Raw genomic sequence first — 56,329 nt, 5'->3', positions numbered from 1 at the left:
TGTCGACGCGCTCGTTCTGTAGCTCCGAGGAGACAGCCTGCACGCGGGAGCCGCGCATCCCCACACAGGCCCCCACCGGGTCGATACGCCGGTCATTGGTCTTAACCGCAATCTTGGCCCGCGAGCCGGGGTCGCGCGCCGCACCTTTGATCTCGATGAGCTGTTCGGCGATCTCCGGCACCTCGATGCTGAACAGCTCGATGATCAACTCCGGACAGGTGCGCGACAGGATCAGCTGGGCGCCACGCGCCTCGGGGTCGACCTTGACCAGCAGCGCGCGAACTCGCTCATTCATGCGGTAGCGCTCGCCGGGAATCATCTCGCTGCGCGGCAGGAAGGCCTCGGCATTGTCGCCCAGATCGATGATCAGGCCGTCGCGTGTCGTTTTCTTGACGATGCCGGCGACCAGCTCACCCTCGCGCTCGGCATACTGGCGGACCACCTCGGCCCGCTCCGCCTCGCGCACCTTCTGCACGATGACCTGCTTTGCCGTCTGGGCGGCGATCCGGCCGAAGGAGGCATTCTCGATGCGCTCCTCGACCACGTCACCCACTCCCAGGGGCGGATCACGACGCTGCGCATAGGAGAGCTTGATCTGGGCATCCGGCCCGTCGAAGTCATCATCATCGACCACTTCCCAGCGGCGGAATGTCTCGTAGTCACCGGTCTCGCGGTCGATATGCACGCGCACGCGGGCTTCCTCGTCCTCAAAGCGCTTGCGCGATGCACTGGCCAGGGCCGCCTCGACGGCCTCGAAGATCACCTCGCGGGGGACCCCCTTCTCGTTGGAGATCGCGTCGACGACCGCCAGAATTTCTTTACTCATGCCTTAGCCTCGCCAGTGAACCTGTCCTTATGCACCGAGCGCATCACGTAAACTGCGGGACGACCCGCGCCTGATCGATACCCTCGATGGGAAAGCAATACTCCTCGCCGCCGATCTGCAGCAGCACCTCATCGCTCTCGACCCCGGCCAGCAGCCCCTGGAACTTGCGCCGCCCGTCGAAGGGCAGGCGCAGCTTCATGGCCACCACATGGCCAGCGTAGCGTTCGAACTGCTCAAGGGTGAACAGCGGCCGGTCCATGCCTGGCGAGGAGACTTCCAGCCGATATTCGCCGGGTAGCGGATCCTCGACATCGAGTAACGCACTGACCTGACGGCTGACATCGGCGCAATCGTCAACGCTTACCCCCTCCTCGTGATCGATGTAGATCACCAGGCGGGAATGCTTACCCTGGGACAGATGGTCGATGCCCCATAGCTCGAACCCCATGGCGGAGACCACCGGTTCGATCAGCGCATGCAGCGCAGCATTGTTGATTGCCACGAGAGAAAGCTCCTACAGCCGTTGCGTCAGGCACCTGGCCGGGAGTGAAGAAGAAGAGTCAGGTGACTGATTGGTGTTACCCTGGGCAGCGCCGCCATCTCCGGCGGACAAGCTGCTAACAAAAAGCCCCTTCACAGGAAGGGGCTTTCACAAGAAACCTGTATACCACTTCGGCTCTCTGGCATGCCCCTCAAGCCTGCATGCCTGCCAGGAAGATGGTAGCGGGGACCGGATTTGAACCGATGACCTTCGGGTTATGAGCCCGACGAGCTACCAGACTGCTCCACCCCGCATCAATCTAGGCCGGTGATTCTAAGCCCGCTTGACGGCTTTGTCAAGCGGCAACACCGCATACTGCCAATTCTGCTTTGAAGTTCCGACGTTGATGTCGACTACCTCGCATATGGTGCCGAAGGCGGGACTTGAACCCGCACGGCCATAAGGCCACTACCCCCTCAAGATAGCGTGTCTACCAATTCCACCACTTCGGCATCGGGGAGACTGGATAACGGCATCAACCGCCGTTTTTCTCCAGCGTTGGCGCAGCATTATCCATATTGCCGCCAGTATCGTCAAGGGTCGGCACGGCATTCTGCTGATCGATCAGCTCGGCATCGGGAATGCCAGCCTCCGGTGACTGGCCGGCCTGGGAGGCGAAGTAAGCCAGCGTTAATGACGTGGCAAAGAAGGCCGCAGCCAGCAGTCCGGTAAACTTCGCCAGGAAGCTACCGCTGCCTCGCGAGCCGAATACAGTCTGAGACGCACCGCCCCCGAAGGCGGCACCAGCTTCAGCGCCCTTGCCCTGCTGCAGCAGGATCAGGACGACCAGGGCGATGGCGATCACCACATGGGTCATGAGAATGGCAACTTGCATGGATTCAACCTGCTGACTGACAAATGGCTAGGAAATCGTCGACCTTGAGCGAAGCACCGCCCACCAGGCCGCCATCAATATCGGGCTGGGCGAGCAGCTCGGCGGCATTATCCGCCTTCATGCTGCCGCCGTACAGCAGGCGCATGCCATCGGCGAGTGCCTGGTCATAGTGCGCCAGGCGTCTGCGGATAGCAGCATGCACCGACTGGGCCTGGTTGGGCGTGGCCGTGTGGCCGGTACCGATCGCCCAGACAGGCTCATAGGCGACCACCAGGCGGACGCGCTGGGCCTCGTCGAGATTGTCGAACACCGCCTCGAGCTGGCCCAGCACCACCGCTTCGGTCCGCTCGGCCTCACGCTCCTCGAGGGTCTCACCAACGCATAGCAACGGCGTGAGCCCCTCGGCTAGAGCCGCCTTGACGCGCGCTAGCACCGCAGCACCGTCTTCCCCGAACAGGGTACGTCGCTCCGAATGGCCGACCAACACTAGCCGAGTGTCGCACTCACGCAGCATCGCCGCGCTGACCTCACCGGTGAAGGCACCCGAGGGACGATCGCTGAGCGTCTGGGCGCCGACCGTCACCGAGTTCGCGGTGAAGGTCCGCCCCGCAGCCTCCAGAAAGGGAAAGGGCACCATCAGCGCCACCTCGACGTTGACGGGCAGGGAGACATCGGCGAAGGCCCGGCCGAATTCCTCGACCAGGGCCAGAGAGCCGTTCATCTTCCAGTTTCCGGCGATCAGCGCCATGCGCATGGGGGCTCCTCTTTCAAGGTGGTGCGAAATGGTATAGGAGGGTTCCCTTCAAGGCAACCGCGTCGAGGACGCGCCTTTCGGATCAGCCGAGCAATGCCTCGACATCTCCGGCCAAACGAGTCGCCAGGGCATCGACGTCCAGATGGGGACGTCCCTCGACCATCACGCGGATCAGCGGCTCGGTGCCCGAGGCCCGCAGCAGCACGCGCCCCTGGTCGCCGAGCTCTGCCTCCAGACGGCTCACCGCCTGCCTGAGGGAAGTCTTTTCCAGCAGCGCCTTGGCATCGCTGCCCGGGGTCAGACGCACGTTGACCAGCGCCTGGGGGGTTTTCTGCAGGCCGCTGAGCAGGCGACCCAGCGACTGCTGCTCGCGAACCATGATCGCCAGTACCTGCAGTGCCGAGACGATGCCGTCGCCGGTGGTCTGCACATGGCCGCAGACGATATGGCCCGAGGATTCGCCACCCAGTTGCCAGCCGTTGGCTCCCAGCCGCTCCATGACGTAGCGGTCACCGACCCGGGCGCGCTCAAAGGGGATATCGAGCTCCTCCATGGCAGCGGCCAGGCCAAAGTTGGACATCAGGGTCCCCACCACGCCGCCACCCAGCTCGCCCCGGGTATGGCGGTCCCGGGCGATCAAATAGAGGATGTCGTCGCCGTCGATCTCGCGACCGTCGGCATCCACCAGCAGTACCCGGTCGCCATCGCCGTCGAAGGCCACGCCCAGATCGGCCCCCTGCTGGATCACCGCCGCCCGCAGCGCGGCAGGATGAGTCGAGCCCACCTGCTGGTTGATGTTCAGGCCATCGGGAGAGGCGCCGATCAGGCTGACCTTGGCACCCAGCTCGCGGAACACGCTGGGGGCAATGTGGTAGGTCGCGCCATGGGCGCAGTCGATGACCATTTTCAGCCCATGCAGGCTGACCCGATTGGGGATGGTCGACTTGCAGAACTCGATGTAGCGGCCGGGGGCATCATCGACCCGCGTCGCCTTGCCCAGGCAATCCGGCGCCACGGTGGTCAGCGCCTCATCGAGGGCCGCCTCGATACGCGTCTCGACCGCATCTTCCAGCTTGGTGCCGGCAGCGGAAAAGAACTTGATGCCGTTGTCCTGAAAAGGATTGTGGGAGGCCGAGATGACGATGCCCACATCGGCACGGAAGGTACGTGTCAGGTAGGCGATCGCCGGGGTGGGCATGGGGCCGAGCAGCATGACGTCGACCCCAGCAGCGGAGAGACCCGCCTCCAGGGCCGACTCGAACATGTAACCTGATATCCGCGTGTCCTTGCCGATCATCACCCGGGCGCGCCCGGTATCGCGGGTCAGCACCCGGCCGGTGGCCCAGCCCAGCTTGAGCATGAAGTCGGCCGTGATGGGGGGCTCCCCCACGGTGCCGCGGATGCCATCGGTACCGAAATAGCGTCTAGTCATGCGGACTGTCTTCCTCGAGAACGGCCCAGGTCATGTTCACCGCGTCCACGTGGGGCCCCACGTCGTGGACGCGCAGGATACGGGCGCCGCGCTCCACCGCCAGGGCGGAGAGCGCCAGCCCACCGGGCAGGCGCTCCTCCACCGGGCGCCCCAGCACCTTGCCGATCATGCTCTTGCGCGACATGCCCACCAGCAGCGGCAGTCCGAGCACCGTCAGGCGGTCCAGTTGCTTGAGCAACCGCAGGTTATGCGCCACCGTCTTGGCGAAGCCGAAGCCCGGGTCGAGCAGCATGCGCTCGCGCCGCAACCCGGCCGCCTCGCAGGCCGTCACCCGCTGGGCCAGGAAGTCGGCCACCGCCTCCTCCACCGGCCGGTTATAGTGCGGGGCGTCCTGCATGTCGCCGGGCTCGCCGAGCATGTGCATCAGGCACACCGGCAGCCCACTGGCGACCGCCGCCGACAGCGCCCCCTCACGGCGCAGGTTGCGCACGTCGTTGATCATGCCGGCGCCGGCCAGGGCCGTCGCCTGTATCACCTCGGGCGTGCTGGTATCCACCGAGACCAGCGCATCGAACTCACGCACCAGGGCTTCCACCACCGGCACCACGCGGTCCAGCTCCTGCTGGACCGCGACCGGTTCGGCGCCGGGACGCGTGGACTCGCCGCCCACGTCGATGATCGCGGCCCCCTCGGCCAGCATCTGTTCGGCATGGCGCAGGGCGTCATCGGGCACCGCGTGGCGCCCGCCATCGGAGAAGGAATCGGGGGTGACATTGAGGATCCCCATGATGCGGGGAAAGGAGAGGTCGAGCCGGTGCCGGCCACATGGCAGGTGCCTCGATGCACGGATATCCATCATCTTACTGTCGGTCGAACTGCACAGGCGCCCCGCAGGGCGCCTGTGGTTGCTGGCGATCGGTCTCAGCTGCCGGCCGGACCACCCAGCGGGTCGGAAGGTCGACGCGAGGGTGTGTCGTCATCCTCGGTATCGCTGCTCGAGTCGGGGGCGGACTCGGCGTGCGGCTCGCCGCCCGAGGGCGCCCCGCTGCTCGGGTCGTCCCACCCCTCCGGGGGCCGCGGGTCGCGTCCCTCCATGATGTCATTGAGCTGTTGGGAGTCGATGGTCTCGTACTTCATCAGCGCCTCGGCCATGGCGTCGAGCTTGTCGCGGTTCTCCTCGAGGATCTTCTTGGCCTGCTCGTAGCAGCCATCGATGATCTTGCGCACCTCCTTGTCAAGCTTGGAAGTGGTCTCACCGGACTTGAGCTTGCCACCCTGCCCGGGGCCGCCGAGAAACTGGTGGGACTCGTCCTCGTCGTACATGATCGGCCCCATCTCCTCGGAGAGGCCCCACTTGGCGACCATATTGTGCGCCAGCTCGGTGGCCCGCTTGATGTCATTGGAGGCACCGGTGGTGACACCGTTCGGCCCCAGCGTCATCTCCTCGGCGATGCGGCCACCGAACAACGAACAGATCTGACTGATAATCTGCTGGCGGGAGAGGCTGTAGCGATCCTCTTCTGGCAGGAACATGGTCACGCCCAGCGCTCGACCGCGGGGGATGATGGTCACCTTGTAGACCGGGTCATGTTCCGGCATCACCAGGCCGATGATGGCGTGGCCCGACTCGTGGTAGGCGGTGTTGAGCTTCTCCTTGTCGGTCATGACCATGGACTTGCGCTCGGCGCCCATCATGATCTTGTCCTTGGCCATGTCGAGCTCTTCCATGCTCACCAGGCGCTTGTTGCGCCGCGCGGCGAACAGCGCGGCCTCGTTGACCAGGTTGGCCAGGTCAGCACCCGAGAAGCCAGGAGTTCCGCGGGCGATCAGCGACGGCTTGACGTCATCGGCCAGCGGCACCTTGCGCAGGTGTACATTGAGGATATGCTCGCGGCCACGGATATCCGGCAGCGGCACCACCACCTGGCGGTCGAAGCGGCCGGGGCGCAGCAGCGCCGGGTCGAGCACGTCGGGCCGGTTGGTGGCGGCGATCACGATGATGCCCTCGTTGGGCTCGAAGCCATCCATCTCGACCAGCAGCTGGTTGAGGGTCTGCTCGCGCTCGTCGTTACCGCCGCCCATGCCGGCGCCGCGCGAGCGGCCCACGGCATCGATCTCGTCGATGAAGATGATGCAGGGCGCCTGCTTCTTCGCCTGCTCGAACATGTCACGTACACGGGAGGCACCCACACCGACGAACATCTCGACGAAGTCGGAGCCGGAAATCGAGAAGAACGGCACCTTGGCCTCCCCGGCGATCGACTTGGCGAGCAGCGTCTTGCCGGTACCCGGCGGGCCGACCATCAGCACGCCGCGGGGAATGGTGCCGCCCAGTCGCTGGAACTTGGTAGGATCGCGCAGGAAGTCGACCAGCTCCTCAACCTCCTCCTTGGCCTCGTCGCAGCCGGCGACATCGGCGAAGGTGGTCTTGATCTGGTCCTGGGAGAGCAGCTTGGCCTTGGACTTGCCGAAGCTCATCGGGCCACCTTTACCGGCGCCGCCACCCTGCATCTGGCGCATGAAGAACATGAAGATGGCAAGGATCAGCAGGATCGGGAAGCTGGCGATTAACAGCCGCATCCACAGGCTCTGCTGCTCGGGCGCCTTGCCCACCACAGTGACGTTGTGAGACAGCAAGTCATCTATCAGCTTGGGATCCTCCGCTGCCGGACGGATGGTCCGGAACGCAGAGCCGTCGTTGCGCTCACCGGTGATGGTGTAGCCATCGATGGTCACGCTGCGGATTTGCTCGTTCTGAACCTGCTGGACAAACTGGGAATAGCTCATCGCCTGGGGTGAACTGTCGACGCTGAAATTGTTGAACACCGTCAGCAGCACTGCCGCGATGACCAACCACAGAATCAGGTTCTTCGCCATATCATTCAAGGGACTACCCTCATTGCAAGAATCTGTCGGCCGAAAATGCCTGGTTCTTCGACACTACATGAGTGGCACATGTTCAGCCAGCCTGCGACCAAAGCGGCAAGCAAGCGGCAGTAGTGTGACACGAGATACTGTGACACAGTCACCGCCTCCTGTCCGGCAATCAGCCTGTTAGGCGCGGCCTATCGCGACCGCCTTCCGTGTGCGGCCGAGGATGTGCCTCAGCCACGAAACCCTTCCGCCAGTAGGTAGACCTCGCGGGAGCGCGCTCGGGAAGCCTCCGGCTTGCGTGTCACCACACGAGTGAAACTGCCCCGCAACTCCGTAAGAAACGCATCGAACCCTTCGCCCTGGAACACCTTAGCCAGGAAGGTGCCCCCGGGGGTGAGCGTCCGGCGCGCCAGATCCAGCGCCAGCTCCACCAAATACATCGCCTGGGGTTGGTCGATGGCTGCCATCCCGCTCATGTTGGGGGCCATATCCGACATTACAAGATCCACCAGCCGTTCGCCGAGCGCGGCGAGGATTTCCTCAAGCACGCTCTCCTCGGTGAAGTCGCCTTGGATGAAGTCGACATCCGCCAGGGCATCCATCTCGAGGATGTCGGAGGCGATCACCAGTCCCTCGGCGCCGACCTTCTCAGCGGCCACCTGACTCCAGCCGCCGGGGGCGGCACCCAGGTCGATCACCGTCATCCCGCGCCGCAGCAAGCGGTCCTTATCATTTAGCGCCAGCAACTTGTAGCTGGCTCGGCTACGGTAGCCGTCCTGCCAGCGCTGCTGCACGAAGCGGTCGTCGAAGTGCTCCTTCAGCCAGCCCTTGCTGGTCTTGCTGGTCGGCGGCTTGCTGGTAGCGCCCTTGGAGCGGGAAGCGTTGGAACGTGCCACGGCATCACCTGTGAATAACCATGAATGACAGGCACTCGAGCGGATTCTGGGAAGACCTGACGGGGGTGCGACGAGATGCTGAGCTGCGAAAACGGTCGAAGGAAACAGGCATGGACACGGCAGCGAGCTTTCGCCACGTGGCGTTTCGCCGTACCATGTGCGCTGCGCGCTAACCGGGAAGAAACAAGATACCATGAGCTTGTCACAGGCACAAAAGAAAGCATTCCGCAGCATTGGTCACCACCTCGACCCCGTGGTCACCGTTTCCGAGAACGGGGCTTCCGAGGGTGTGCTGGCCGAGCTAGATCGCGCCCTAGGCGAACATGAGCTCATCAAGGTCAAGCTCGCCCTGCCCGACCGCGACGACCGCGCCGCCATGCTCGACGAGCTGCTCGCGGCCAGCCGTGCCGAGCTAGTCCAGAAGATCGGCAAGATGGCCCTGCTCTATCGGCACAACCCTCGGGCCAACCCCAAGCTCTCCAGCATCACGCGTTTCGAGAACCACCACGGGCGGCACTGAGCCACCGCGCTTCGCGCGAGCTGTAAGCCATAAGCGTTAAACTATAAGAAAACACCCCCAGGGCGCTACCTTGGGGGGGGTTTTTGGGTTCTGACTTACAGCTTACGGCTTCAAGCTTACCGCTGGGGTTACAGATGCTCCACGCTGGAGATCTCGTACTCGACCTCGCCGCCGGGGGTGCGCACCACCACCACGTCACCCTCCTCCTTGCCGATCAGGGCGCGGGCGATGGGCGAGGTCACCGAGATGCGACCAGCCTTGATGTCTGCCTCGTCTTCGCCAACGATGCGGTAGGTCACCTCCTCGTCGGTCTCCAGGTTGATCAGTCCCACGGTCACGCCGAAGATCACCTTGCCTGTCTGGGGCAGCTTCTTGACGTCGATCACCTGGGCATTGGAGAGCTTGCCCTCGATCTCCTGGATGCGCCCCTCAATGAAGCCCTGCTGCTCGCGGGCCGCATGGTACTCGGCGTTCTCCTTCAGGTCGCCGTGCTCGCGAGCCTCGGCAATGGCGGCAATCACCCTGGGCCGCGCCTCGCCCTTGAGCTCCTCGAGCTCCTTACGAAGTCGCTTCTCACCGGCGACGGTCATCGGGACCTTGTTCATTGTGTCGCTCCTGCATGCAGTTCCTGTAGCCGCCGCACGGTAATGGCATTGCCGTACTCAAGTGCCATGCAAACGGCACTGGCCCCTGCCAGGGTGGTGGCATAGGGTACCTTGTGGGCGAGGGCGGTGCGGCGGATCACCGAGGAGTCGTTGATGGCCTGGCGGCCCTCGGTGGTGTTGACGATATAGGCGACCTCGTCGTTCTTGAGCAGATCGACGATATGCGGACGGCCCTCATAGACCTTGTTGACGACCTCCACCGCCAGGTCGGCCGCCTCGAGGGCTACCGCCGTGCCGCGGGTCGCGCATAGAGTAAAGCCCAAGGTTAGCAGAGAACGCGCCACCTCGATAACTCCCGTCTTGTCCGGATCACGCACCGAGAGGAACGCCTTGCGCTCACCCTCGAGAGGCGGGATCGCCTCGCCGGCGCCGAGCTGGGCCTTGTAGAAGGCTTCGGCAAAGGTATCACCACTGCCCATCACCTCGCCGGTGGATTTCATCTCCGGCGAGAGGATCGGATCGACCCCCGGGAACTTGTTGAACGGGAAGACCGCCTCCTTGACGCTGAAGAAGTGTGGCACGATCTCGCGCTGGAAGCCCTGGTCGGCGAGGGTGGTGCCGGCCATGCAGCGCGCGGCGACCTGGGCCAGCGAGGTGCCGATGCACTTGGAAACGAAGGGCACGGTACGCGAGGCGCGCGGGTTGACCTCGATGACGTAGATCTCGCCGTCCTGCCAGGCCAGCTGCACGTTCATCAGGCCCTTGACGCCGAGCTCCACGGCCATCTGCCGGACCTGCTCGCGCATCGCGTCCTGCACCTCGGCGGGCAGCGAGTAGGGCGGCAATGCACAGGCGGAGTCGCCGGAGTGTACGCCGGCCTGCTCGATGTGCTGCATGATGCCGCCGATCACTACTTCACGGCCGTCGCTGACCGCATCGATGTCGATCTCGATCGCGGCGTTGAGGAAGTGGTCGAGCAGCACTGGCGAGTCGTTGGAGACCTTGACCGCGTGGGTCATGTAGTTCTCAAGCTCAGAGGCGTCGTAGACGATCTCCATGGCGCGCCCGCCCAGCACGTAGCTGGGGCGCACCACCAGCGGGTAGCCGATCGCCTCGGCTTTGGCGAAGGCCTCCTCGAAGCTGCGCGCGGTGGCGTTGGGCGGCTGCTTGAGGCCCAGCTTGTCGATCATCTGCTGGAAGCGCTCGCGGTCCTCGGCACGGTCGATGGCATCCGGGGTGGTGCCGATGATCGGCACGCCGGCGGCCTCGAGCTCGCGGGCCAGCTTGAGCGGGGTCTGGCCGCCGAACTGCACGATCACCCCGACCGGCTGCTCCTTGTCGGCGATCTCCAGTACGTCCTCCAGGGTCACCGGCTCGAAGTAGAGGCGGTCGCTGGTGTCGTAGTCGGTGGAGACGGTCTCCGGATTGCAGTTGACCATGATGGTCTCATAGCCATCGTCATGCATGGCGAAGGCGGCGTGGACGCAGCAGTAGTCGAACTCGATGCCCTGCCCGATGCGGTTGGGCCCACCGCCCAGCACCATGATCTTCTGACGGTCGGTAACCGCAGCTTCGCACTCCTGCTCGTAGGTGGAGTACAGGTAGGCGGTGTCGGAGGCGAACTCGGCGGCACAGGTGTCGACCCGCTTATAGACCGGGCGGATGCCTGCCTCGTGACGGGTATGGCGGAACTCATTTTCGGCGACCCCCAGCAGGCTCGCCAGGCGGGCATCGCTGAAGCCCTTGCGCTTGAGGGCGAACAGGTCGCGGGGGGCGAGTTCGGAGAGCGAGCGCGTCATCAGGGCCTGCTCGGCAATCACCAGATCCTCGATCTGTACCAGGAACCAGCGGTCGATGTGGGTCAGCGCGAAGATCTCATCGACGCTCATTCCGGCGCGCATGGCGTCGGCCACGAAGAAGATGCGCTCGGCGCCGGCGGCCTGCAGTTCGCCCTTGATGTGCGCCATGGCCTCGTCGGGGAACTCCCCGGGCTTGAACTCGGAAAACTTGGAGTCGAGTCCGTCATTGCCGGTCTCCAGGCCGCGCAACGCCTTGTGCAGCGACTCCTGGAAGGTACGCCCGATAGCCATCACCTCACCCACCGATTTCATCTGGGTGGTCAGGCGGTCATTGGCCTGGGGGAACTTCTCGAAGGTAAAGCGCGGGATCTTAGTGACGACATAATCGATGGCGGGCTCGAAGGAGGCCGGGGTGCGCCCGCCGGTGATATCGTTGGAGAGCTCATCCAGGGTATAGCCCACCGCCAGCTTGGCGGCGATCTTGGCGATCGGGAAGCCAGTGGCCTTGGAGGCCAGCGCCGAGGAGCGCGACACCCGTGGGTTCATCTCGATGACCACCATGCGCCCGGTGTCGGGGTCGACGCCGAACTGCACGTTGGAGCCACCGGTCTCGACGCCGATCTCGCGCAGCACCGCCAGCGAGGCGTCGCGCATGATCTGGTATTCCTTGTCGGTCAGCGTCTGAGCCGGGGCCACGGTGATGGAATCGCCGGTGTGTATGCCCATGGGGTCGACGTTCTCGATCGCACAGACGATGATGCAGTTGTCGTGCTTGTCACGCACGACCTCCATCTCGTACTCCTTCCAGCCCAGCAGCGACTCGTCGATCAGCAGCTCGTGGTTGCTGGAGAGCTCGAAGCCGCGAGTGCATATCTCCTCGAACTCCTCTTTGTTGTAGGCCACGCCGCCACCGGAGCCGCCCATGGTGTAGGAGGGACGGATGATCACCGGGAAGCCCAGCGAGCCCTGGATACGCCACGCCTCCTCCATACTGTGCGCCACCTCGGCCTTGGGGCACTCCAGGCCGATGCGCTTCATGGCCTGGTCGAAGAGGTCGCGATCCTCGGCCTTGTTGATGGCATCGGCGTTGGCGCCGATCATCTCCACGCCGTACTTCGCAAGCACACCGTGCTTGTCCAGGTCCAGGGCGCAGTTGAGCGCGGTCTGGCCGCCCATGGTGGGCAGCACGGCATCCGGGCGCTCGGCCTCGATGATCTTCTCCACCGCCTGCCAGGTGATCGGCTCGATGTAGGTAGCGTCGGCCATCACCGGGTCGGTCATGATGGTCGCCGGGTTGGAGTTGACCAGGATGACCCGGTAGCCCTCCTCGCGCAGTGCCTTGCAGGCTTGGGCGCCGGAGTAGTCGAATTCGCAGGCCTGGCCGATGACGATGGGGCCAGCACCTATGATCAGGATGCTGTGGATATCGGTACGCTTGGGCATGACGGTTCCCGCGGCTAATCGATGAATGACGGTCTGATGGAGAACGATTCGCGCCTAGCGGCGTTCCTTCATCATGGTGACGAAGCGGTCGAACAGCGGCGACACGTCGCGCGGCCCGGGGCTGGCCTCGGGGTGGCCCTGGAAGCTGAAGGCTGGGCGGTCGGTACGCTCGATGCCTTGCAGGGTGCCATCGAAGAGCGAGCGGTGGGTGGCCCGCAGGTTGGCCGGTAGGCTCGCCTCGTCGGCGGCGAAGCCGTGGTTCTGGCTGGTGATCATCACCCGGCCGCTGTCGAGCTCCTGCACCGGATGGTTAGCGCCGTGGTGGCCGTGGTTCATCTTCACCGTCCTGGCCCCGCTGGCCAGCGCTAGCAGCTGGTGGCCCAGGCAGATGCCGAACAGCGGGATCCCGGTCTCGAGGAGCTCTTGGATCGCCTTGATGGCGTAGTCGCAGGGCTCGGGGTCGCCGGGGCCGTTGGCCAGGAAGATGCCATCGGGGGCCAAGGCCAGCACCTCGGCGGCCGGGGTCTGGGCCGGCACCACGGTGAGCCGGCAGCCGCGGGAGGCGAGCATGCGCAGAATGTTGCGCTTCACTCCGTAGTCGTAGGCGACGACGTGGTAGGGGCGCTCCACCTTTCCATCAGAGTCGGCCGCATCGGCGTAGCCCTTGCCCAGCGCCCACTCGCCTTCGCTCCACTCGTACGATGTCTGGCAGGAGACCACCTTGGCCAGATCCATGCCCCTCAGCCCCGGGAAGTCCCGGGCCACGGCCAGGGCCCGCTCGACGGCGTCGTCACTTTCGGCATCAGAGCCGGCCAGGATCGCGCCATTCTGGGCGCCCTTGTCACGCAGGAGGCGAGTCAGACGGCGGGTATCGATGTCGGCGATGCCCAGCACGTTCTGGCCCTTGAGGTAATCGGAGAGCGTCTGTTCGCTACGAAAACTGCTGGCCAGCAGGGGGAGGTCACGGATCACCAGGCCGGCGGCGGCGATGGCACCGGACTCGACGTCCTCGGCGTTGACGCCGGTATTGCCGATATGCGGATAGGTGAGGGTGACGATCTGACGGGTGTAGGAGGGGTCGGTCAGGATTTCCTGGTAACCGGTCATGGCCGTATTGAACACCACCTCACCGCTGGTTTGTCCATCGGCACCGATGGCCGTGCCATGGAATACACTGCCGTCTTCCAGGGCCAGTATCGCGGGTCTGTTCAATGCAACGTCCTCCAAAGTGTAAGAGACCTGGCTCGTCCTGGCCTGGCGCGCCCTCCCTGGCCAAGCCCCGGGGCTCGTCAACGGATGCCAAGCCCGCGGATGGCCGCCCCGCGGATGGCCGCCCCGCAAAAAAGCGGGACGAAACCCGCTGTAAGACCGGTTTCATCCCGCTTGTTGTCATTCGCTCGGAACTGATTCGCTTAGAACATCAGCACACTGGGGGCCGAAGCAACAAGCGCTCTAGAGGGCTGTCTGCCCGCGCGCCCGGCCAAAATCCTGGGGATATTACAGGAAATGGTGCCCGACAGCTACCCCCGCCGCATCCTAAGCACCGGGGCTGATCCGGGAGCAAGTCTGCGAGGAGGCGCTGTAAACCCTTCCCTGGGCGCTACATTTGCCATCCATGGCAAATGACCTCCTCTTCGACTTGCTCCCGGCGCCCCTCGATCCTCCTGCTGCAACGCTACAGCCTTACAAGCCCAGCACGTCCTGCATCGAGTAGCGGCCGTTGTCCTGGTCGGCCACCCAACGTGCGGCGCGCACCGCGCCCTTGGCGAAGGTCATGCGGCTCGAGGCCTTGTGAGTGATCTCGATGCGCTCGCCCTCGGTGGCGAACATCACGGTGTGCTCACCGACGATATCGCCGGCACGCACGGTAGCGAAGCCGATCTCCTTGTCGGTCCGCGGCCCGCACTGGCCCTCGCGGGCGAAGACGCCATGCTCCTTGAGGGTGCGGCCCAGGCTCTCGGCGATCACCTCGCCCATCTTCAGCGCCGTCCCGGAGGGCGCATCCACCTTGTGGCGGTGGTGGGCCTCGCTCACCTCGATGTCGTAGCCCTCGTCGCCCAGCGCCTTCGCCGCCGTCTCGAGCAGCTTCAGCGTGAGGTTCACTCCCACGCTCATGTTCGGCGCGAAGACCATCGGCACCCGGTCGCCAAAGCCGTCGAGTTCGGCAAGCTCATCGTCTTTCAGGCCGGTGGTACCGATGACGATGCGCTTGCCGTGCTCGGCGCAGAACGCCAGGTTGGCCAGCGTGGTGGTGGGATTGGTGAAGTCGATCAGCACATCGACGTCATCTGCGATAGCCTCGAGCGAGTCCACGGCGGCCATACCCAGCTTGCCGACACCGGCCAGCTCGCCGATATCGGCGCCCACCAGGGAACTTCCGGGCTCGACGATGCCGCCGGCCAGGGTAGCCCCGGCATCCTGCTGCACGGCGTTGACCAGAGTGCGGCCCATGCGGCCGGCGACCCCGACGATGGCGATACGGGTCATGCGGACTCCTGTAGAAGCAGTAGCGGTTCAAGAATGGGTGAGAGTATATCAGAGCCTCAAGCGGCATCTCGTGGCGATACGCTGTGCTCGATTTCCTCGCCATGGTCGAGCTCGACTCGCTTGAGGCCATAGACTGGCTGGAGGTTGGGTCACGCTTGCGCATCACCGTCGAAATAACGCACTAGACGCAACGCCGTGCAACAAAACGGGCCCAGCCAGTCGGGTTGAGCGGAATCGACAACAGGCCTTAAGCAGGCGCGCGGCCGTTGCGCAACAGCAGCATGATCGCCATGATCACCAGCAGGCTGCCCGGCAGCCAAATCCAGCCGACCCGTTCGGGCTGGCGGGCGAACAGCAGCAGCATGGAGACGAAGGGTACCAGGTAGCTGTAGGCAGTAACCGCTCCCGGCGTCAGCACAGCGGTGGCACGCTGCAGCAGCCAGAAGGTGAGGGACGTGGAGAAGAGACCCAGGTAAACCAGCAGCAACAGGTCAGGGCCGGTCATGGTCGCCAGGCGGCCCACCGGCTCGACGGCCAGCCCCAGCAGCCCGATCAGCACGGCGCCCAGCCCCAGACTCCAGAAGGTACGCACCGCGGCGGACGCCGGCAGGCGCCCGGTTGCCAGCCCCCATTTGCTGAGCACCGGGTAGAGCGCCGTGGAGAGACACCCCAGGAAGAACACCGCCTCGCCGAAGCCGAACTGCAGGCGCCCGCCCTGACCCACGGCTTGCGCAAACGCCAGGCCCAGCGCCCCTGTGGCGCCCAGCGCCAGGATTGCCGGCAGGCGCCAAGCCAGCCGCTCGACACCGAAGCCCAGCCCCAGCAGGAAGGCGAGCAGCGGCACCGTGACGAAGAGCGTGGCCATGGAAAGCGCCGTGGCGTGGTACGCCGCCCAAAACATGGCAGCGAAGAAGCCGGCCAGGCAGAGCCCCATCAGGCCATAGAGGGGGAGCTGCCGCCAGGAGGGACAGTGCTCCGTTGAACGTCGCGCCAGCCACCAAAGGCCGCCGCAGGCGATAAAGAAACGCAGCGAGGTGAGCGAGAATGGCGGCAGCTCGCTCATCACTCTCACTGCAGGAAACGAGAGCCCCACCAGCACCGCCCACAACAGCATGCCCAGATGGGCGCTTAGGGGCGAGAGCCCCTGGCTCAATTTTCCCAGACGATCTCCAGGGTCACGCCCGCCAGCCCCTCGAGCGCAGCATTCACCTTACCCTCCAAGCGGTCCAGCGTCTCGTCATCCAGCGTCTCGACGGCCACGATCAACCGATCCGGCTCGGCCTGCAGCAGGCACAGGCCCTCGTCGAAGGTAATCCGCGCCTGAGTCTCCTCACGGTTGATCGGCCGCGCATCGGCCCACTCCCGACAGAGGCGCTCGACCAGCCCCTTGGCATCCTCGGCGGGAATCTCGGCTCGTGAAATCGGCATGGCAGCCTCCGCGTCTCTATTGGGTGAATGCCCAGACTATGACGATGCCCCGATGAACGCTACCCCCGACGCGATGTGGCTCGACGAGATACCGGCTTGCGCCGGTGCGCAGCAAAGGCTCACCGCCTAACACTATGCGCCTGGCACTATGTCCCAGACACTATGCTGTTGCACAGACCCCACCACTGACGGAGAAAGCAAAACATGATCATCAACTGCGTGGCCTACGAAAAGGGACGGCGTCTACGCGACATCCAGACCGACGAGATTAGCGACTACCTGGGACAGCCTGACCGTTTCGTATGGGTGGCACTGCATGAGCCCGGCGAGCAGGAGATGGCTCGCTTCCAGGACGTGTTCGGCCTGCATGAGTTGGCCGTGGAGGATGCCCTGAACGGGCGCCAGCGCGCCAAGCTCGAGGAGTATGGCGAGGCGCTGTTCGTGATCATGCACATGGTCACGATGCATGACGACCAACTGGAGACCGGCCAGGTGGCGGTATTCGCCGGCCCCGGCTATGTGTTGTCGGTGCGCCTGCACCCGGGACAAGGCTTCAGCGAGGTTCGTCAGCGCTGCGAGCATGAACCGAAGCTGCTCAGACACGGCCCCGCCTTCGTGATCTATGCGCTGATGGACACCATCGTCGACCGCTACTTCCCGGTGGTCGAGGCCCTGCAGGCCGAGCTCGAGAGCATCGAGGACCAGATCTTCATCAGGGGAACGGCCCGCCGGAGCCTGGAGCGCCTCTACCAGCTCAAGCGCCAGACCATGAAACTCAAGCATGCCGCCATGCCCCTGGGCGAGGCCGTGGCGCACCTGTTCGGTGGCCGAGTGCCGGCGCTATGCCGCAAGACCCGGGAATACTTCCGCGACGTGTATGACCATCTGCATCGCATCGAGTCGGCAGTGGATACCATCCGCGAGATGACCATCACCGCGATCCAGGTCAACCTCTCGATGGTGGCGATTGACGAGGGCGAGGTGCATAAGCGGCTGGCGGCCTGGGCCGCCATCTTCGCGATGGCCACCATCCTCGCCGGCATCTGGGGCATGAACTTCACTCACATGCCCGAGCTCGACTGGCGACTAGGCTACCCGATGGCATTGCTGGTGATGGGTAGCGCCTGCAGCACGCTCTACTGGCGCTTCCACCGCGCCGGGTGGCTCTAGCGACCGAGCATATACGACGAGGCCCCGACTCCTCTCGGAGCGCGGGGCCTCGTCGATTCCTGAGCGACCTACGGCTTCATGTCCTCGAAGAACTTCTTCACCCCATCGAAGAAGCTCGACTTCTTCGGCGAGTGGTGATGGCCGTGGCTGCCGCCCAGGCTGTCCTGGAACTTGCGCAGCAGTTCCTTCTGCTCCTCATTGAGCTTGACCGGGGTCTCGACCACGACCTTGCACAGCAGGTCGCCCGGCGGTCCGCCCCGTACCGGCTTGATGCCTTTACCCTTGAGACGGAAGACCTTGCCGGTCTGGGTCTCGGGCGGGATCTTCAGCTTGACCCGGCCGTCCAGGGTTGGCACTTCCAGCTCGCCGCCGAGTGCGGCATCGACGAAGTTGATCGGCACCTCACACTGCAGATGGCGGCCGTCGCGCTCGAAGATATGGTGCGGCTTGATCGCCACCTGGACATAGAGGTCGCCGGGCGGGCCACCGTTGATGCCGGCCTCGCCCTCGCCGTTGAGGCGAATGCGGTCGCCGGTATCCACACCAGCCGGGATCTTCACCGAGAGGGTGCGGGTCTCGCGTACCCGGCCCTCGCCGTGACACTTGTGACACGGCACCTTGATGTGCTGACCGCTGCCGTGACAGGTCGGGCAGGTCTGCTGCACGGCGAAAAAGCCCTGCTGCATGCGTACCTGGCCCATGCCATTACAGGTCGGGCAGGTCTCCTTGCTGGAGCCCGGCTCGGCACCACTGCCATCGCAGCGTCCGCACTCCACATGGCGTGGCACGCGGATGTCCACGCTGGTGCCGGCGACGGCGTCCTCGAGGTCGAGCTCGAGATTGTAGCGAAGGTCGGAGCCACGGGCCGGCGCATTGGGGTGGCGACGTCCACCACCACCGCCGAAGATGTCACCGAACACATCGCCGAAGATGTCGCTGAAACCGCCGGCTCCGCCTGCGGACCCACCGAAGCCACCTCCGCCGAAGCCCCCGGCCTGCTCGTCGACGCCGGCATGGCCGAACTGGTCATAGGCGGCGCGCTTCTCGCTGTCGCTCAGAACCTCGTAGGCCTCCGAGACCTCGCGAAACTTCTCCGCCGCGCTGTCATCTCCCGGATTACGATCCGGATGAAACTTCTGGGCGAGGCGTCGGTAGGCCTTCTTGATGTCCTTCTGATCGGCCCCGCGCTCGACGCCCAGTACTTCGTAGTAGTCACGCTTGGACATGAGTCTGTCCGCCTCCGTAGCGACTCTGCGGAAACACCAACGCGGGAGTCAGGCCCCCGCGCTGGCGTCATCCGTGGTTCAGATGTCGTGGTTTACTGCTTTTTCTGGTCGTCGTTGACTTCTTCGTACTCGGCATCGACCACGTCATCTTCCTGCTTGGCGCCAGTCTCGCTGCCGGCCTCGCCGCCCTGGGCGGCCTCGCTCTGCTCGGCGTACATCTTCTGCGCCAGGTTGCCGGACGCCTCGGTCAGCTTGTCGAGCTTGGCCTGGATGTCGTCCTTGTCGTCGCCCTTGATCGCCTCTTCGAGCTCGGTGGCGGCATTCTCGATGGCCTGCTTCTCCTCGTCGCTGGCCTTGTCGCCGGCCTCCTCGAGGGTCTTCCGGGCGGCATGGACCATGCCGTCGGCCTGGTTGCGCAGCTGAACCAGCTCCTCGAACTTCTTGTCCTCGTCGGCGTGAGCCTCAGCATCCCGGACCATCTGCTCGATCTCCTCCTCGGAGAGACCGCTGGAGGCCTTGATGACGATCGACTGCTCCTTGCCGGTGGCCTTGTCCTTGGCGGACACGTTGAGGATGCCGTTGGCGTCCAGGTCGAAGGCAACCTCGATCTGCGGCACGCCGCGCGGTGCCGGCGGGATATCGGCCAGGTCGAAGCGGCCCAGTGACTTGTTCTGACTGGCCTGCTTGCGCTCACCCTGCAGCACGTGGATCGTCACGGCCGTCTGGTTGTCGTCCGCGGTCGAGAAGGTCTGGGTCTTCTTGGTCGGGATGGTGGTGTTCTTCTCGATCAGCGGGGTCATCACGCCGCCCAGGGTCTCGATGCCCAGGGTCAGCGGGGTGACGTCGAGCAGCAGCACGTCCTTGACGTCGCCGCCCAGCACGCCGCCCTGGATGGCAGCACCCACGGCCACGGCTTCGTCCGGGTTGACGTCCTTGCGGGCTTCCTTGCCGAAGAAGTCGGCCACGGATTTCTGCACCATGGGCATACGCGTCTGGCCGCCGACCAGGATGACGTCATCCACTTCGGAAGCCGAGATGCCGGCATCCTTGAGTGCGGTCTTGCACGGCTCCATGGAGCGCTTGATCAGATCCTCGACCAGCGACTCGAGCTTGGCACGGGTCACCTTGACGTTGAGGTGCTTGGGACCGGTGTTGTCGGCCGTGATGTAGGGCAGGTTGACATCGGTCTGCTGAGCGCTGGAAAGCTCGATCTTGGCCTTCTCGGCAGCCTCCTTGAGGCGCTGCATAGCGAGGTTGTCGCCGGAGAGGTCGATACCGCTGTCAGCCTTGAACTGATCGACCAGGTAGTTGATCAGCTTGAGGTCGAAGTCCTCGCCACCCAGGAAGGTGTCACCGTTGGTGGCCAGCACCTCGAACTGTGTCTCGCCGTCGACATCGGCCACCTCGATGATCGAGATATCGAAGGTACCGCCGCCCAGGTCATAGACCGCGATGGTCTTGTCGCCGCGCGCCTTGTCCATGCCATAAGCCAGGGCCGCCGCGGTCGGCTCGTTGATGATGCGCTTGACCTCGAGGCCAGCGATGCGACCGGCATCCTTGGTGGCCTGACGCTGGCTATCATTGAAGTAGGCCGGCACGGTGATGACCGCCTCGGTGACTTCTTCACCCAGGTAGTCTTCCGCGGTCTTCTTCATCTTCTTGAGCACTTCGGCGCTGACCTGCGGCGGGGCGAGCTTCTTGCCCTTCACCTCGACCCAGGCGTCGCCATTGTCGGCCTCAGTGATGGTGTAAGGCACCATCTTGATGTCCTTCTGGACGACGTCGTCCTTGAAGCGACGGCCGATCAGGCGTTTGATGGCGTACAGGGTGTTGTGGGGGTTGGTTACCGCCTGGCGCTTGGCCGCCTGGCCCACCAGGATCTCGCCATCCTCGGTGTAGGCGATGATGGAGGGCGTGGTGCGTGCGCCTTCGGCGTTCTCGATCACCTTGGCCTGATCACCGTCGAGCACGGCGACACAGGAGTTGGTGGTCCCCAGGTCAATACCGATGATGCGTCCCATAGGAAATCCTCGAAATGGCAGTTGAATTCATCGTCTGCGGCTTTCACCGCGTGGTTGCTGTCTATCTGGGGGCCCTCGAGACCTTTTCAAGACCCGAGGGCCGCTTTTGTGTGGCCAGCCCTAGTGGGCAGCCTGGCTGACCACCACCATGGCCGGGCGCACCAGGCGTCCATTGAGCAGGTAGCCCTTCTGCATCACTTCCATGACGGTATTGGGCTCCATCTCAGGGTTGGGCACCATGGCCATGGCCTCGTGATACTGTGGGTCGAAGGGTTCGCCGTGGGGTTCTAGCACCTCCACGCCGAACTTGGCCAGAACGTCATGCTGCATCTTGAGGGTCATGGAGACGCCCTCACGGTGCGCCTCACTGGCGCCGTCCTGCATGGCGTCCAGCGCTTTCTCAAGGCTGTCGACCACTGGCAACAACTCCTTGACGAATTTCTCGAGAGCGAACTTGCGCGCCTTCTCGGCCTCGTGTTCAGCACGACGGCGCACGTTCTGCGCCTCGGCGGCGGCGCGCAGAGCCTGGTCCTTGGCCTCAGCGACGCTCTGCTCGAGTTCCTCGACCCGGGCCGCCAGCACTTCGGCCTCGGGATTGTCTGCGACCTGGGCGTCGACGGCGGCCTGTTCGGCGCCTTCGATGGCCTTCTCCCGCTCGTCCTCCGCGATCACCGGCTCGGCCTGCGGCTCGGCGTCCTGCTCTTCACGAGCGAGCTCGCGAGCGAGTTCGTCTTCCTGCGGCGTCTGGGGCTCTTTGGCCATTATGAATCTCCTGAATGGCAATCAGCGGCCAAGGCCGCTGGCAAGGCATGAGTGATGGCTTGAATACGTATCTGCGAGGTATATGGGGATGCGCGTGGCGAACTCAAGGCGTCATCGGGCGACGACGCTGAACGTGCATTGTGGGCGAACCTTGACTACTGTATAAACACACAATACGTGTATGAATAACCAGCACCCATATCCTGAGTAGCCCCAGACCGACCGTCCCAGATAGCTCCCGGGAGACACCATGCTGACAGAGCTTGCCATCCGTGACTTCGCCATCGTCGACCACCTCGAGCTGGAGCTTTCCGGCGGCATGACCGCCATCACTGGCGAGACCGGGGCAGGCAAGTCCATCCTGCTGGGCGCCCTGGGGCTGTGCCTGGGCGAGCGCGCCGACAGCGCCAGCGTGCGCCACGGCCGCGAACGCGCCGACGTGAGCGCCCGCTTCGACCTCCAGGCGCTACCTGCGGCCCGCGCCTGGCTCGAAGCTCGCGAGTTGCCCGCGGACGACTGCCTGCTGCGTCGGGTGGTTACCCGCTCCGGGCGCTCCAAGGCTTGGATCAACGGCCAGCCGGCCACGGTGGCCGACCTGCGTGCCTTGGGCGAGCAGCTGATCGAGATCCATAGCCAGCACGCCCACCAAGCGCTACTGCACGAGGAAACCCACCTGCGCCTTCTCGATGATTTTGCTGGCCACCGCGAACAGGTGACCGCGATGCGCCAGGCCTTCCGCGACTGGCAGACAACCCGCCGCCGCCTGGAGCGCCTGGCTGAGGACGGCGATGAGATCCGCGCCCGCCGTCAACTGTTGCGCTACCAGGTCGAGGAGCTTGAGGCGCTGGCGCTGGCTAAGGATGAACTCAAGGGACTCGAGGAAGAACAGGAAGAGCTGGCCCACGCCGAGGAGCGGCTGCGCGAGGCCCAGTTTGCCGCCGAATGCTGCGACGGCGACGAGGGCGGCGCCCTGTCGCTGCTCAACCAGGCGATCCAGCACCTCGAGGCACTGCCAGGCAGCGAGCGTGGCAGCCTGGCCGACAGCCTCGCCATGCTCGGCGACGCCCGCATCCAGGTCGAGGAGGCCAGCCGCGAGCTCGGCCACTTCGCTGCCGGCGTCGAGCTGGACCCGGAACGGCTGGCCTGGGTCGAGGCGCGCCTGAGCGAGGTGCATCGCATCGCCCGCAAGCACCATGTGCTGCCCGGGGAGCTTCTGGCCCTGCACCAGAGGCTGGCCGAGGAGCTCAAGGGGCTGGAAGGCGGCGATGGCGATTTAGAAGCACTGGCCGCCGAGGCCGAGACACTGAAACAGCGCTGGCAGCAGCAGGCCAATGAGATCTCCCGAGCCCGCTACCGGGCCGCCCGCCGATTCGGCGAGGCCGTGCAGGAACAGCTGGCCTTTCTGGCCATGGACAAGGCGACCTTTGAAATCGAGCTCGCTTCACGTGATATCCCGGCTGCCGAGGGGCTGGAGGGCGCCCGCATGTTGATTAGCGCCAACCCGGGGCAGCCGCCTCGGCCACTGGCCAAGGTCGCCTCCGGTGGAGAGCTCTCGCGCATCAGCCTGGCGATCCAGGTGGTGGCGGCCCAGCACTCGACCATTGCCAGCCTGGTCTTCGACGAGGTAGACGTGGGCGTCTCCGGGGCCACTGCCGAGATCGTCGGCCAGCTGCTGCGCCGGCTGGGCCACAACGGCCAGGTGATGACCGTGACCCACCTGCCACAGGTGGCCGCCCAGGCCCATCATCACCTGCACATCGAGAAGCAGGCCGGCGAGGCCTCCACCCTGACCCGTATGGCGCTGCTCGACGAGGCCGGGCGGGTCGGCGAATTGGCCCGCATGTTGGGGGGCGTCAACCTCTCCGACCGCACCCTGGCGCATGCCCGCGAGATGCTCGACGCCAGCCAGCGTGCCCACCACTGAGCACAGCCCACATCCAGAGGCAACGCTTCACACACCACACGGCCCCGATCTCAGGATCGGGGCCGTGTGGTGTGTGGCGGCAGTGCTCAGCGAGCCAGGATCACTTCTTCTGCAGATTCTGCAGGCCTTCCTGGCGATTCGTCCGCGAGCCCTGTGGCCGCACGTAAAGCACCAGCGCGTGGTCGATGAGATCGAAGCCGTGTTCCTCGGCGATCTGCTGCTGACGTCGTTCGATGGTCTCATCGAAGAATTCGATGATCTCGCCGCTCTCCAGGCACACCATATGGTCGTGGTGCTCCTCATGGGAGAGTTCGAAGACCGCATGCCCGCCATCGAAGTTGTGGCGAATCACTAGACCAGCAGACTCGAACTGGGTCAACACGCGATAGACAGTGGCCAGGCCTACGTCCTCCCCGGTGTCGAGCAGGGTTTTGTAGACGTCCTCGGCGCTCAAGTGGTGTTGCTCGGAGGCATTCTCGAGAATCTGCAGGATCTTGACGCGAGGCAGGGTCACCTTGAGACCGGCCTTGCGTAATTCATGGTTCTGGTCGGCCATGGTCGCTCTTCGCAGTATCGGGTAGGGTCGGTTATGATCGACCGACCACACGATAGTGAAGAACAGGCGCAAATGCAAAAGCTGACTAGAATCATCACCCTTTCCGTCGCCCTGCTGATGATCAGCGGTTGCAGCTATATCGGCGTGTACAAGCGCGACCTGCCCCAGGGTAACCTGGTGACCGAGGCCATGGTCGAGCAGCTACGACCGGGTATGAGTCGCAGCCAGGTAATCGACCTGATGGGCAGCCCGCTGCTCGAGGCACCCTTCGACGCCAACGAGTGGGACTACGTCTACCGCCTCGATAAGGCCTATGGCGGCGTGAAGCAGCGCCGGGTCACGCTGACTTTCCAGGGCGAACGCCTGGTCAGCATCGAGGACGAGGGCAATATCGCCGGCAACATCCAGCTACCCAAAGACAAGGGCGTGGGATCCCGTGTCGAGGGCATATCGGACATACAGGAAGACCCCATCGACAACGTCACCCCGGATCGTCCCGGCGAGTAGCCGGTCCCGGCCCGCAGTCAGCGTCTTTCGTCAGCCGCTCTCTCGATACGCGCCGCCTTGGGATCGATCTGCAGCGGGCGATAGACCTCGACCCGATCCCCGTCGCGCAGACGCACCGCATCCGGGTCGCGCAGACGCTTGCCGAAGATGCCCAGGTCGGCCTCCCGGAAGATGACCGGAGAGTATTCGGGAAACGCCACCTCCAGCCTCGCCATGGCCACCGCCTGACGCGCCGTGGTACCCGCGGGTACCGACAGCGGCATGATGCGCTGCCGCTCAGGTAGCGCAAAGGCCACCTCGACCTCGAGCATGGTAGCTGTGCTATCAGCCATACAGCTGGTCCGCCCGCCGCGTGAAGGAATCCACCAACTGGCCGGCCACCTGCTGGAAGAGCTTGCCGAAGGCCATGCCCATCAGACGGTTGGCAAACTCGAACTCCAGCTCAAGGCTCACCTTGCAGGCGTGCTCGCCTATGGGCAGAAACAGCCAGCGACCGCGCAGTCGCTTGAAAGGGCCGCTGACCAGCGACATCTCGATGCGCTCGGGCTCAATCAGGTCGTTGCGCGTGGTGAAGCTCTGCTCGATGCCGGCCCGTCCCAGGGTCATCTCACCGATCAGGTGCGCGTCGTCGTGCTCAAGCAGGCGGGCGCGGCGGCACCCGGGCAGGAACTCCGGATACCGCTCGAAGTCGTTGACCAGGTCGAACATCTCCTTGGGGGTATGCCGCACCGTGGCGGACCGATTGACCGTTGGCATTGAGCTCTCCGCTGACTTCACAGTGCCCAGGGCGTATCATGAGCGGTTATTTCAGTCCTTGAATGGTACCACGCTTCCCCCCACATCGAAGGGCAGTGCCACCGGCAGATACAGGACACGAGGTTTCATGGCCAATAAGAAAGGCAAGAGCAAGGGGCCTGGCAACAATGTCATCGCCCAGAACAAGAAGGCTCGCTTCGAGTACCACATCGACGAGACCTTCGAGGCCGGGCTGGTGCTGGCCGGCTGGGAGGTAAAGAGCCTGCGGGCTGGCAAGGCGCAGCTCACCGACACCTACATCCTGGTCAAGAACGGCGAAGCCTGGCTGCTGGGCAGCCACATCATGCCGCTGAACACCGCCAGTACCCACGAGGTGGCGGATCCGACGCGCACCCGCAAGCTGCTGCTGCATCGCAAGGAGATCGCCAAGATCTTCTCCCGCACCCAAGAGAAGGGCCATACTTGCGTACCGCTCAAGCTCTATTGGAAGAACAACCGGGTGAAGTGCGAGCTGGCCCTGGTGACCGGCAAGAAGCTCCACGACAAGCGAGCCACCGAGAAGGACCGCGACTGGCAGCGCCAGAAAGGCCGCATCATGCGGGAACAAACCAAGGCCTGAGGTGTCACTAACCAGTACATCCTGTTAGGATGCGTATTACGGGGGCGACACGGTTTCGACGCCGGTGACAATCCCTGAGGTGCATGCCGAGAGCGTGATGTATCTCGTAAATCCAACATCACGATTGAATAGTCGCAAACGACGACAACTACGCTCAGGGCGCGCTGGCAGCTTAAACGCCGCTAGCTTCTAGCCCGGCCCCGAAGTGATGTGCCCATTCATCACGGAGGGGATACGAGCGACGACTGATGGGATCGCGATCGGTGGTGTCCTCTCGCCGGTCGTTAAAACTGAGAGGAATCGCGTGGCTGGATCCTGCTCGTCGGAGCCAGTCGCGTTAAATCAAAAGACGAAACTAAGCATGTAGAGCCAATGGGTGAGTGCCGGCGGACGCGGGTTCAATTCCCGCCGCCTCCACCAAACCAAGGTTTCAGGAGGTTCCACAACGCTTCAGAAGCCGCATGAATAGGGGCCTCCGGGCCCCTTTCTTGTGTCTGGACGTTTCATAGCATTCCTTGACATGCCCCCTCCCAAGGGGGCATGTCTGGGGGCACAGCGTCGAAACCAGCTACCTAATGCCCCCAACTTCGCCAGAACCCGCGCCAACCGGCGCCCACCTGGCAGACAGCCTTCCCCTACTTGGGGGCATCCGGCACAGCCGAACGGGGGCATGAGGCGACCACCAGCCCGAGGTGCCCCATGAGCCGCCAGACCAACAAGCTGTCCGCCACCGCCGTGAATGCAGTGGACGCTGAAGGCCACCAAGCAGGCCAGCAAGATACCCAAGCCCGACCGCAGCCGGATCATTGCCAGCGTGGGCGAGCTGGAGGAGTGGCCGGGCTGCATCACGACCAAGGACATCAAGCCACTGAAGCGCCACCAGCACCACTACCGGCTCCGTGTGGGCCGCTACCGCGTGTTATTCGACGTAGAAACCTGGCTGCGCGTGGTGTCCATCGAGGAGGTGAAGAAACGCGATGAGCGCACCTATTGATTACCGTATCAGCGAGGAGGCGGGCCGCCGCTTTGCCGTTGTGCCCCTGGAACAGTTCACCGAGCTGGTGGAGCGAGCCGGCGACGCCGAGGCCCTGACACTGCCTCACGAGATCGTCAGCCGCCACCTGTCCGACGAGATTCCGCTGGTTCGTTGCTGGCGCGAGTACCTGGACATGACCCAGGCTGAGCTTGCCAGCCGGCTGGAGGTCTCCCAGGCCCAAGTCGCCCAGTGGGAGCGCCCCGGTGCCAACCTCCGCCACAGCACGCTGAAGAAGCTGGCCACCGCCATGGGTATCCATGTGCAGCAACTCTCCCTCGACGACGACTGAGCCGATGACGCGGCAAGCGCCGCCCCTGTTGGCTGGCTAGGTCCGATCACCCGAAAGCATAGCATGGTAACTCCACCATGCCCGCCAGCCCTCCCCAACCTGAAGTGCGCGAGGAGTAGCGCGATGTCGAACGAATTAGACCCTCCCTTCTTCCCGCCTGACAGTGTGCTTCCACGTAGACGTGGCCTTCTTGAGAGCGCCACAAACAATCCATGGCCACGCCAATGGGCTGAGCATCTGGAGTTGCTGACGCCAGAAGGAAAACTAACCAGCGTGGACGACATGCTGGTGCTGATACTAAGCGAGCTGAACAGGCTTCAGGAGCAAATTGATAGCGACGAAGAGCCAGACAGGCACTCGGAGACTATAGTGGCCCCCTCCCTGGGGCTACCGACGCCATCCCTGGCGTAGGCCCCCTCTACGACCTGTCCCGGCGCCCCTCGTCAGATCCAACTGCGATAGCCCTACCCTTCAGCTAGCGTCAAAAATCGTAAGCGCCCGCTGATCATCGCTTGTCAGTCATCGGTTTGTGCTGCCCATTCCAGGAAATGCTGTCCGAATCTCGCCACAGCCCCCAAGCGCTCTACGCAGGGCGATGGTTCCGAGGCAAAGGTGATTACGCTACTCCTGGGCGCCGCCATTCTGTACAATGCGCGCCCTACATCCCTGCCCCGCGCCTAGGGTACGAAACAAAACCGTGTACATAGGTGCGTACATATCAGTGAGTCACACCCTATGAGCACGACCGCAAGTCCTTCAAATATAGATGCTCTCAGGAACATCGCCATCATCGCTCACGTCGACCACGGCAAGACCACCCTGGTCGACAAGCTGCTCAGCCAGTCCGGCACGCTCGACCGCAAGGCCGAGGGGCAGGAGCGCGTCATGGATTCCAATGACCAGGAGAAGGAGCGCGGCATCACCATCCTGGCCAAGAACACGGCGATCCGCTGGCAGGACCCCGACGGCGAGTACTACCACATCAACATCGTCGACACGCCCGGACACGCCGACTTCGGCGGCGAGGTCGAGCGGGTCATGTCGATGGTCGACTCGGTGCTGCTGCTGGTGGACGCGGTCGACGGCCCCATGCCGCAGACCCGCTTCGTCACCCAGAAGGCCTTCGATCAGGGCTTGAAGCCGATCGTGGTGGTCAACAAGATCGACCGCCCCGGTGCCCGCCCGGATTGGGTCATCGACCAGATCTTCGATCTCTTCGACAACCTCGGGGCCAGCGACGATCAGCTCGACTTCCCGATCATCTACTGCTCGGCGCTCAATGGCGTCGCCGGGCCGGACCCCGATGAGCTGGCCGAGGACATGACCCCCATGTTCCAGTCCATCGTCGACATCGTCGAGCCGCCCAAGGTCGAGCTCGACGGCCCCTTCCAGATGCAGATCTCGGCGCTGGACTACAACAGCTATGTCGGCGTCATCGGCCTGGGCCGCATCACCCGAGGCTCGGTGAGGCCCAACCAGCAGGTCACCGTGATCACCAAGGAAGGCCACACCCGCAAGGGCAAGATCGGCCAGGTGATGACGCACATGGGCCTGGAGCGCGTGCAGACCGACGAGGCGACCGCCGGCGACATCGTCTGCATCACCGGCATCGACAACCTGGCGATCTCCGATACCCTGTGCGATCCGGCCGCCGTCGAGGCGCTGCCGCCGCTGTCGGTGGACGAGCCCACCGTCTCGATGAGCTTCCAGGTCAACGACTCGCCCTTCGCCGGCAAGGACGGCAAGTTCGTCACCAGTCGCAACATCAAGGACCGCCTCGAACAGGAGCTGATCCACAACGTGGCCCTGCGCGTCGAGCAGGGCGAGACGCCGGAGAAGTTCAAGGTTTCCGGCCGCGGTGAGCTGCACCTCTCGGTACTGATCGAGACCATGCGCCGCGAGGGCTTCGAGCTCGCCGTGGGGCGTCCCGAGGTGATCATCCGCGAGATCGACGGGGTGAAGCAGGAGCCCTACGAGGAAGTGATCATCGACTGCGAGGAGCAGCACCAGGGCGCCATCATGGAGGAGCTTGGCTATCGCAAGGGCGAGCTGATCAACATGAACCCTGATGGCAAGGGTCGTGTGCGCCTGGATTTCATGATTCCTGCCCGCGGGCTGATCGGCTTTCGTGGCCAGTTCCTGACCCTGACCTCGGGTACCGGCATCCTGACCAGCCGCTTCGATCACTACGGGCCGCTCAAGCCCGAGGCCTCCATCGAGCGGCGCAACGGCGTGCTGGTCTCGATGGTCTCCGGCAAGGCGCTCGCCTATGCCCTGTATGCCCTGCAGGAGCGCGGCAAGCTGATCATCGACCACGGCACCGAGGTCTACGAGGGCATGCTGGTCGGCATCAACAACCGCGCCAACGACATGGTGGTCAACCCCACCAAGGGCAAGAAGCTCGACAACATGCGCGCCTCGGGCAACGACGAGAACATCGTGCTGACCCCGCCGGTGCGGTTCAGCCTCGAGCAGGCCATCGAGTTCCTTGATGACGATGAACTGGTCGAGGTCACCCCGCACCACATCCGGCTGCGCAAGAAGCACCTCACCGAGAACGAACGCAAGCGGGCCAGCAAGAAGTAACGCTGGCTGGCTGGCCGTCTGCAGAGCCCGCCTTGGCGGGCTCTCGCGCTGATGACGGCGGCATGCAGTCTTCCGGGGTCAGGGCGACTATGCTGAGCCTGAAACGCCTCTACCCAAGGAGCATCAAGATGCACAAGCACGTAGAATGGGACGACCCCGGCACCGAGAGCGTCCTGCGCTTTTATGCCGACCATCCCGAGGACTGCCCGATACCCCATCCCAGCAGCATCCTCTCGGCCCGCTACCGAGGCTTCACCGTGAGGGTGAAGGTCGAGGCACGCGTCGAGGACACCAGCATCGGCGAAGTGGTGGCACTGATCGCCAACGACAACGGCCGGCGCAAGCAGAGTGTCGGCGACCTCTCGCTCGGCGACATCGTGCGCCTGCCCGATGCCTATCGCGCCCTGGAACCTCGCCATCCCGAGGAAACCGACGAGCAGCAGGAATGATCCATGCGGGGGTGGCTACCGCTACCGCCAACGCCCCCTAAACGCAGCACCACTAGCCAGGAAGGTGGCTTGTGCCGCAGAGTTGCACGAGCCAGGCTCACAAGGCCATCAAGACAACTTTGGATCTCCATGAGCGCGCACAACGTCTGGACCCCAAGGGCCTCTTCCTGTTGACCGGCGTCAGCCTCGGCCTCCACACGTTGCAGAACAACAACCGACGGAACCTGACATGGCAGCCATCATCGACGTCCAGCACGTCCACAAGGCCTTCGGCGGCCTCAAGGTCATCAATGACTGTTCGATCCAGGTGGAGCAGGGCTCGATCACCGGCCTGATCGGCCCCAACGGCGCCGGTAAATCGACGCTGTTCAACATCATCGCCGGGGCCCTACCGCTGGACAGCGGCCACATCCTGCTCGATGGCGAGGAGATCACCAACCAACCCGCCAACCAACTGTTCCACAAGGGATTGCTGCGCACCTTCCAGATCGCTCACGAGTTCTCGCAGATGACGGCGCTGGAGAATCTGATGATGGTACCGCCGGCCCAGGCCGGTGAGAGCCTATTCAACGCCTGGTTCAAGCCCTCGCGGGTAATGCTGGAGGAGAGCGAGGTGCGCCGCCGGGCGCTGGAGGTCATCGACTTCATCGGCCTGCACCCTGTACGCAACGAACTGGCCGGCAATCTTTCCGGCGGACAGAAGAAGCTGCTGGAGCTCGGCCGCACCATGATGACCGACGCCCGTGTGGTGCTGCTCGACGAGATCGCCGCCGGGGTCAACCGCACCCTGCTCGGCGACCTGGTGAGCAACATCGAGCGGCTCAACCGCGAGATGGGCTACACCTTCCTGGTCATCGAGCACGACATGGACATGATCGCCCGCCTTTGCGACCCGGTGATCGTGCTGGCCCAGGGCAGCGTGATGGTCGAGGGTAGCATCGAGGAGATCCAGAACGACCCCCGGGTCATCGAGGCCTACTTCGGTGCCGCGTCCTGACCACAACACTGCCCTCCGCGCGCCGGCAGCCATCCGGCTAGCGCATCCCCACAACACGAACAAACGCAGAGAACGCCTGACAATGCCATTACTCGACGCGCGCGACGTGCATGGCGGCTACGGCGGCATGAACATCCTCAACGGGGTGAACATGGCCATCGAGGCCGACGAGATCGGCGTGATCGTCGGCCCCAACGGCGCCGGCAAGTCCACCATGCTCAAGGCCATCTTCGGCCTGCTCCACGTCAACCAGGGCGAGATATTGCTGCGTGGCGAGCCGATCCATAACCTGCCGCCCAACAGGCTGGTGCAGAAGGGCATGGGCTTCGTCCCCCAGGAGAAGAACGTCTTCCCGAGTCTCACGGTGAAGGAGAACCTGGAGATGGGGGCTTTCCTCAAGCCCGACAACGTCAAGCGCATGCTCAAGCAGGTCTACGACTTCTTTCCGCCGCTGCATGACAAGCGCCACCAGCCCGCCGGAGAACTCTCCGGCGGCCAGCGCCAGATGGTGGCCATGGGCCGGGCATTGATGGCCGAGCCCAGCCTGTTGCTGCTCGACGAGCCCACTGCCGGCCTCTCGCCGCTTTACATGAACGAGATCTTCGAGCAGGTGAAGCTGGTCAATTCGGCCGGGGTGGGCATCCTAATGGTCGAGCAGAACGCCAAGCAGGCTCTGGCCATCGCCGACCGGGGCTTTGTGCTGGCCGCCGGCCAGAACCGTTTCACCGATACCGGTGCCGCGCTGCTCGCCGACCCGGAAGTCGCCAAGAGCTTCCTCGGTGGCTAGCCCCCGTAGCCTGTACTGGAGAACCCTCCCGTGAACGAACTCGTCTTCTTCATCAACAATGTGGTGATCGCCGGCAGCGTGACCGGCTCGATCTACGCCATCGGCGCGGTAGGCGTGACACTGATCTTCAGCATCATGCGCTTCGCCCACTTCGCGCATGGTGACATGATGACCTTCGGCGCCTTCATGGTGCTGCTGCTGACCACCGCCTTCCCTGGTGCCGGGGACGCCTTCGGTGTGCCTTCCGCGCTGGTTCTGCTGCCGCTGGCCATGGCGCTCACCGCTTTGCTGGCGGTAGGCATCGACAAGGCCTTCTACAAGCCACTGCGCGCCCATGGGGTCAAGCCGATCGTGCTGGTGATCGGCTCGCTGGGGGTGACCCTGATGCTCCAGGGCCTGATCCGACTGTTCGCCGGCACCAGCGGTCAGAGCCTCTACGTCGACGACCGCAAGGAGATCTTCCGCCTTGCTCTGCCCTTCGAGGGAGTACGGGCGCCGGTGGTGGTCACCGAACCGCAGCTCTACCTCTTCGTAATCACCCTGGTCGCGGTCATCGGCCTGCACCTCTTCCTCAGCCGTTCGCGGCTGGGCAAGGCGATGCGCGCCATGTCCGACAACCCCGACCTGGCCCAGGCTTCGGGCATCAACACCAACACCATCGTCGCCGTGACCTGGGTGATCGCCGGGGGGCTTGCCGCCATCGCCGGCACCCTGCTATCGCTGGACGTGACCTTCAAGCCCGACCTCAGCTTCTTCCTGCTGCTGCCGATCTTCGCCGCCACCATCGTCGGCGGCGTGGGTCACCCCTACGGCGCAGTCGCCGGCGGCTTCGTAGTCGGCTTCGCCGAGACCCTCGCCGTCTTCAACTGGAGCGTGCTGCTGCGCCCCTTTCGTGACAGCCTGCCGGAATGGCTGACCCAGTCCGGCAACCTGGCCTTCGTCGGCACCGAATACAAGATCGTGGTGCCCTTCTTCATTCTGGTCGCCATCCTGGTATGGCGTCCCACCGGCATCTTCAAGGGCAAGGTGATCTGATGGACACCAAACGCGCCGATACCGTCGCCGCACCGCGCCGCTTCCCGCTGCGCGAGGTCGTTCTCTTCGCTGCCGTGCTGACGGCCGTGCTGGGCGTCTACCTCGTCATGGGCGCGGCCTACAGCACACGCATGCTGGTGGAGGCCTCCTGCTATGCCATCCTGGCCCTGGGCCTGACCATCCAGTGGGGTTATGCCGGCCAGTTCAACGCCGGGGTGATGGGCTTCGTGGCCCTGGGCGGCTTCTGCGCCATGTTCTTTAGCATGCCGATCAACGAGGCTTTCTGGGGAAGCGAGCTCCCCGGCGAACTCGGCCAGGTGCTGCTCTATGCCATCGTTGCCATCCTGGTGGTGTTTGGCGCCACCCGGCTTGATCGCATCGGCGTGCCGAAGCTGCTGCGCACCCTGATCGCTATCATTCTCGGGGTGGTGCTCTACCTAATGGTGGTCAATGCCTTCCGCGGCGTGACCGACCAGATCGAGGCCCGCGCCGGCTTCATCGGTGGCCTCGGCCTGCCGGTCGGGGTCGGCTGGATCGTCGGCGGGGCGCTCGCCGGCGGGGTCGGCTACTTCATCGGCAAGGTATGCCTCGGGCTGCGCAGCGACTACCTGGCCATCGCCACCCTGGGGATCGCCGAGATCATCAAGGCCTTCCTCAAGAACGCCGACTGGCTGACCCGCGGCACCGCCACCGTCTCACCGTTGCCCTGGCCAGTGCCCGGCCCGGCCGAAATCGGCTTCACCCTGGCCCGGGCGCTTTACCTCTCGGTCACGGCGGCGATGATCGCGGTGATCTTCTTCCTGCTTAGCCGCGCCTACCATGCCCCCTGGGGACGCATGATCCGCGCCATCCGCGACAACGAGATCTCCGCCGCCGCCATGGGCAAGGACATCAACAAGCGGCGCCTGGAGATCTTCGTGCTGGGTTGCGTCCTGATGGGTCTCGGTGGGGCGGCCCTGGCGAGTTTCAACAGCATGTTCGACCCCCAGGGCTACCTGCCGCTCAACCATACCTTCCTGGTGCTGGTGATGGTCATCCTGGGCGGACCCGGCAACAACCTGGGCACCCTCTTCGGTGCGGTGGCGGTCTACATCATCTGGATCATGTCGGCGCCTCTGGCACTGTTCCTGATGGATATGGCGATGTCGCTTGGCCAGGGCCTTGGCTGGGAGACACCCACCAACATGGACAGCCGTGCGCTTCAGGCGCGGGTGTTCGTGATCGGCCTGCTGATCACCCTGGTGCTGCGCTATGCGCCCAAGGGGCTGCTGCCGGAGAAGGTCAAGCACCATGGGTGACACGAGCCGTAAGCCGTAAACCGTAAGCCATATACGATGCGGCAAACACAGAGGCCCCGGCGGTTTTCCGCCGGGGCCTCTGTGCTGACGGGCCTGGTTCGTGTTTACTTGTCCAGGAAGCCCTTGCTGACAAACTTACCGTCCTCGACCGCCATCTCCTCGACGACCCCCGGCACGTCGCCTTTCTCGTCGAACTCGTGGCTGCCGGAGGCCCCCTCGTAGTTGATCTCGGTACCGGCGGCGATCAGCTCCTTGGCCTTCTCCCATTCGCCGGGCAGGATCACTTCGCCCGGGGCGGAGGAGACGCTGCGTAGCGCCGGGGCAACACCCTCGCGCTCGGCGCTGCCGTTCTGCTCGATGGCCAGCGCCAACAGGAAGGCGGCATCATAACCCTGTCCGGCAAACACCGCCTCGTGGGAAATGCCTGCCGCCTCGGCCAGCTCAACAAAACGCTCGGTTCCCGGCGTGTCCGGGTTGCCCGGTCGGGTGGCGATGAAGCTGTCGTTGAGCACCTCCTCGCCCACGTTGTCGAGCAGCCCGGAGATCACCATGCCATCGGCGCCGATGTACTGAGTGAACATGCCGCTCTCATACGCCTGACGGACCACCGTCTGGCCGGAGGTGTCGCCGTAGGCCAACACCACCAGGTCGGGCACGCCGGTCGCCGAGAGGGTACCCAGCTCGGAGCGGTAATCGGCGCGGTTGTCCTCGTGGGCCAGGTTCTCGGCCACGGTGCCGCCCTCGGCCTCGTAGGTGGCCACGAAGGCGTCGGCCAGGCCGCGGCCATAGTCGTTGTTGACGTAGGTGACCACCACCTCATCGATGCCCTTGGCCAGCAGCATCCTGGCTAGCGCCTCGCCCTGGAAGGCATCGGAGGGCACCGTGCGGAACACCAGATCGTTGTCCGCGAGATCGCTCACCGCCGGCGCCGTGGAGGCCGGCGAGACCATCACCACGCCGCCGGGAATGGCCGCATTGTTGGCGGCCGCGATGGTCGCACCGGTACACAGTGCCCCGATGATCGCCGTGACATGTTCGCTGTTGACCAGGCGGTCGGCGGCGTTGGAGGCTGCCGAGGCGTCTGAGCAGGTGGTGTCGCCGGTGGGCATCTCGATCATCTGGCCATCGAGGAGTCCACCCTGTTCGTTGACGTGCTGCACGGCCAGCTGGGCGGCGTCATACACCGGCGGGGTCAACGTCTCGATCGGACCGGTGAAGCCCCCCAAGAAGCCGATCTTCACTTCGGCCTGGGCCATGCCGGAAAGGGCCACCGTGGACGCGGCGACTGCCATCGCCAGTACGTGTTTTTTCATGATTGTTTGTCTCGCTCGGGTTGCACGGGTAACACACCCCACAATCTGGAACGCATGCTGGCAGAACACAAGCCCGATCCGCCAACATTCCCCGCGATGATGCCTATACTGACTGGCGTCCATCCACGCTGGAGACCCACCATGATCCATCCGCTCCACACCGGCCTGGTCCTTGCCGCCACCCTGGGGCTGGCCGCCAGCAGCGCCTTTGCCTTCGAGCCCGCCGGCCAGGACGTCATCTACGAGGTGCTGTGAGCATGCATATCACGACCCTCTCCGGTAATCGCAGCGAGATCGGCGAGGCCCACGGCCGCGCCCATGCCGGGCTGATCACCCACAGCCTCGAGGTCTACGACCGGCTGTTCCAGGACTTCGCGGGCCTGGACTGGGCCCGGGCACGCCGGGAAGCGGGCCGCTTCCTGCCGATGATTGCGCACGGCTTCCCGGCCATCCTCGAGGAGATGGAGGGCATCGCCCGCGGTGCCGGGCTCGACTTCGAGGACATCCTCACCCTCAACTGCCGCAGCGAGATCTCGCTGACCCACGCCAGCGGCGGCTGCTCCGCCTTCGCCCTGAACCGCGACGGCACCCAATGGCTGGCCCAGAATTGGGACTGGCGCATCGACCAGCTGCACAACGTGGTGGCCCTCGAGATCAGCGGCCTCGATGCCCCCACCCTGATCAGCATCGGCGAGGCCGGCATGGTGGCCAAGATCGGCATGAACGAGCACGGCATCGGCGTCTGCCTCAACGCTATCCGCTCGCGGACCTGCGGTGAGGGGCTACCCATCCACATCGCCCTGCGCAAGATCCTCGAGAGCACCGACATGGACGCCGCCGTGGCCGTGGCCAGCCGGGATCGCGTCTGCTCGCCCGCCCACTTCCTGATCGGCAGTGCCGACGGCACCGCGGCCGGCCTGGAGGTTCACCCCGGTGAGCCGGGCCGACTGACCCCGCAGAGCGGCCTGGTCACCCACACCAACCATTTCCATACGCCTACCGCGACCCGCCAGGTCGAGGACTTCCCGCGGCCCGATTCCCGCTCGCGCCTGGCGCGGCTCGATAGCCTGCTGCGCGAACGACTGCCCGCCACGGGCGAAATCGGCGAGGGCGAGCTGTTCGCCATCCTGAGCGACCATGACCACGCCCCGCTCTCCATCTGCCGCCATTTCAACCCCGACCAACCCGCGGAGGAGCGCATGGAGACGCTGTTCTCGGTGGTGATGAATCTCACCCGGCGGCGCCTGACGCTGCGCCATGGCAAACCCTGCGAGAGCGACGAGAGCCTGACCGTGCAATTCGGCACCGAATGACCCTTCGGCTCTGCAGGCCAGTAACGCCCGAGCCGAGCATTCACCCCGCCAGCGCCTCCTCGACCAATCCGCGGGCCTCGGCTGTCATCGGCAGCTCCAGCGCCAGCTCATGGGCGCGCGGCGACATCTTCTTCCAGGTCATCTGCACGATGCGGATCAGGTGGTCGTGGTCGATCTGCTTCGAGAAGTCGCCGAAGTAGTTCTCCAGGAACACCAGGCAGGCGCAGTCCTCCACCGCCTGGGCGCCCGGGTCGCGCCCCAGGTTCTGCTTGCGGATCATCCGCGCCACCCGCTCGGCCTGCTCGGCGGTGTAGCCCGCCGCCTGCATCAGCCGGGCGGTGGTCTCGCCGGCGCGCTGCCCCTGGTCGCGCCGCCAGGTGAGATAGCCCACCCGCCCCTCGGGGTAATCCGTGCGCGGCACCTGCCAGCGCTGCAGGTGCTGGCCACGCACCGCGAGCTTGATCAGCTCGTCGGGCTGCTCATGCAACCGCTCCAGCCAGGCGCTCATGCGCCCGGCATGCCACAGCTCCTGGGGCACGCTCTCGCCATTTACCTCGATGCGACGCGGGTCTTCGGCGTGCAGCGCATCCAGGGCGGCCAGGGTCTGGTCGAAAGGGGAAAGCGGCATCGGTCAAGCCTCCGTGCGGAACAGGCGAGGCGGCCCGGCAATCACCACACCGCCGGGCCGATAAACCGCCTTTTCTGACGCAAAAACCGAGGCGGGTCAACCTTCCGAATCGCTCTGCTGCTCGGGGGGAGCCGTTCCCCGTCATCCGCAATCCCGACTTACTCGAGCCCCTCGAGGCGATCGGTCACATAGCAGCCCTGCGAGCTGGATACAGGGCAACCTGGCTCCGCGCAAAAGACCGCCATCCTGGCTGCGACGCGCATCATTAATGGCTTATCAATGCCTTACTCCAAAAAGTGGGAATGTCATGACGCCGACAAGCCGGTGTCATGGACATGCGCGATCATACGGCTGCCATGACGCTCACCACCCCCTACTGAGCAGGAGCCTCCAATGACGATCTCGCGTCGCGACACCCTCAAACTCGGTCTGAAGGGAGGCGCCATCCTCGGCGCCTGCCTGACCGCCCCCTCCATCGTGCTGGCTCAAGGCCGGCGCCCGGCGCTGCCCTCTGGCGTGATGAGCGGTGACATGCTCCATGACCGCGCTATGCTCTGGGCCCGCGCTGATCGCCCCTCGCGCATGCTGGTGGAGATCGCCGACAATCCCGGCTTCCATGGCGCACGGCAGATCGCCGGCCCCGAGGTGCTGCCCGCCACCGACCTGACCGCCAAGCTTGATGTGACCGGCCTGGCCGGCATGGATACCGCCCACTACCGTGTACGTTTCGCCGCCCTGGATGACCACCGTGCGATCAGCGAACCGGTGACCGGGCAGCTGCGCCTGCCGCCGACCACGCGTCGCAACGTGCGCTTCGTCTGGTCGGGCGACACCGCCGGACAAGGCTGGGGCATCGACGAGTCCCGCGGCGGCATGACCACCTACGCCACCATGCGCGGCCAGCGGCCCGACTTCTTCATCCACTCCGGCGATACCGTCTACGCCGACGGCCCCCTGGAGGAGAGCGTAGCGCTGACCAACGGCGAGACCTGGCGCAACCTGGTCACGCCCGAGAAGCGCAAGGTGGCGGAAACTCTGCAGGAGTTCCGCGGCCAGTTCGCCTACAACCTAATGGACGCCAACGTACGGCAGTTCAACGCCGAGGTACCCATGCTCGCCCAGTGGGACGACCACGAAACCCTGAACAACTGGTACCCAGGTGAGCTGCTCGATGACAGCCGCTACACCGAGAAGAACGTCAGCCTGCTAGCGGCGCGCGCGCGCCGCGCCTTCCTCGAGTACATGCCACTTCGCCAGATGCCCGAGGCGCCCGGCAGAATCTACCGTCAGTTCGCCTACGGCCCCGGCCTCGAGGTGTTCATGCTCGACATGCGCAGCTACCGCGCCGCCAATAGCCGCAATCGCCAGGCAGGCGGCGAGGCCACCACCTTCCTGGGGCAGGACCAGCTGCGCTGGCTCCTTAACAGCCTGCGCCGCTCCACGGCCACCTGGAAGATCATCGCTGCCGATATGCCGATCGGGCTGGTCGTGCGCGATGGGGAAAACTTCGAGGCCATTGCCAACGATCACCATGGTGAACCGCTGGGACGCGAGCTGGAGATCGCCGACCTGTTGCGCGCCATCCGCGACGAGGCCATCCACAACGTGGTGTGGCTCACTGCCGATGTGCATTACACCGCCGCTCACCACTACTCACCCGAGCGCGCCAGCTTCAAGGAGTTCGCGCCCTTCTGGGAGTTCGTCAGCGGCCCGCTCCACGCCGGCACCTTCGGCCCCGGCGAGCTGGATGGCACCTTCGGCCCCGAGGTGGTGTTCCAGAAGGCCCCGCCGGAGGGGCAAGCCAACCTGCCCCCCTCCGAAGGCTACCAGTTCTTCGGCCAGGTGGACCTCGACGGGGAGAGCGAGATCCTCACCGTCACGCTGATGGACTCCGCCGGCAGCGCCCTGCACACCCAGGTGCTGGAACCCCAGCGGGCCTGAAGACGCATCGGCCCCGCAACAACCGGCGCCGCCGCTCCAGCGAGCCGGCGGCGCTGGTGAGCGTTGAGCACCCCGAGGAAGACAGCACGGTAGACACGGCAGAGAGGTACACTGACCGGCAAACCGACCGAAGGGGAGAAACTTATGAAATACATCTTCGAGGTGCATATCCGCGACGGCTACACCGCCGAGGACTACGCCGACGCCTGGGTACGCGCCAGCGAGCTGATCCAGCAGGCGCCGGGGGCGCGGGGTACCGAGTTGCACCGCAAGATTGGTGACCCCCGCACCCTGATCGCCATCGCCCACTGGGAGAGCAAGGCCCGCCGCGACGCCATGGAGGCCAAGCCGTCGCCCAGGGTGAAGGCGATCATCCAGAGCGCCGCCCCCTTCTGCGAGATCCGTGTGATCGGTGAATTCGAGGAACCCGAGTGGGTGGTGATGCCAGCGAGATCACAGGAGGCTTAGCCTGCTCAACCGCCTCACCATCAACGCGCAGGATGCTGCCAGGGACAAGAAGGCCCTCAGCGAACGGGACATCTGCATGGTGAAACGACGGCGACAGCTCATAGACTACCGGACAGGCACGCAGCCTTATCAGCAGGGATGCCCTACAGAAAGCCAGGCGCTACAGTGGAACATATGAACATTTCTCCTGCATGGCGACCTCTCCGGCGCACCCTGTTGGCGCTGAGCGGCGATATCTCCGGCGCCTTCGGTGATCTCGGCACCCTGCTGCCCTATGTGATCGCCGCCATCGGGCTGGGCGGGCTGGCGCCCGGACCGCTATTCCTGGGCTTTGCGGCCGGCTACCTGCTGGTGGCACTGCTCTACCGCGTCCCCATCGCCGTGCAGCCGATGAAGGCGCTGGGCGCGGTGGTCATCACCGGCGGGCTTACCGCCAGCGAGACGGCCCTGGCCGGCGCCACCATCGGCCTGGTACTGCTGGCCCTGGCCGCCACCCCACTGCTAGGCCGCGCCGCGCGCGCCCTGCCCCAGTCGGTAGTCACCGGGCTGCAGGCCGGCCTGGGGCTGATGCTCGCCTCGCTGGCCCTGGAGATGATGGCCTCGAACTGGTGGCTGGCCATGCCGGCCATGGCGCTGCTCTCGCTCTCCTGGGTATGGCCCCGCGGCCCCTGGGCCCTGATGCTGATTCTCGCCGCCGTCTGGCTGGCGCCGGGTGATGCCCAACCCCTGGCCGCGAGCGCGTCAACGCTCGATGAAGGCGTCTCGCTGAGCGCGGTGGCCAGCGGCGTGCTGGCCCAACTGCCACTGACCCTGGTCAACGCCGTGGTGGTCGCTGCCGCCGTGGCCCACTCGCTGTTTCCGGCGTCCACGTCACGCGTCAGCGAACGCCGTCTGGCCGCCTCCAGCGGCCTGCTCAACCTGCTGCTGGCACCGCTGGGCGCCATGCCGATGTGCCATGGGGCTGGCGGCATGGCCGCTCACTACCGCTTCGGCGCCCGCAGCTGGATCGCGCCGGTAACCATCGCCGTGGCCTGCGCCCTGGCCGCGCTGCAGGGCGAGGCAGTGATCGCCTGGCTGGCGGCCATTCCCGTCCCGCTGGTGGGCGCCCTGCTGGCCTTCGCCGGCCTGGAGCTGATAATGGGCAAGCGCCTCTTCGACGCCCGGCCCGACTGCCGACCGGTGATTGCAGTCACCGCGGTGGCCACCTTTTTCGGCAGTGCATTGATCGGGCTGGCAACAGGCCTTGCCAGCGAACAATTACGCCGGCATCTTGTGCGCAGGCGCGCCCGTGGCGTGCCGCATGACAGGGGCTGAAGCCCCACTCCCGCCAACAGTTCAGGAGAACAGAGATGAAGATCAGCGCACGTAACGTGATCAAGGGCACCGTGCTGGAAGTGAAGGAAGGCCCGGTGAACAGCCAGGTCCGCGTCGATATCGGCGGCGGCAACACTATCAAGTCGATGATCACCAGCGATGCCATCGAGGACCTCGGTATCGCCGTGGGCAGTGACGTTCAGGTGGTCATCAAGGCCTCGGACGTGATGCTCGGCATAGACGACTGAGCGCCCCTTCACCCACCCCTGACGCCCGCGCCTCGGAGTAACGAGGCATGAGTGTCTCCTTTCGCCCCCTGGTCGGTTTATAAGAACAGGGTATCAGAGGGCACAGCAGTCATCCTGAGACTGGGGAATATCGCCATAGCTGCCTGATTTCCAGCGGCAGGATAGAATCTGACCATCCCGTCGCTGTCTGACAGAGACATCTCGTGAATCCAGTAGATCGTCATGACAGCAGATTAGGCAGCCACAGCGAGATCACCGGCACGTAGGTGATCAGCATCAAGAAGCCAAGCAGCAGGCACAGCCACGGCAGGCAGGCCTTGATGACCCAGCCAATCGAGTGCCCGGTGATGCCTGCGGTGACGAACAGGTTGAGCCCCACCGGTGGCGTAAGCATGCCGATCTCCATGTTGACCACCATGATGATGCCCAGATGAATGGGATCAATCCCCAACTGGGTGGCGATGGGGAACAGGATCGGCGCCATGATCAGCAGGATGGCCGACGGTTCCATGAAGTTGCCCGCCGCCAGCAGCAGCAGGTTGACGATAATCAGGAATCCCCAGGCCGGCAAGCCCCAGGAGACGATCACCTCGGCGATGTGGTGGGGAATCCGCTCGGTGGTCAGCACATGCGCGAAGAGCATGGCGTTGGCGATGATGAACAGCAGCATCATCGCCACCTTGGCACCGTCGAGCACCACGCCGCGTACCTCACGATTGACGAACGAGCCGGTGATAGCCAGCGGAATCTGCCACAGGCTGCGCACGAGTGCGGCGCCTAGCCCCTCGCCGGAACGCTTCCAGGGGTCGTCCTTGAGTGGCCCGATATCGCGATACCCGATCACCGCCACCAACCAGGCATAGATCGCCGCAATCGCCGCCGCCTCGGTAGGGCTGGCCACACCGCCGTAGATCGTGCCCAGAACGAGAATGATCAGCAGCAATCCGGCCAGCGCCTTGCCGCCCGAACGCAGCAGCGCTCTGAACCCCGGGAACGGCTGGGCCGGCAACTTCATGCGCCACGCCGAGATGTAGATGGCAATCATCAGGATGCCGCCCATCATCAGTCCCGGGACCAGGCCAGCCATGAACATCTTGGCCGCCGAGACCTCGGTGGCCGCCGAATAGACCAGCATCACGATCGATGGCGGAATCAGGATGCCCAGCGTGCCGGCATTGGCGATCGCGCCGGCGGCATAGGACTCCGGGTAGCCCTGGCGCACCATGCCGGCGATGACGATCGAGCCAATCGCTGCCACCGTGGCCGGCGAGGAGCCGGAGACGGCAGCGAACAGCATGCAGGCCAGCACCGAGGCCATCGCCAGGCCACCCTTGACGTGACCCACCGCGTCGGTGGCGAAATTGATCAAGCGTCGCGCCACCCCGCCGGTGGACAGGAAGGCGCTCGACAGGATGAAGAACGGGATCGCCAGCAGGGTGTAATGATGAGAGACCGCCTCGAACAGCTTGATGGCGATCGAGCCCAGCGAATCGTTGGAAAACAGCAGGATCGTGGTCACGCTGGAAAAGCCCAACGCAAAGGCGATCGGCATGCCCAGGAAGATGGCGCCGAACAGCAGCATGAACAGGATGGCGATGGTCACGGACGGACCTCCTGATCGTAGTCCTCGGGATTACGCTGTTCGGCAAGTCGCAGGCTCTCTTCCCCTTCATCGGAGAAGCCGAAGTTATCGGTCTCGTTCTTGATTATCCGCCAGCCGAGCTCAACGAAGCGCAGGATCAACAGCGCCATGCCGATCGGCAGAATCAACGTGGCCTGCCACTTGGGGATCGGAATATCTTGCAGCTCGATGCCGATCATGTGGGTCAGTTGCAGATACTGGTAACTGCCCACCAGAATCAGTACGCAATAGGTCAGACATACCGCCAACGCCAACAGCGTGACGATACGCCGCCCGCCACGCGGCAGCTTCTTGACCAGCACGTCAACGCCGATATGCGCGCCATGCTTGACGCCCCACGAAGCCCCGAACAGCACGAACCAGCCCGACAGATAGAGAGATGCTTCCTGCGCCCAGTTGATGCCCTCGGTCAGCACGAAGCGATAGAACACCTCGACCCCCACCAACAGCACCATGGCCACCAGCAGCGCGGAGAAGATCGTTTCTTCCAGCTTGTTGAGCCAACGTACAATCATGGCATTTCCTCATGGATACAAAGACGGCGCCCCCTGGGACGCCGTCACTGGATACCTCGGAGCGCTCAGCCCTCGTTGTTGGCCGCCTGGGCGGCGTCGATCACGTCCTGGCCGATCTCGTCGGAGAACTCGTTCCACACCGGCTTCATGGCGTCGACCCACTGCTGGCGCTGCTCGGGAGTCAGCTCGATGATCTCGGACTTGCCGGAATCGACGATCGCCTGCTTGGCCTCCTGGTTCTCCTGGGAGGCGATCGAGTTACCGTAGGCCAACGCCTCCTGCATGGCTTTCTCCAGGGCCGGTCGCACGTCGTCGGGCAGGCCGTTCCAGAAGCGATCCGACGTGACCACCATGTAGTCAATCAGGCCATGATTGGACTCGGTGATGTAGGGCTGTACCTCGTAGAACTTCTGCGAGTAGATGTTGGAGTAGGTGTTCTCCTGGCCGTCGATGGCTCCGGTCTGCAGCAGGATGAAGACTTCGGAGAACGGCTTCTTCAGCGGCACGGCGTCGATCGCCTCGAACTGTGCCTGCAGCACGTCAGAGGTCTGGATGCGGAACTTCTTGCCGGCGGCATCCTCGGGGACGCGCAGCGGCTCGGAGGCCGACAACTGCTTGAGACCGTTATGCTGATAGCCCAGCCCCATCAGGCCCTTGTCCTGCATGGAGGTCAATAGCTGCTTGCCAGTGGGGCTGTTCTGAAAGCGCTCGACGGCATCCATGTCCTCGAACAGGAACGGCAGGTCGAAGACCTGGAGCTGGTCGGTATACTTCTGGAATTTGGACAGTGACGGTGCGGCGAGCTGGACGTCGCCGAGCAGCATGGCCTCGAGCACCTGGTCGTCGCCATAGAGCTGGGAGTTGGGATAGACCTCGACGTCGACCCGGTCGCCGACCGAGCTCTGCTCGACCAGCGCCTTGAACTTCTCGGCCATCTGCCCCTTGGGGGTATTTTCGGCGACCACGTGGGAGAACTTGATGGTGATCGGGTCGGCGGCGAAGGCCGAGCCGGCCAGCATGATCCCGGCGGCAAGTGCGGTGAGCGAGCCGATCTTGAGTGTTGGCATGGTGAAACTCCTTGTCGTTGTGTTGCATCCAGTCGCGCTGGACCAGATTCCTCGATGCTGACACAGCTGCACGGGAAAGCGTAGTCACATTTGGGCGAACCGGGATCCGCGCCAGTTGAACGCTACTGGATGGAGTTCGGTTGCTGAGTCGTGGCGGGAGGAGGGGAGAAGCCGTCATGGCCGAAGATCGCCTCCACCAGCGCCCGGCCACAGCTGGGCAGTGCCTCGAGTTCGCGCACGACGATACTGCGCTCGCGCTGTGCCCAGGCATCATCCAACTCGACCAGGCGGATGGCCAGGGTGCGCTGATAGCGAAGCGCGCACGACTCAGGGAGAATGCCGATGCCCACGCCCGCCTCGATCATCCGGCAGGCCGGTTCGAAGCCGAGTACCTGGATACGTAGGGGCAGGCTGCGGCCCATATCCTTGACTTGATCCTGCAGGAACTGCAGCAGGGTGCTGCCGTCATGCAGGCCAACATGCGGATAGGCCAGCGTTTCCTGAAAGCTGACCCGGGGCCTGTCCGCCAGCGCATGGCCATGAGGCACCGCCAGCACCAGGCGGTCCAGGCTGAACGGCAACAACTGCAGACCCTGCGCCTCGATCATCCCCGCCACGATACCCAGGTCCGCGGTGCCATCGAGTACGCCACGCACGATGTCGCGGGTCAGGCGCTCCTGCAGGTCGACGGTGATGCCGGGCCGGGTGGCCAGGAAGCGCGCCAGCACCTCGGGCATGAATTCGGTGACCGCCGTGGTGTTGGCAAAGATGCGCAAATGCCCCGCCGCACCGTCGGCGTAGCCGGAAAAATCACTCTTCACGTGCTCGACCTGACGCAGGATGGCGCGCGCATGGCGCAGCAGGTGATTACCTGCCGGGGTGAGTTCCACACCCTGACTGCTGCGATAGAACAGTCGGCTGCCGAGCTGGCCCTCGAGAGCCTTTATGCGGGTACTCGCTGCCGCCGTGGAGAGGTGGGCGCGCTGGGCGCCCCCCGTCAGGCTGCATGCCTCGGCGACATGGATGAACAGCCGCAGGTCCTGAAGATCGAAGTGCATGGCGAGTGGCTCGCAGGCTGGCAGGAAAGGTGCGCCCCTCAGGCGTTAAGCTCAGCAGAACACGGCCTTATGCAAAAGCAAATTCTCTAAAGGTCCCATCCTGCGCATCCTGAGAGGATGACAACAGGAGGACAGGACATGGCAGACGCGGCCGCAAGCGACTGGATCGGCAATCAGGAGCGCAGCGATGACACGCTGAGCGAGGCCCTGGTCAAGCGCATCGCCGTGACATTTGGCTTATCTTGCCCCCGTGAGGGGCAACCCTTGCCGCCGCTGTGGCACTGGGCCTTCTTCCAGGAGCCCGTCACGGCCGATCAGCTGGGGCGCGATGGTCATCCAGCGTTGGGGGACTTTCTGCCCCCCGTCGAGGGGCGCAACCGGATGTGGGCGGGTAGTCGGCTGGAGTTCATCCAGCCGCTGCGTGTGGGTCTCGCCGCGCAACGCCGCTCGACGATTGCCGATATCAAGGAGAAACAAGGGCGGACCGGCAAGCTGCTGTTCGTCACGGTGCGCCATGACTATATCCAGCAGGGCGAGACCTGTATCCAGGAGGAGCAGGACATCGTCTACCGTGAACCCTCGCCGCCGCGTTTGTCGCTGGACACCCCGCTGCCCGAGCCGGAATGGAGTCAGTCTATCCGGCCAACGCCCATCCTGCTGTTCCGCTATTCGGCGGTGACCTTCAACGGCCATCGCATCCACTACGACTGGCCGTATGCCACCGAGGTCGAGGGTTACCCTGGCCTGGTCGTGCATGGCCCGATGATCGCCACGCTGATGGTCCAGGCTTTCTGCAAGGCCCACCCCGGCGCCGTGCCGACGCGCCTGAGCTACCGGGGCTTGCGTCCGCTGTTCGCCGACAGCGACTTTCAGGTCGCCGGTCGCCTCGAGGCACCCGGCCGGGCCGCGCTGTGGGCGTTCAATGACCACGGACCGGCGCACGAGGCGCAGATTCACTACGAGGAGAACGGCTGATGTTCAACCATGACACCGCGGCGCTGGAGGCCATCCGCGACGGTGTACGCGGCCTGTGCAGCCATTATGATGCGGCCTATTGGCGCGGCGTCGATGAGCGCAAGGCCTTTCCGGAAGCGTTCGTCGACGCACTGACCGAGGCGGGCTGGCTGGCGGCGATGATTCCCGAGGAGTACGGCGGCTCGGGACTGGGGCTGACCGAGGCCTCGGTCATTCTGGAGGAGGTCAATCGCTGCGGGGGCAACTCCGGCACCGTGCATGGCCAGATGTACAACATGTTCACCTTGTTGCGTCACGGCAGCCAGGCGCAGAAGCAGTATTTCCTGCCGAAGATCGCCGCCGGCGAGCTGCGCCTGCAGTCGATGGGGGTCACCGAGCCCACCACCGGCACCGACACCACCAAGATCAAGACCACCGCGGTCAGGCAGGGCGACAAGTACGTCATCAATGGTCAGAAGGTGTGGATCTCGCGCATCCAGCACTCCGATCTGATGATCCTGCTGGCGCGCACCACGCCGCTCGATCAGGTGCGGCGCAAGTCGGAGGGCATGTCGATCTTCCTGGTCGACCTGCATGCGGCAATCGGCCACGGCCTGACCGTGCGGCCGATCGCCAACATGGTCAACCACGAGACCAACGAACTGTTCTTCGACAACCTGGAGATTCCGGCGGACAGCCTGATCGGTGAAGAGGGCAAGGGCTTTCGCTACATTCTGGACGGGCTGAACGCCGAGCGTACGCTGATCGCCGCCGAGTGCATCGGCGACGGACGCTGGTTCATCGAGAAGGCCAGCGACTATGCCCGCAGCCGCGAGGTCTTCGGCCGGCCGATCGGCCAGAACCAGGGCGTGCAGTTCCCCATCGCCCAGGCGCACATCGAGGTCGAGGCCGCCGACCTGATGCGCTGGCGGGCCTGCCACGAGTACGACAACGGCCTGCCTGCCGGGGCCAGCGCCAACATGGCCAAGTACCTGGCCGCCGAGGCGTCGTGGAAGGCGGCCAACGTCTGCCTGCAGACCCACGGCGGCTTCGGCTTCGCCAGCGAGTACGACGTCGAGCGCAAGTTCCGCGAGACCCGGCTCTACCAGGTCGCACCGATCTCGACCAACCTGATCCTGTCCTACGTCGCCGAGCATCTGCTCGAGCTGCCGCGGTCCTTCTAGGTTTTGCACGACATGCAGGAGATACCCGATGAGCCACCCCACCCGGACCCTGGCCGCCTTCCTGGCCGCTCTTGATTACCCGACGCTGCCCGAGCGAGTCGTTTCGCGCAGCGAGGAGCTGTGCCTGGACTGGCTGGGCTCGGCGCTGGCCGGCAAGGGCCAGCCGCCGATTCCGCTGTTCGAGCGCTATGCCCAGCGCATGGGTCCGGCGAGCGGCGCCAGTGAATCGCTGACCGACCGGCGGCTGACCTCGCCGCATTTCGCCGCGCTGGTCAATGCCGCCGCCTCGCACATCGTCGAGCAGGACGACCTGCACAACAGCTCGGTGCTGCATCCCGGCACGGTGGTCTTTCCCGCCGCGCTGGCGGCCGCGCAGGAACTCGGCGCCTCGGGCCGCGAGCTGATCGTGGCCGCCGTGGCCGGCTACGAAGCCGGGGTGCGCATCGGCGAATTCCTCGGCCGCTCGCACTACGCCATCTTCCATACCACGGGCACCGTGGGCACGCTGGCCGCCGCCGTGGCGGTCGGCAAGCTGCTCGGCTTCGACGAGGATCGCTTCGTCCACGTGCTGGGCAGCGCCGGCACCCAGGCTGCTGGGCTGTGGGAGTTTTTGCGCGACGGCGCCCACTCCAAGCAGCTGCACGCCGCCAAGGCGGCCGCCGACGGGCTGTTGGCCGCCTACCTGACCGCCGAGGGTCTGACCGGCGCGCAGCGCATCCTGGACGGCAAGCAGGGCATGGCCGCGGGCCTGTCGCAGGATGCCGACGCCCGCTACCTGACCGATCGCCTCGGCGAGCGCTGGGCGCTGGAGGAGACCTCGTTCAAGTTCCATGCCTCGTGTCGGCACACGCACCCGGCCGCGGATGCCCTGCTGGCGCTGATGCAGAGCCATGGCCTGAGCCACGACGACATCGCGCATGTGACCGCCCGCGTGCATCAGGCGGCCATCGATGTGCTGGGGCCGGTGACCCGGCCCACCTCGATCCACCAGGCCAAGTTCTCGATGGGCACGGTACTGGGGCTGATCGCCGTGTATGGCCGGGCAGGGCTGGAGGAATTCCAGCGTCACGCCCTGGCGGAACCCCAGGTCATCGCCTTCAGGGAGCGGGTGAGCATGCAGCTCGACCCGCAGGTCGACGCGGCCTACCCGAAGAAGTGGCTGGGGCGCGTCACGGTGACGACCCGCGACGGCCGGACGTTGAGCCAGGCAATCGACGATCCCAAGGGCGATCCCGGCAATACGTTGTCGCGCGACGAGCTCGAAGAGAAGTTCCGCCGCCTGGCGGCCTTTTCCGGCGCGGCGTCGCCCGCCGAAGCCCAGCGGTTGATCGACTGGGCCTGGCAGTTGCGGGAGCAGCCCCGTATCGCGCCGCTGCTCCAGCCCCAGATGCGCGAGAATAATAGTGGAGTCCATGCATGAGCGAACCTGTCACCCAGCGCCCTCTGGACGGCATTACTGTCGTGAGTCTAGAGCATGCCATCGCCGCGCCCTTCTGCACCCGGCAACTGGCCGACATGGGCGCGCGGGTCATCAAGGTCGAGCGTCCCGGCGTCGGCGACTTCGCCCGCGGCTACGATGAACGGGTGCGCGGCCTGTCCTCCCACTTCGTGTGGACCAACCGCTCCAAGCAGAGCCTGACGCTCGACGTCAAACATAACGAAGCCCGGGAGATTCTCGACCGCCTGCTGGCCCAGGCCGACGTGCTGGTGCAGAACCTGGCGCCAGGCGCCGCGGCCCGGCTGGGATTGTCCTTCGAGGCATTGCATGCGCACTTCCCGCGGCTGATCGTCTGCGACATCTCGGGCTACGGCGAGGATGGCCCCTACCACACCAAGAAGGCCTACGACCTGCTGATCCAGAGCGAGGGCGGTTTCCTGTCGACGACCGGCACCCCGGGGCCGGAGGGCATGGCCAAGGCGGGCTGTTCGATCGCCGATATTGCCGCCGGCATGTATGGCTACAGCAACATTCTCTCGGCCCTGTTGCTGCGCGAGCGCACCGGCACCGGCAGTCATATCGACGTGTCGATGCTGGAAAGCCTGGTCGAGTGGATGGGCTACCCCATGTACTACGCCTTCGACGGCGCCGAGCCGCCGCCACGGGCGGGCGCCTCGCACGCCACCATCTACCCCTATGGGCCCTTTCCCACCGGGGATGGTCAGACCGTCATGCTGGGCCTGCAGAACGAGCGCGAGTGGCAGGTATTCTGCGAGAAGGTCCTCCAGCAGCCCGAACTGGCCGGGGACGAGCGCTTCTGTACCAACGCCCAGCGCTCCGCCCACCGCGACGCGTTGCGCCCGCTCATCGTGCAGGCGTTTGCCGACATGACGGCGGAAGACGTGCTGGCCCGCCTCGATCAGGCGCAGATCGCCAATGCCCATGTCAACGACATGCACGGCGTCTGGGCGCACCCGCAGCTCAAGGCCCGCCAGCGCTGGACGAGCGTCGCCAGCCCCGTCGGCGAGATTCCGGCGCTGCTGCCGCCGGGGCGCAACCCGGCCTTCGCCCCGCAGATGCAGCCGGTGCCTGCCCTGGGTGAGCACAGCGAGCGCATCCTTGCCGAACTAGGGTACGATCGCGAAGCCATCCTCCACCTGAAAGAACACAACGTCATCTGATGGAGCCCGTATGAGTCCGGCAGCCCTGCGCTCCATTCTGTTCGTTCCGGCCACCCGCCCGGAGCGTATCGCCAAGGCCCTGGCCAGTGAGGCGGATGCCGTCATCGTCGATCTGGAGGATGCCGTCGCCGAAGGCGACAAGCCAGCCGCCCGGGAGGCGCTCGATGCCTTCCTGAGCGACAACCCTCAAGTCAGGCTCATGGTCAGGGTGAACGCCCCCGGTAGCGACCATTACGCCCCCGACCTGGCACTGTGCGCACGCCATGCCGCCATCTCGCGCCTGATGATTCCCAAGGCCGAAACCGCCCCGGCCCTGGAGCGCGCGGCGACATGCAACAAGCCCCTGTGGCCGTTGATCGAAACCGCGCGGGGCCTGTTGGCACTGCCCCGCCTGGTGCATGTGGCGGGGGTCGAGCGGCTGAGCTTCGGGGCGCTGGACATGAGCACCGAGCTGGGGTTGACACCCGGCACTGCAGGCGCCGGGCAGATTCTCGACCAGAGCCGCTACCAGTTGCTGGTTTACTCGCGCGCGGCAGGCCTGTTGCCGCCGATCGAGAGTCCGCATCCGGCCATCGACGACACGCAGGCCGTGGCGCAGGCAGCCATGCGTGCCAAAGAAATGGGCTTCTCCGCGATGCTGTGCATCCATCCCAAACAGTTGTCGCCGATCAACCAGGCTTTTTCTCCCACCGAAGCCGAGCTGGCCTGGGCTAGAAACGTCATTGAAATGGCAAGCCAGCATGAAGGGGCGTTCAGTGTCGATGGCCAGATGGTCGATGCACCGGTTATCGCGCGCGCCCGGGCCATTATTGCCAGGCACAAGGCATACGAATCATGACCGAACGACGCAAGGCACAGGAGGCCGCCACTCTCGACAATCCGTTCATCGAGCTGATCGGGGCACGCCTGACCGAATGGGAGCAGGGTCGATGCGCGTGGACACTCGACGTTCAACCCCAACACCTCAATACCCAGGGCTCTCTCCACGGTGGCGTGATGGCGACCTTGCTCGACGTGGCATGTGGCTACAGCGGCTTCTACCTTGCAACCGATGATTCACAGGCCAGAGCAGCCACGATCTCCCTGACGATCCACTACATGGCCAAGGCCAGCCAGGGCAAGTTGCTAGCCAGGGGACAGCGCACCGGTGGCGGGCGACGCATCTTCTTTGCCGAAGCCGAGTTGATCGACTGCAGTAACGACACCGTCGTGGCCACCGCCTCGGGCAGCTTTCGTCTCAGCGACCTCTCGGAAAAAAGATAACCATGAAAACACGTATCACCGAACTGTTCGGTATCGAACATCCCATCATCCAGGGCGGCATGCACTATGTCGGCTACGCAGAGCTCGCCGCGGCCGTCTCCAACGCCGGCGGGCTGGGCATTATCACCGGCCTCACCCAGAAGACACCTGACAACCTGGCGAAGGAAATCGCGCGCTGCCGCGAGATGACCGACAAGCCGTTCGGCGTGAACCTCACCTTCCTGCCGGCAGTCAAGCCGCCCGACTACCCGGGATTCGTGGACGCCATTATCGAGGGCGGCATCAAGATCGTGGAGACTGCGGGCAACAACCCCGCGAAGTGGCTGCCGAAGCTCCAGGAAAACGGTATCAAGGTGATCCACAAATGCACGACCGTGCGCCATGCCCTCAAGGGCCAGAGCATCGGCGTGGACGCACTATCGATCGACGGCTTCGAGTGCGGCGGGCATCCCGGCGAGGACGACATCCCCAACATGATCCTGCTGCCGCGCGCGGCGGAGGAGCTCGAGATCCCCTTCGTCGCCTCCGGCGGCATGTCCGATGCGCGCTCGCTGGTGGCATCGTTGGCCATGGGCGCCGAGGGCATGAACATGGGCACGCGCTTCATCGCGACCAGGGAAGCGCCGGTGCACGACAACGTCAAGCAGGCAATCTTGAACGCCAACGAGACCGACACGCGGCTGGTAATGCGCCCGTTGCGCAATACCGAGCGGGTACTCACCAACACCGCGGTGGAACGGCTGCTGCAAAAAGAGCGCGACATCGGGCCCGGCATCACGTTCGAGGACATCGCCCCGGAAGTCGTGGGCGTGTATCCCCGGGTGATGGTCGACGGCGACATGACTGCCGGTGCCTGGTCCTGCGGCATGGTGGCGGGGCTGGTGCATGACATTCCCAGCGTGCAGGAACTCATCGATCGCATCATGCGCGACGCCGAGGCGCTGATCCGCGGGCGGCTTACCGGCTTGCTGAACTAGCGTTCTGGCACACGCCAACTTGATGTAGGGGCCACACTCTGGCTCTGTAGAGGAAAGCGGACAACCTGGGGCGCACATGACCAGCTATCGAGACGGAATCCGACTCGCCGTCGCCGGCGCGGCGGCCGCCGCGGCCATCTATTTCCCGCAGCCATTGGCCGCGCGCATCCAGACGAGCTTCGACATGTCCGCCTTCTGGGGCGCCATGCCGATGACCGTGGCGTTCATCGTGCTCACCTCAGGCCCCGTGCTGTTCAGCCGACTGATCACCGTGCAGCGGGCGATGCGCATCGTGCTCATCACCGAACTGGCGCTGGCGGCACTGTTCGCAGCCCAGGCCTTCGCCAGCGCTCCCGTGCCCTACTTCGTGCTGCGCCTGCTGCAGTCGCTGTTGCTGCCACTGCTCATTCCAGCGATCATCACCGGCTCGTCCAATATCCACAATTCGGACAACCGGGCGCGCGATCTCGCGCTGTACACAGCCGGCACCATCGTCGGTGGCGTAATCGGACGCCTCGCTGCGCTCGGCTCGGTCATGCTCGACCACTGGCAACTCGGCAGTCTGGCAATCACCGCTATGCTGCTCGTCTCGGCGGCCCTGCTGCGCAACCCGCCCGAGCTGGCTGGCCAACGGCGCGCCCAGGATTCGCGGCCCGGCGCCCTTCCACCAGCGGACACGAAACGAAGCTGGCGTACACAGGTGACGCTATCCTATGTGGGATTGGCGCTGGCATTCAGTGTACTGACTGTGGTGCTCACCTGCCTGCCATTCGAAGTCGGCTACCAGCACGGCGGCGCACTGATCCTGGCCGTGGTCTACGGCGGTTACGCGGTCGGCATCGCCACCTCGCTGGGCGCCCCCGCCATCATCCGCGGCGCCCGGGGGCTGCCGAACGCAACGCTGGCGGCAGCCGTGCTGTTCGTCATCGGGCTGCTGGGCATCATCCAGGGATCGCTGGTCGCGCTCGTGGCCGGTGTGGTAGTGCTGTGCGGTGGCATGGTCTTTCAGCAGGCAACCCAGATTGTGCTGCTCAATGAGTACTTCGCGCGCTCGCAGTCGGGAACGGTCAGCGCGCTGTTCGTGGCCGCGGTGTTCGCCGGCGGCACGCTGGGCTCGAGCGCGATGGTATCGCTATACGAGTGGCTGGGTTGGGGCGCAGTGATGGGGGTGTGCGTGGTGTTCGCGGTAATTGCCGGCTGCTGCGTCTATGCCGCTGCGCGCCGGCAGGCACAGGACGCACGCACCGCTTGAAGACCTTCGACAACCCCATTGATGTCGGCGTCCGGGTCAACACATGCAGACCGTCGCCGACCGGCGGTGAAGCGCCGATGATCGACCAGGCGAACACCACGACGTCATCGCCGGCGCCCAGCATTGCAAGGCAGGCCGGGGGCGCGACGTTATGCGGTGGCTCGCCGCCGGGCCCTCCAGCGGTAGTTTCTATCCGCGCGCCCCGGGCGGGGCGCGACAAGAGCACTTCCGCAAGTTCGAGGCAGCCTGGTGGTTTCTATCCGCGCGCCCCGGGCGGGGCGCGACGGGCGTCGGCGGCTACATTGCCGGGCGCAGCGTCGAGTTTCTATCCGCGCGCCCCGGGCGGGGCGCGACACACGCTGGCAAGGTGATCGCGATAGGTTTACAGGGTTTCTATCCGCGCGCCCCGGGCGGGGCGCGACTGATGATCGCATCGCCGAACTTGTTGATGAGTATGTTTCTATCCGCGCGCCCCGGGCGGGGCGCGACCCCCAATACGTAACCTTTCTTGCTGGGCATATTATAGTTTCTATCCGCGCGCCCCGGGCGGGGCGCGACGAGAAGGAGTCCGATGGCGACCTGGAGGTGGAGACGTGTTTCTATCCGCGCGCCCCGGGCGGGGCGCGACACTGTCAGAGTATCCCGATTTGTTTGATAAAGACGTTTCTATCCGCGCGCCCCGGGCGGGGCGCGACAGGAACTGAGGGACAGGATGACGTTTGGTATGTGGTTTCTATCCGCGCGGCCCGTGCGGGCCGCGACGCCGGTGGTGCTCATCGAGTCCGACCGCGAGCAGGTTTCTATCCGCGCGGCCCGTGCGGGCCGCGACCTACCGGCGTTATTCAGGTATTCAACGGGCTTGAGGTTTCTATCCGCGCGGCCCGTGCGGGCCGCGACGCGATAACTATACGTAGGGGGATGGGATGGGTAAGTTTCTATCCGCGCGGCCCGTGCGGGCCGCGACTTAGCAAGCCATCAAGGTTTTTGTCCAAGCTAGTGTTTCTATCCGCGCGGCCCGTGCGGGCCGCGACCACCATGATGTGGCTCTTTTCGACCCCGCCGACGAGGTTTCTATCCGCGCGGCCCGTGCGGGCCGCGACTATAGCTAGTCGTTAGATAGACGCGATCCTTGCGGTGTTTCTATCCGCGCGGCCCGTGCGGGCCGCGACCTGGAAGAGCGGTGGCGCGAATTCTACGGCGATGCCGTTTCTATCCGCGCGGCCCGTGCGGGCCGCGACCCGTACGATGAGCACTTACGATCCTGCGATTTAGTTTCTATCCGCGCGGCCCGTGCGGGCCGCGACGCAGCGCCTTGCCAGCGGTCAGGATATTAGGCCCGTTTCTATCCGCGCGGCCCGTGCGGGCCGCGACGGGTGAAGTCGATCTTCGCCGCAGCGCCGTCGCGGTTTCTATCCGCGCGGCCCGTGCGGGCCGCGACCCTCAGCAGCTGTCGCGCGGCATCGGGCGCGCTAGTTTCTATCCGCGCGGCCCGTGCGGGCCGCGACGCGTGATTCACCTGCTTGAGCCGGACATCAACCAGGTTTCTATCCGCGCGGCCCGTGCGGGCCGCGACGCGCGACCGTGTCGACCGCGACGGCCCGACTATCGTTTCTATCCGCGCGGCCCGTGCGGGCCGCGACGGGGTGATGGTGCCGTCCAAGCGGTGCTGGTCGCTGTTTCTATCCGCGCGGCCCGTGCGGGCCGCGACCGCTGTCCGCCCCGTAGGCGTCGGCGGCGGTCATGTTTCTATCCGCGCGGCCCGTGCGGGCCGCGACGCTTGAGGGAACCGAGGACGACATCGCTGGACGCATGTTTCTATCCGCGCGGCCCGTGCGGGCCGCGACACATGCTTGTTGTCGTGATCCTTGTAGCGCTCGACGTTTCTATCCGCGCGGCCCGTGCGGGCCGCGACAGGCTATGAGCGACACGCAGCCGCAGCGGCACTATCTGTTTCTATCCGCGCGGCCCGTGCGGGCCGCGACCCGCAAAATCGCGCAGTTCGCCAATGGTCATGTTCAGCGTTTCTATCCGCGCGGCCCGTGCGGGCCGCGACGAGACCATCGCCCAGACCTATGGCGGGGCCATTGTTTCTATCCGCGCGGCCCGTGCGGGCCG

52 protein-coding genes, 2 tRNA genes, 1 other RNA gene and 1 CRISPR repeat array (1 of these 56 cut by a window edge) are annotated in these 56,329 nt (G+C 64.8%); of the genes, 27 read left to right on the top strand and 28 right to left on the bottom strand.

What is annotated here, in order from left to right; all coding sequences use genetic code 11:
* The 10 genes from nusA to rlmE form a co-directional block, all read right to left on the bottom strand.
* On the bottom strand, positions 1-826 hold the 5' portion of the coding sequence (gene nusA, locus DFO68_RS03000; RefSeq protein WP_133481884.1) for a transcription termination factor NusA. 668 nt of this gene lie to the left of the window's left edge; the window shows 826 of its 1,494 coding nt (coding positions 1-826); the start codon lies at positions 824-826; the stop codon falls past the left edge of the window.
* Between the two features lie 43 nt (positions 827-869).
* Positions 870-1,328 (bottom strand): ribosome maturation factor RimP, encoded by a 459-nt coding sequence (rimP, locus tag DFO68_RS02995; protein ID WP_133481882.1) that lies wholly within the window; start codon positions 1,326-1,328, stop codon positions 870-872.
* A 216-nt stretch (positions 1,329-1,544) separates the two neighbouring features.
* A tRNA-Met gene (locus tag DFO68_RS02990) sits at positions 1,545-1,621 on the bottom strand.
* 111 nt (positions 1,622-1,732) lie between these two features.
* Positions 1,733-1,819, bottom strand: a tRNA-Leu gene (locus DFO68_RS02985).
* A gap of 23 nt (positions 1,820-1,842) precedes the next feature.
* The gene (secG, locus tag DFO68_RS02980) at positions 1,843-2,202 is read right to left on the bottom strand and encodes a preprotein translocase subunit SecG (RefSeq protein WP_133481881.1); all 360 of its coding nucleotides are present in this window, start codon (positions 2,200-2,202) and stop codon (positions 1,843-1,845) included.
* A gap of 4 nt (positions 2,203-2,206) precedes the next feature.
* The gene (tpiA, locus tag DFO68_RS02975) at positions 2,207-2,956 is read right to left on the bottom strand and encodes a triose-phosphate isomerase (RefSeq protein WP_133481879.1); all 750 of its coding nucleotides are present in this window, start codon (positions 2,954-2,956) and stop codon (positions 2,207-2,209) included.
* An 82-nt stretch (positions 2,957-3,038) separates the two neighbouring features.
* Positions 3,039-4,388, bottom strand: coding sequence for a phosphoglucosamine mutase (glmM, locus tag DFO68_RS02970; protein ID WP_133481877.1), 1,350 nt, complete (start codon positions 4,386-4,388; stop codon positions 3,039-3,041).
* Complete coding sequence (folP, locus tag DFO68_RS02965; RefSeq protein WP_373190903.1) at positions 4,381-5,247, bottom strand: dihydropteroate synthase; 867 nt, start codon at positions 5,245-5,247, stop codon at positions 4,381-4,383. Before folP ends, glmM begins: the two co-directional genes overlap by 8 nt.
* A gap of 62 nt (positions 5,248-5,309) precedes the next feature.
* A complete protein-coding gene (gene ftsH, locus DFO68_RS02960; protein ID WP_133481875.1) occupies positions 5,310-7,274 on the bottom strand; it encodes an ATP-dependent zinc metalloprotease FtsH in 1,965 nt (654 codons plus the stop codon).
* 218 nt (positions 7,275-7,492) lie between these two features.
* Complete coding sequence (rlmE, locus tag DFO68_RS02955; RefSeq protein WP_133481873.1) at positions 7,493-8,158, bottom strand: 23S rRNA (uridine(2552)-2'-O)-methyltransferase RlmE; 666 nt, start codon at positions 8,156-8,158, stop codon at positions 7,493-7,495.
* Between the two features lie 193 nt (positions 8,159-8,351).
* Here rlmE and yhbY point away from each other — a divergent pair, with 193 nt between their 5' ends.
* On the top strand, positions 8,352-8,678 hold the full coding sequence (yhbY, locus tag DFO68_RS02950) for a ribosome assembly RNA-binding protein YhbY (protein WP_133481871.1): 327 nt from the start codon (positions 8,352-8,354) through the stop codon (positions 8,676-8,678).
* A gap of 128 nt (positions 8,679-8,806) precedes the next feature.
* On the opposite strand, the gene greA is transcribed toward yhbY, so the two are convergent.
* The 6 genes from greA to DFO68_RS02920 all read right to left on the bottom strand — a co-directional run bounded on the left by greA (position 8,807) and on the right by DFO68_RS02920 (position 16,440).
* Positions 8,807-9,283: a transcription elongation factor GreA gene (gene greA, locus DFO68_RS02945; protein ID WP_133481868.1), complete on the bottom strand. Its 477-nt coding sequence runs from the start codon at positions 9,281-9,283 to the stop codon at positions 8,807-8,809.
* The gene (gene carB / locus DFO68_RS02940; protein WP_133481866.1) at positions 9,280-12,525 is read right to left on the bottom strand and encodes a carbamoyl-phosphate synthase large subunit; all 3,246 of its coding nucleotides are present in this window, start codon (positions 12,523-12,525) and stop codon (positions 9,280-9,282) included. Before carB ends, greA begins: the two co-directional genes overlap by 4 nt.
* A 54-nt stretch (positions 12,526-12,579) precedes the next feature.
* The gene (carA, locus tag DFO68_RS02935) at positions 12,580-13,737 is read right to left on the bottom strand and encodes a glutamine-hydrolyzing carbamoyl-phosphate synthase small subunit (protein ID WP_208107348.1); all 1,158 of its coding nucleotides are present in this window, start codon (positions 13,735-13,737) and stop codon (positions 12,580-12,582) included.
* A gap of 471 nt (positions 13,738-14,208) precedes the next feature.
* Entirely contained in the window at positions 14,209-15,012 is an 804-nt protein-coding gene (gene dapB / locus DFO68_RS02930) for a 4-hydroxy-tetrahydrodipicolinate reductase (RefSeq protein WP_133481862.1), read from the bottom strand.
* 247 nt (positions 15,013-15,259) lie between these two features.
* Complete coding sequence (locus DFO68_RS02925) at positions 15,260-16,165, bottom strand: DMT family transporter (protein ID WP_243726398.1); 906 nt, start codon at positions 16,163-16,165, stop codon at positions 15,260-15,262.
* Positions 16,162-16,440, bottom strand: coding sequence for a DUF2218 domain-containing protein (locus DFO68_RS02920; protein ID WP_133481860.1), 279 nt, complete (start codon positions 16,438-16,440; stop codon positions 16,162-16,164). Before DFO68_RS02920 ends, DFO68_RS02925 begins: the two co-directional genes overlap by 4 nt.
* A gap of 204 nt (positions 16,441-16,644) precedes the next feature.
* Here DFO68_RS02920 and corA point away from each other — a divergent pair, with 204 nt between their 5' ends.
* Positions 16,645-17,610 (top strand): magnesium/cobalt transporter CorA, encoded by a 966-nt coding sequence (corA, locus tag DFO68_RS02915; RefSeq protein ID WP_133481859.1) that lies wholly within the window; start codon positions 16,645-16,647, stop codon positions 17,608-17,610.
* 68 nt (positions 17,611-17,678) lie between these two features.
* Here the strand turns inward: corA and dnaJ are convergent, their stop codons facing one another.
* The 3 genes from dnaJ to grpE form a co-directional block, all read right to left on the bottom strand.
* On the bottom strand, positions 17,679-18,836 hold the full coding sequence (gene dnaJ, locus DFO68_RS02910; protein ID WP_133481857.1) for a molecular chaperone DnaJ: 1,158 nt from the start codon (positions 18,834-18,836) through the stop codon (positions 17,679-17,681).
* 92 nt (positions 18,837-18,928) lie between these two features.
* Positions 18,929-20,857 carry a molecular chaperone DnaK gene (gene dnaK, locus DFO68_RS02905; RefSeq protein ID WP_133481855.1) on the bottom strand — a complete coding sequence of 643 codons (1,929 nt, stop codon included), beginning with the start codon at positions 20,855-20,857 and terminating at the stop codon, positions 18,929-18,931.
* 120 nt (positions 20,858-20,977) lie between these two features.
* Positions 20,978-21,619: a nucleotide exchange factor GrpE gene (gene grpE, locus DFO68_RS02900; RefSeq protein ID WP_133481854.1), complete on the bottom strand. Its 642-nt coding sequence runs from the start codon at positions 21,617-21,619 to the stop codon at positions 20,978-20,980.
* Between the two features lie 250 nt (positions 21,620-21,869).
* Between grpE and recN the strand changes: the two genes are divergently transcribed.
* Entirely contained in the window at positions 21,870-23,543 is a 1,674-nt protein-coding gene (gene recN, locus DFO68_RS02895) for a DNA repair protein RecN (RefSeq protein ID WP_133481852.1), read from the top strand.
* A 100-nt stretch (positions 23,544-23,643) separates the two neighbouring features.
* On the opposite strand, the gene fur is transcribed toward recN, so the two are convergent.
* The gene (gene fur, locus DFO68_RS02890) at positions 23,644-24,099 is read right to left on the bottom strand and encodes a ferric iron uptake transcriptional regulator (protein WP_133481850.1); all 456 of its coding nucleotides are present in this window, start codon (positions 24,097-24,099) and stop codon (positions 23,644-23,646) included.
* Between the two features lie 72 nt (positions 24,100-24,171).
* On the opposite strand from fur, the gene DFO68_RS02885 reads away from it, so the two are divergent.
* Positions 24,172-24,606, top strand: a complete 435-nt coding sequence (locus tag DFO68_RS02885) for an outer membrane protein assembly factor BamE (RefSeq protein ID WP_133481848.1) — start codon at positions 24,172-24,174, stop codon at positions 24,604-24,606.
* A gap of 17 nt (positions 24,607-24,623) precedes the next feature.
* On the opposite strand, the gene DFO68_RS02880 is transcribed toward DFO68_RS02885, so the two are convergent.
* Entirely contained in the window at positions 24,624-24,938 is a 315-nt protein-coding gene (locus DFO68_RS02880) for an RnfH family protein (protein WP_243726397.1), read from the bottom strand.
* Entirely contained in the window at positions 24,931-25,362 is a 432-nt protein-coding gene (locus DFO68_RS02875) for a type II toxin-antitoxin system RatA family toxin (protein WP_133481846.1), read from the bottom strand. The genes DFO68_RS02880 and DFO68_RS02875 overlap by 8 nt, the downstream gene beginning before the upstream one ends.
* Before the next feature lie 127 nt (positions 25,363-25,489).
* Between DFO68_RS02875 and smpB the strand changes: the two genes are divergently transcribed.
* The 10 genes from smpB (at position 25,490) to DFO68_RS02825 (ending at position 34,458) form a co-directional block, all read left to right on the top strand.
* Positions 25,490-25,981, top strand: a complete 492-nt coding sequence (gene smpB, locus DFO68_RS02870) for an SsrA-binding protein SmpB (protein ID WP_133481844.1) — start codon at positions 25,490-25,492, stop codon at positions 25,979-25,981.
* A 40-nt stretch (positions 25,982-26,021) separates the two neighbouring features.
* Positions 26,022-26,401, top strand: a transfer-messenger RNA (tmRNA) gene (gene ssrA, locus DFO68_RS02865).
* A gap of 319 nt (positions 26,402-26,720) precedes the next feature.
* Positions 26,721-26,975, top strand: coding sequence for a type II toxin-antitoxin system RelE family toxin (locus tag DFO68_RS02860; RefSeq protein ID WP_133481842.1), 255 nt, complete (start codon positions 26,721-26,723; stop codon positions 26,973-26,975).
* On the top strand, positions 26,959-27,306 hold the full coding sequence (locus tag DFO68_RS02855; RefSeq protein WP_133481840.1) for a helix-turn-helix transcriptional regulator: 348 nt from the start codon (positions 26,959-26,961) through the stop codon (positions 27,304-27,306). Before DFO68_RS02860 ends, DFO68_RS02855 begins: the two co-directional genes overlap by 17 nt.
* 735 nt (positions 27,307-28,041) lie before the next feature.
* On the top strand, positions 28,042-29,892 hold the full coding sequence (typA, locus tag DFO68_RS02850) for a translational GTPase TypA (protein ID WP_133481838.1): 1,851 nt from the start codon (positions 28,042-28,044) through the stop codon (positions 29,890-29,892).
* A gap of 128 nt (positions 29,893-30,020) precedes the next feature.
* A complete protein-coding gene (locus tag DFO68_RS02845; RefSeq protein WP_133481836.1) occupies positions 30,021-30,341 on the top strand; it encodes a hypothetical protein in 321 nt (106 codons plus the stop codon).
* 229 nt (positions 30,342-30,570) lie between these two features.
* Positions 30,571-31,338 carry an ABC transporter ATP-binding protein gene (locus tag DFO68_RS02840; protein ID WP_133481834.1) on the top strand — a complete coding sequence of 256 codons (768 nt, stop codon included), beginning with the start codon at positions 30,571-30,573 and terminating at the stop codon, positions 31,336-31,338.
* A gap of 82 nt (positions 31,339-31,420) precedes the next feature.
* Positions 31,421-32,125, top strand: a complete 705-nt coding sequence (locus DFO68_RS02835) for an ABC transporter ATP-binding protein (protein ID WP_133481832.1) — start codon at positions 31,421-31,423, stop codon at positions 32,123-32,125.
* Positions 32,126-32,155: 30 nt separating this feature from the next.
* Positions 32,156-33,160: a branched-chain amino acid ABC transporter permease gene (locus DFO68_RS02830; protein WP_133481830.1), complete on the top strand. Its 1,005-nt coding sequence runs from the start codon at positions 32,156-32,158 to the stop codon at positions 33,158-33,160.
* Positions 33,160-34,458, top strand: coding sequence for a branched-chain amino acid ABC transporter permease (locus DFO68_RS02825; protein ID WP_133481828.1), 1,299 nt, complete (start codon positions 33,160-33,162; stop codon positions 34,456-34,458). The genes DFO68_RS02830 and DFO68_RS02825 overlap by 1 nt, the downstream gene beginning before the upstream one ends.
* A gap of 104 nt (positions 34,459-34,562) precedes the next feature.
* Here DFO68_RS02825 and DFO68_RS02820 read toward each other — a convergent pair whose 3' ends face one another.
* Positions 34,563-35,771, bottom strand: coding sequence for an ABC transporter substrate-binding protein (locus DFO68_RS02820; protein WP_373190811.1), 1,209 nt, complete (start codon positions 35,769-35,771; stop codon positions 34,563-34,565).
* Positions 35,772-36,028: 257 nt separating this feature from the next.
* Here DFO68_RS02820 and DFO68_RS02815 point away from each other — a divergent pair, with 257 nt between their 5' ends.
* Positions 36,029-37,084 (top strand): C45 family autoproteolytic acyltransferase/hydolase, encoded by a 1,056-nt coding sequence (locus DFO68_RS02815; protein WP_133481826.1) that lies wholly within the window; start codon positions 36,029-36,031, stop codon positions 37,082-37,084.
* A 40-nt stretch (positions 37,085-37,124) separates the two neighbouring features.
* On the opposite strand, the gene DFO68_RS02810 is transcribed toward DFO68_RS02815, so the two are convergent.
* Positions 37,125-37,712 (bottom strand): DUF4202 domain-containing protein, encoded by a 588-nt coding sequence (locus tag DFO68_RS02810; protein WP_133481824.1) that lies wholly within the window; start codon positions 37,710-37,712, stop codon positions 37,125-37,127.
* A 393-nt stretch (positions 37,713-38,105) separates the two neighbouring features.
* Here DFO68_RS02810 and DFO68_RS02805 point away from each other — a divergent pair, with 393 nt between their 5' ends.
* From DFO68_RS02805 to DFO68_RS02790, 4 genes are all read left to right on the top strand, one after another.
* On the top strand, positions 38,106-39,653 hold the full coding sequence (locus DFO68_RS02805; protein WP_133481822.1) for an alkaline phosphatase D family protein: 1,548 nt from the start codon (positions 38,106-38,108) through the stop codon (positions 39,651-39,653).
* 144 nt (positions 39,654-39,797) lie between these two features.
* A complete protein-coding gene (locus DFO68_RS02800; RefSeq protein WP_133481821.1) occupies positions 39,798-40,121 on the top strand; it encodes an antibiotic biosynthesis monooxygenase family protein in 324 nt (107 codons plus the stop codon).
* A gap of 174 nt (positions 40,122-40,295) precedes the next feature.
* Positions 40,296-41,435 (top strand): putative sulfate/molybdate transporter, encoded by a 1,140-nt coding sequence (locus DFO68_RS02795; protein WP_166637512.1) that lies wholly within the window; start codon positions 40,296-40,298, stop codon positions 41,433-41,435.
* Between the two features lie 35 nt (positions 41,436-41,470).
* Positions 41,471-41,683, top strand: coding sequence for a TOBE domain-containing protein (locus tag DFO68_RS02790; RefSeq protein WP_133481818.1), 213 nt, complete (start codon positions 41,471-41,473; stop codon positions 41,681-41,683).
* 220 nt (positions 41,684-41,903) lie between these two features.
* Here DFO68_RS02790 and DFO68_RS02785 read toward each other — a convergent pair whose 3' ends face one another.
* The 4 genes from DFO68_RS02785 to DFO68_RS02770 all read right to left on the bottom strand — a co-directional run bounded on the left by DFO68_RS02785 (position 41,904) and on the right by DFO68_RS02770 (position 45,965).
* Positions 41,904-43,286: a TRAP transporter large permease gene (locus tag DFO68_RS02785; protein WP_133481816.1), complete on the bottom strand. Its 1,383-nt coding sequence runs from the start codon at positions 43,284-43,286 to the stop codon at positions 41,904-41,906.
* The gene (locus DFO68_RS02780) at positions 43,283-43,840 is read right to left on the bottom strand and encodes a TRAP transporter small permease (protein WP_208107347.1); all 558 of its coding nucleotides are present in this window, start codon (positions 43,838-43,840) and stop codon (positions 43,283-43,285) included. Before DFO68_RS02780 ends, DFO68_RS02785 begins: the two co-directional genes overlap by 4 nt.
* A gap of 65 nt (positions 43,841-43,905) precedes the next feature.
* On the bottom strand, positions 43,906-44,907 hold the full coding sequence (locus DFO68_RS02775) for a TRAP transporter substrate-binding protein (protein ID WP_133481814.1): 1,002 nt from the start codon (positions 44,905-44,907) through the stop codon (positions 43,906-43,908).
* Between the two features lie 122 nt (positions 44,908-45,029).
* The gene (locus DFO68_RS02770; RefSeq protein ID WP_133481812.1) at positions 45,030-45,965 is read right to left on the bottom strand and encodes a LysR substrate-binding domain-containing protein; all 936 of its coding nucleotides are present in this window, start codon (positions 45,963-45,965) and stop codon (positions 45,030-45,032) included.
* 138 nt (positions 45,966-46,103) lie between these two features.
* Between DFO68_RS02770 and DFO68_RS02765 the strand changes: the two genes are divergently transcribed.
* From DFO68_RS02765 to DFO68_RS02730, 8 genes are all read left to right on the top strand, one after another.
* Positions 46,104-46,940 carry an FAS1-like dehydratase domain-containing protein gene (locus DFO68_RS02765; protein ID WP_133481810.1) on the top strand — a complete coding sequence of 279 codons (837 nt, stop codon included), beginning with the start codon at positions 46,104-46,106 and terminating at the stop codon, positions 46,938-46,940.
* Complete coding sequence (locus DFO68_RS02760) at positions 46,940-48,103, top strand: acyl-CoA dehydrogenase family protein (RefSeq protein ID WP_133481808.1); 1,164 nt, start codon at positions 46,940-46,942, stop codon at positions 48,101-48,103. Before DFO68_RS02765 ends, DFO68_RS02760 begins: the two co-directional genes overlap by 1 nt.
* Before the next feature lie 28 nt (positions 48,104-48,131).
* On the top strand, positions 48,132-49,523 hold the full coding sequence (locus tag DFO68_RS02755) for an MmgE/PrpD family protein (RefSeq protein ID WP_133481806.1): 1,392 nt from the start codon (positions 48,132-48,134) through the stop codon (positions 49,521-49,523).
* Positions 49,520-50,722 carry a CaiB/BaiF CoA transferase family protein gene (locus tag DFO68_RS02750; protein WP_133481804.1) on the top strand — a complete coding sequence of 401 codons (1,203 nt, stop codon included), beginning with the start codon at positions 49,520-49,522 and terminating at the stop codon, positions 50,720-50,722. The genes DFO68_RS02755 and DFO68_RS02750 overlap by 4 nt, the downstream gene beginning before the upstream one ends.
* Before the next feature lie 10 nt (positions 50,723-50,732).
* Positions 50,733-51,560 carry an HpcH/HpaI aldolase/citrate lyase family protein gene (locus DFO68_RS02745; RefSeq protein ID WP_133481802.1) on the top strand — a complete coding sequence of 276 codons (828 nt, stop codon included), beginning with the start codon at positions 50,733-50,735 and terminating at the stop codon, positions 51,558-51,560.
* Positions 51,557-51,985, top strand: a complete 429-nt coding sequence (locus tag DFO68_RS02740; protein ID WP_133481800.1) for a PaaI family thioesterase — start codon at positions 51,557-51,559, stop codon at positions 51,983-51,985. The genes DFO68_RS02745 and DFO68_RS02740 overlap by 4 nt, the downstream gene beginning before the upstream one ends.
* Before the next feature lie 2 nt (positions 51,986-51,987).
* On the top strand, positions 51,988-52,962 hold the full coding sequence (locus tag DFO68_RS02735) for an NAD(P)H-dependent flavin oxidoreductase (RefSeq protein ID WP_133481798.1): 975 nt from the start codon (positions 51,988-51,990) through the stop codon (positions 52,960-52,962).
* A 76-nt stretch (positions 52,963-53,038) separates the two neighbouring features.
* The gene (locus DFO68_RS02730) at positions 53,039-54,214 is read left to right on the top strand and encodes an MFS transporter (protein WP_133481796.1); all 1,176 of its coding nucleotides are present in this window, start codon (positions 53,039-53,041) and stop codon (positions 54,212-54,214) included.
* A 185-nt stretch (positions 54,215-54,399) separates the two neighbouring features.
* Positions 54,400-56,267: direct repeats of the CRISPR family, unit length 33 nt; unit sequence GTTTCTATCCGCGCGGCCCGTGCGGGCCGCGAC.
* Between the last annotated feature and the right edge of the window lie 62 nt (positions 56,268-56,329).

It is taken from the genome of Halomonas ventosae, assembly GCF_004361885.1.
Taxonomy (GTDB): Bacteria; Pseudomonadota; Gammaproteobacteria; order Pseudomonadales; family Halomonadaceae; genus Halomonas; species Halomonas ventosae_C.
This window is presented reverse-complemented; position numbering and strand designations above follow the sequence as displayed.

What these genes read in the sequence shown, in the direction of transcription:
- smpB (WP_133481844.1), top strand. Translation starts at nt 25,490, where the DNA reads ATGGCCAATAAGAAAGGCAAGAGCAAGGGGCCTGGCAACAATGTCATC.
- dapB (WP_133481862.1), bottom strand. Translation starts at nt 15,012, where the DNA reads ATGACCCGTATCGCCATCGTCGGGGTCGCCGGCCGCATGGGCCGCACT.
- DFO68_RS02755 (WP_133481806.1), top strand. Translation starts at nt 48,132, where the DNA reads ATGAGCCACCCCACCCGGACCCTGGCCGCCTTCCTGGCCGCTCTTGAT.
- DFO68_RS02765 (WP_133481810.1), top strand. Translation starts at nt 46,104, where the DNA reads ATGGCAGACGCGGCCGCAAGCGACTGGATCGGCAATCAGGAGCGCAGC.
- DFO68_RS02805 (WP_133481822.1), top strand. Translation starts at nt 38,106, where the DNA reads ATGACGATCTCGCGTCGCGACACCCTCAAACTCGGTCTGAAGGGAGGC.
- grpE (WP_133481854.1), bottom strand. Translation starts at nt 21,619, where the DNA reads ATGGCCAAAGAGCCCCAGACGCCGCAGGAAGACGAACTCGCTCGCGAG.
- carB (WP_133481866.1), bottom strand. Translation starts at nt 12,525, where the DNA reads ATGCCCAAGCGTACCGATATCCACAGCATCCTGATCATAGGTGCTGGC.
- DFO68_RS02775 (WP_133481814.1), bottom strand. Translation starts at nt 44,907, where the DNA reads ATGCCAACACTCAAGATCGGCTCGCTCACCGCACTTGCCGCCGGGATC.
- DFO68_RS02750 (WP_133481804.1), top strand. Translation starts at nt 49,520, where the DNA reads ATGAGCGAACCTGTCACCCAGCGCCCTCTGGACGGCATTACTGTCGTG.
- typA (WP_133481838.1), top strand. Translation starts at nt 28,042, where the DNA reads ATGAGCACGACCGCAAGTCCTTCAAATATAGATGCTCTCAGGAACATC.
- DFO68_RS02730 (WP_133481796.1), top strand. Translation starts at nt 53,039, where the DNA reads ATGACCAGCTATCGAGACGGAATCCGACTCGCCGTCGCCGGCGCGGCG.
- dnaJ (WP_133481857.1), bottom strand. Translation starts at nt 18,836, where the DNA reads ATGTCCAAGCGTGACTACTACGAAGTACTGGGCGTCGAGCGCGGGGCC.
- DFO68_RS02810 (WP_133481824.1), bottom strand. Translation starts at nt 37,712, where the DNA reads ATGCCGCTTTCCCCTTTCGACCAGACCCTGGCCGCCCTGGATGCGCTG.
- yhbY (WP_133481871.1), top strand. Translation starts at nt 8,352, where the DNA reads ATGAGCTTGTCACAGGCACAAAAGAAAGCATTCCGCAGCATTGGTCAC.
- glmM (WP_133481877.1), bottom strand. Translation starts at nt 4,388, where the DNA reads ATGACTAGACGCTATTTCGGTACCGATGGCATCCGCGGCACCGTGGGG.
- DFO68_RS02885 (WP_133481848.1), top strand. Translation starts at nt 24,172, where the DNA reads ATGCAAAAGCTGACTAGAATCATCACCCTTTCCGTCGCCCTGCTGATG.
- tpiA (WP_133481879.1), bottom strand. Translation starts at nt 2,956, where the DNA reads ATGCGCATGGCGCTGATCGCCGGAAACTGGAAGATGAACGGCTCTCTG.
- DFO68_RS02855 (WP_133481840.1), top strand. Translation starts at nt 26,959, where the DNA reads ATGAGCGCACCTATTGATTACCGTATCAGCGAGGAGGCGGGCCGCCGC.
- DFO68_RS02835 (WP_133481832.1), top strand. Translation starts at nt 31,421, where the DNA reads ATGCCATTACTCGACGCGCGCGACGTGCATGGCGGCTACGGCGGCATG.
- DFO68_RS02860 (WP_133481842.1), top strand. Translation starts at nt 26,721, where the DNA reads ATGCAGTGGACGCTGAAGGCCACCAAGCAGGCCAGCAAGATACCCAAG.
- DFO68_RS02735 (WP_133481798.1), top strand. Translation starts at nt 51,988, where the DNA reads ATGAAAACACGTATCACCGAACTGTTCGGTATCGAACATCCCATCATC.
- DFO68_RS02875 (WP_133481846.1), bottom strand. Translation starts at nt 25,362, where the DNA reads ATGCCAACGGTCAATCGGTCCGCCACGGTGCGGCATACCCCCAAGGAG.
- DFO68_RS02845 (WP_133481836.1), top strand. Translation starts at nt 30,021, where the DNA reads ATGCACAAGCACGTAGAATGGGACGACCCCGGCACCGAGAGCGTCCTG.
- fur (WP_133481850.1), bottom strand. Translation starts at nt 24,099, where the DNA reads ATGGCCGACCAGAACCATGAATTACGCAAGGCCGGTCTCAAGGTGACC.
- DFO68_RS02800 (WP_133481821.1), top strand. Translation starts at nt 39,798, where the DNA reads ATGAAATACATCTTCGAGGTGCATATCCGCGACGGCTACACCGCCGAG.
- DFO68_RS02770 (WP_133481812.1), bottom strand. Translation starts at nt 45,965, where the DNA reads ATGCACTTCGATCTTCAGGACCTGCGGCTGTTCATCCATGTCGCCGAG.
- greA (WP_133481868.1), bottom strand. Translation starts at nt 9,283, where the DNA reads ATGAACAAGGTCCCGATGACCGTCGCCGGTGAGAAGCGACTTCGTAAG.
- DFO68_RS02825 (WP_133481828.1), top strand. Translation starts at nt 33,160, where the DNA reads ATGGACACCAAACGCGCCGATACCGTCGCCGCACCGCGCCGCTTCCCG.
- DFO68_RS02815 (WP_133481826.1), top strand. Translation starts at nt 36,029, where the DNA reads ATGCATATCACGACCCTCTCCGGTAATCGCAGCGAGATCGGCGAGGCC.
- corA (WP_133481859.1), top strand. Translation starts at nt 16,645, where the DNA reads ATGATCATCAACTGCGTGGCCTACGAAAAGGGACGGCGTCTACGCGAC.
- DFO68_RS02795 (WP_166637512.1), top strand. Translation starts at nt 40,296, where the DNA reads ATGAACATTTCTCCTGCATGGCGACCTCTCCGGCGCACCCTGTTGGCG.
- DFO68_RS02780 (WP_208107347.1), bottom strand. Translation starts at nt 43,840, where the DNA reads ATGATTGTACGTTGGCTCAACAAGCTGGAAGAAACGATCTTCTCCGCG.
- DFO68_RS02760 (WP_133481808.1), top strand. Translation starts at nt 46,940, where the DNA reads ATGTTCAACCATGACACCGCGGCGCTGGAGGCCATCCGCGACGGTGTA.
- secG (WP_133481881.1), bottom strand. Translation starts at nt 2,202, where the DNA reads ATGCAAGTTGCCATTCTCATGACCCATGTGGTGATCGCCATCGCCCTG.
- DFO68_RS02920 (WP_133481860.1), bottom strand. Translation starts at nt 16,440, where the DNA reads ATGCCGATTTCACGAGCCGAGATTCCCGCCGAGGATGCCAAGGGGCTG.
- dnaK (WP_133481855.1), bottom strand. Translation starts at nt 20,857, where the DNA reads ATGGGACGCATCATCGGTATTGACCTGGGGACCACCAACTCCTGTGTC.
- DFO68_RS02880 (WP_243726397.1), bottom strand. Translation starts at nt 24,938, where the DNA reads ATGGCTGATAGCACAGCTACCATGCTCGAGGTCGAGGTGGCCTTTGCG.
- DFO68_RS02740 (WP_133481800.1), top strand. Translation starts at nt 51,557, where the DNA reads ATGACCGAACGACGCAAGGCACAGGAGGCCGCCACTCTCGACAATCCG.
- DFO68_RS02790 (WP_133481818.1), top strand. Translation starts at nt 41,471, where the DNA reads ATGAAGATCAGCGCACGTAACGTGATCAAGGGCACCGTGCTGGAAGTG.
- DFO68_RS02745 (WP_133481802.1), top strand. Translation starts at nt 50,733, where the DNA reads ATGAGTCCGGCAGCCCTGCGCTCCATTCTGTTCGTTCCGGCCACCCGC.
- DFO68_RS02820 (WP_373190811.1), bottom strand. Translation starts at nt 35,771, where the DNA reads ATGAAAAAACACGTACTGGCGATGGCAGTCGCCGCGTCCACGGTGGCC.
- DFO68_RS02840 (WP_133481834.1), top strand. Translation starts at nt 30,571, where the DNA reads ATGGCAGCCATCATCGACGTCCAGCACGTCCACAAGGCCTTCGGCGGC.
- folP (WP_373190903.1), bottom strand. Translation starts at nt 5,247, where the DNA reads ATGATGGATATCCGTGCATCGAGGCACCTGCCATGTGGCCGGCACCGG.
- recN (WP_133481852.1), top strand. Translation starts at nt 21,870, where the DNA reads ATGCTGACAGAGCTTGCCATCCGTGACTTCGCCATCGTCGACCACCTC.